The organism is Nonomuraea candida (assembly GCF_000725485.1).
In the GTDB taxonomy this organism is placed as follows: Bacteria; Actinomycetota; Actinomycetes; order Streptosporangiales; family Streptosporangiaceae; genus Nonomuraea; species Nonomuraea candida.
Genome location: NZ_JOAG01000014.1, coordinates 1 through 57,671 on the forward strand (window position 1 = coordinate 1; position 57,671 = coordinate 57,671).

Here is a 57,671-nt window from a genome sequence, read left to right on the forward strand (position 1 = left end):
ACGATCGACCCGTACCCGTCCATCAACCTCAACCGCTACACCTACGCCGCCGGCAACCCCCTCGCCTACACCGACCCCTCCGGCAACTGCCCCTTCTGCGTGCCGTTGCTGTTCGCGGCGGTCCGGGTGGCGGCGCAGATCGCGGCCCGGGCGCTGGCCAAGCAGGCCGTGAAGCAGGTGATCAAGAAGACCGCGCAGCAGGCCGTCAAGAAGACGACCCAGCAGGCGGCGAAGAAGACCACGCAGCAGGCGGCCAAGAAGACGACCCAGCAGGCCGCGAAGAAGACCACCAAGCAGACCGCGAAGAAGACCACGCAGCAGGCGGCCAAGAAGACCAAGTCGACGACCAGGAAACAGACGGCCAGGGCCACGACCAAGAAGCCCACCAGGCCCGTGGTCAAGACGCCGAAGGTCAAGCCCCCGAAGGTGCGGACCCCCAAGGCGAAGACGCCGAAGGCCAAGACGCCCAAGGGAAAGACGACCAAGACGAAGACGTCGAAGTCCCGGTCGTCCAAGACGAAGACCCCGTCGAAGTCCCGGTCGTCGAAGACGAAGACGCCGACCAAGTCGAAGAACCAGCAGCGTAAGAACGAGATCGCGAACGAAGCCACCGAGATGGCGCTCAACGAGGCGGACGTCGCGAGCATCGGAGGCTTTGACCTCGACTTCGGCTACGACGGCGACATGTTCTGCCGCAGCCTGGTCTCCTGCGCCAAGGACGTGGTGGAGGAGATCACCGAGAACGCCGCCGACGAGGTGATCGACGACCTCATCGAGGACACCGTCCCCTCCCTCCCGGTGGACCCGCCGGGCTCGGACTTCTCGGCGAGCTGCGCCCTGCCGAACAGCTTCGTGGCCGGCACCCCGGTCCTGATGGCCGACGGCTCCCGCAAGCCGATCGAGCAGATCAAGGCCGGCGAGGAGGTCCTGGCCACCGACCCGGCTACCGGCCGCACCGGGGCCCGCCCGGTCACCACGCTGATCACCAGCGAGGGCGCCAAGAACCTGGTGGACATCACGATCACGGTGGACGGCAGGAGCGACGTCCTGACCGCGACCGACGAGCACCCGTTCTGGCTGCCCAAGCGCCAGACCTGGCTGAACGCCGGCGACCTGCGCCCCGGCATGTGGCTCCAGACCTCGGCTGGCACGTACGTCCAGGTCAGCGCGGTAGAGCACCGCACCGCCACCCAGCGCGTCCACAACCTCACGGTCGAGGACTTCCACACCTATCATGTGGTGGCAGGCGGCCAAGGGGTTCTCGTTCACAACGACAACCCTCGCCTCAGCGACGAGGAGTGCTTCGCGCTCGCCGATCGTTACCGCGACGAAGAGCTGGAACGCATGTCAAAGACCCAGAAGAGCAAGCACGTCATGATCATCGGGGTCGTGGACTGTGTGACCGGTGATTGGGCCGTCGGCAAGAAGCGCTCTGGGGCCGGTGATTACTGCGCCGAGACGAACGGCACCGATCAGTTGCTCCAGCGCGGCTCGCAGCGGGAGAACCTTCGTTACGGCCACCCCATGTACCCGAACACTGGAAATCTCGCCCCGGTGTGCAAGGTCCGGTGTCAGGACAATTATCGGGAAAGCCAGTTTCCGCCGGACGTCCGGGCTGATCCGGGTGGCGCCTGGGGGAGGAAGTGACCATGGAGTGGGACTGGAGCTCCGTGCCGACCGCCACCGGGAGAGCGGCAGACATAGTGCCGTTTCTCGATGACCTGCTGGGCGGCGATGAGGAAAGGCGTGACCACGCGTTCCACCGCCTTTTCACGGAGATCGTGAACCAAGGGGACCTGTCCCCTGCGGCGGCGCCGGCGACGGACAGGATCATGCGCACGCTCAGGAAACGAGGCACGCTGCCCGAGTACGGATGGCTCATGCTTTTCGAGCTCTTCCGCGGCGCCTCGTACGGCCGGACGGTATGCGCTCCCGACGGGGAGCATGACATCGAGGTGTACTGCCGGCGGCGGATCCTGGCCGGGCTGGAAGTGATCGAGCGCTCCGTCGCCGGGCTGGCCGGAAAGGCGTTCTCCTCCTGCATGCTCCTCCTCGGCAGCATGGGCGCATACATTCCTGAGATCAGAGCGATCCTCGCGGCTGAAGTGTCGAGGTCGTCGGGGGAGCGCCTGCAAGCCGCGAGCGACGCCCTGGAAGTGGCCGTCGAGCTCGCCGCGGAACGAGAGCAGGTCTTCGAGGAGGTGCGGGCGGCCTGTGCGGGCAGGCCGATCGATGACGTGCGCAGGGCGCTCGCGGCCGGGTTCGAGAAGGCAGAGCTGTATGTGTGGAACGAGGTCGCCGAGGACGCGGCTCGGACGATCTCGGAGGGACGGTGAAACGGGCCTCCGTGCCGTCCTGACCGGGCTTCGGGCGGTTCGGGGTACGAAGATCGCATTGAAGTGATCGGCGGCGTGGGCGCGTTCCGTCCGGTTCAGAGGCGCGCTAGAAGTCGCGGGAGCGGCGGAGGGATGGGGGGCGGCCGTCCGGGTCGACGGCCCAGCGGTACAGCGGGAGGGCCAGCAGCTTGCGCAGCCTCGACAGGCGGGGCTCGGGGTGGGGGCGCAGGCGGCCGGGCGGGCGGGGGCCCGTGCGGTCGTTCGCGTGCCAGGACTCCAGGGCGGTCGCGGAGCGGGTGAAGGCGTCGAAGGCGGCGACCGGGTCGCACAGCTCGTCGCACCGTTCGGCGGGCAGGTCCAGGTGCTCGGACATGAGGGCCAGGCGCAGGTCCCTGGCGAAGCGCAGCGCGCCGGCCGGCGGGCGGGGGTCCTCGCGCTCGTCCAGGACGGCGCAGCTCAGCTCCGAGTCGTACGTCCACGACCGCAGGTTGACGTTGTCCGAGCCGACCGTGGCCCAGATGTCGTCCACCACGCAGACCTTCGCGTGCACGTACACGGGCGTGCCCCGGTGGTTCTCCAGGTCGTAGATGGCCACCCGGTCGCCGCCGGCGGTGCGCAGGCGGCGCAGCGCGTCGGCGCGGCCGATCAGGCTGGCGGGGCCGGCCAGCCAGCCGTCCTGGTCGGGGTGGCGGGGCACGACGACGATCATGCGCAGGCCGGGCTCGCGCTCCAGGGCGCGGGCGAACGGCTCGATCACGTCCGTGGACCACAGGTACTGGTCCTCCAGGTAGATCAGCGAGCGCGCGCGGGCCAGGACCTTGCGGTAGGCGTGCGCGATGCTGCGCTCGCCGCGCGGCGCGAACGGGTAGCCGCGGCGGCGGGCCGGGTAGGTGCGCAGCAGTTGCACGTAGTGGTGCCCGGCCGGGGGCGGCGGCGGGCCCGGGCGGGGCAGGGCGGGGGCGTCGTCGAGGCGCGAGAGATGGTCGCGCAGGCGGCGCAGCGGGTCGCGGGTCTCGGGGGCCGGGTCCTCCCAGCGCTCGCAGAACACCTGCTCCACCTCGGCCACGGCGGGGCCGCGGATGGCGGCCTGGACGTCGTGCCAGGGCGGGCGCGGGCCGTACACGGCGGGCATGGGGGCGCTCTGCGGGTCGCCCTCGTGGGCGGCGTCGTCGCGGCGGCTGTGGCACAGGTCGGTGCCGCCGACGAAGGCCACGTCCCGGCGGGGGTCGCGGTCGTGGCGCAGGACGACGAACTTCTGGTGGTGCGAGCCGCCCACCGCGGTGCGGGTGTCGAGCAGGGCCTGGCCGCCGGTGTGCTCGATGTCCTGGCCCAGGTGGCGGTTCTCGGCGGCGCTGAAGCGCAGCAGGTCGAGATGCGAGCGCCAGATGAGGCCGCGTACGAGTGCGCCTCGTTTCGCCGCGGCCGCCATCGCCTCGCCCACGCTCGGCCCCTCGGGCGTCAGCCGCTCGTCGGGGTCGCCCCGCCAGTCGGCGAACAGCAGCAGGTCGTCCTCGCCCAGCCGCTCCAGATGGGCCGACAGCTCGGCGAAGTAGGTCGCGCCGTGAATGAGCGGCCGCACGTCGTTCCCCTCCGACCAGGGCCGCAGCTTCGTCTCGGGGTTGCCGCGCTCCTCCTCCGTGAGGAACCAGTCCTCGATCCGCATCCGCATCCGATCCCGCCTACCCCGCCGGCGGCCGCTGATGCCTGCCCGCGCGGTCAGGGCTCCGGGGCGTAGTCGAGGATGTGGGCGCGGAGCAGGGGGCCGAGGTCCGGGTCGTCGCGCTCGAACGCCTCCACCAGCGGCTCGTGGTCCCGGGAGTTCTCGTGGGGACGCATCCGGAACAGCCGGATCGACAGGTGTGTCCAGATCTCCACCCCCAGCGACTCCCACACCGACAACAGCACCTCGTTGCCCGCCGCCCGCACGATCTCCCGGTGGAAGGCGACACCGTGGCGCACCTGCCCGCGCAGCGAGCCCGAGGCGATCGCCTGCTGGAGGCCGTGCAGGTGGGGGCGCAGGGCGGCGGGGTCGGGGCGGCCCAGGCGGATGGCGGTCTCCTCCAGGCCGGCCCGAACCTCGTAGACCTCCCGCAGGTCGGCCCTGGTGAGCCCGCGCACCTGCGCGCCCTTGTTGGGGGAGGACTCGATGAGCCGCAGCGCCTCCAGCTCGCGCAGCGCCTCGCGCACCGGCGCCTGGCTGACGCCCAGCTCGGTGGCGACCCGCCGCTCGACGATGCGGTCGCCCGGGGCCCAGCGGCCGCTGATGAGGCCGTCGACGACCATCTGCTTGATCTGGTCGCGCAGCGGCGCTCTCATGACGGGTCTCACACCGGAATCCTAACCCTCGAATACGTCGGCTGATCGATCATAGGGTGTAATGGAGGCATGGAGACCGACTGGGACCCCCAAGAGACGGCGGAATGGCTGGAGTCGCTGGAGCACGTCCGGCGGCTGGCCGGGCCCGAGCGGGCCGAGTTCCTGCTGCGGCGGCTGGCCATGAGCACCCGCCCCCTCAACACCGTGCCGACCGAGGAAGAGCCCGCCTACCCGGGTGACCTCGAGTTGGAGGAGCGCATCGCCGCGTACGACCGGTGGAACGCCGCCGCCATGATCACCCGCGGCAGCAAGCTGAACCTCGGCGGCCACATGGCGACCTACGCCTCGGCCGCCTGGCTCTACGAGGTCGGCTTCAACCACTTCTTCCACGGCGAGCACGACCAGGTCTACTTCCAGGGGCACGCCTCTCCCGGCATCTACGCCCGCGCCTTCCTGGAGGGCCGGCTGAGCGAGGCGCAACTCGACCTGTTCCGGCGCGAGCCCGAAGGAGGGCTGCCCTCCTATCCGCACCCCCGGGCCCTGCCGGGCTTCTGGCAGTTCCCCACCGTCTCGATGGGCCTCGGCCCGCTCAACGCGATCTACCAGGCCAGGTTCAACCGCTACCTGCACAACCGCGGCATCAAGGACACCTCGGCCTCGCACGTGTGGGCGTTCCTCGGCGACGGGGAGATGGACGAGCCCGAGTCCACGGCCGCGCTGACGCTGGCCGCGCGCGAGGGGCTCGACAACCTCACCTTCGTGATCAACTGCAACCTGCAGCGGCTCGACGGCCCCGTACGCGGCAACACCAGCGTCGTGCGGGAGCTGGAGGGCGTCTTCCGCGGCGCGGGCTGGAACGTGGTCAAGGCGCTGTGGGGCCGCGAGTGGGACGAGCTGCTCCGCGACGACGAGCTGGTGGCGCGCATCGGCGAGGTGCCGGACGGCCAGTTCCAGACGTTCGCCGCCGAGAGCGGCGACTACATCAGGCAGAAGCTCTTCCATGACCTCGACGTGCCGCTCTCCGACGAGGAGCTGCGGTTCATCGTGGGCGGGTCGCGGGCCGGGCACGACCCGCGCAAGGTCTACGCCGCCTACCGCAGGGCCCTGGACCACAAGGGCGCTCCCACGGTGATCCTGGTGCAGACCGTCAAGGGCTGGACGCTGGGCGCGGGGGTCGAGGCGCGCAACGCCAACCACCAGATGAAGAAGCTCACCCAGGACGAGTTCCGCGCCATGCGCGACCGGCTCGGCCTGCCGGTCGGCGACGCGGCGCTCAGCGGCGACCTGCCGCCGTACCTGCACCCGGGGCCCGACTCGCCCGAGGCCCGCTACGCGATCGAGCGGCGCCGCGCGCTGGGCGGGCCCATCCCCAGGCGGACCGTCTCCCACCAGCCGCTGCCGCAGCCCGCGCAGCGCTCCTTCGACCGGGCCGCCAAGGGCTCGGCGCAGCCGGTCGCCACCACGATGGCCTTCGTCAGGCTGGTGAAGGACCTGATGAGGGAGCCCGAGACCGGGCGGCGCTGGGTGCCGATCGTGCCGGACGAGGCCAGGACGTTCGGCATGGAGTCGCTCTTCCCCAGCGCGAAGATCTACTCGCCGCTGGGCCAGCGCTACGACGCCGTGGACCGCGACCTGCTGCTGGCCTACACCGAGGCCGAGGACGGGCAGCTGCTGATCGAGGGCATCACCGAGGCGGGCTCGATGGCGTCGTTCACGGCCGCCGCGACGAGCTACGCCACGCACGGCGAGCCGATGATCCCGTTCTACATCTTCTACGCGATGTTCGGCTGGCAGCGCACCGGCGACCAGATGTGGGCGCTGGCCGACCAGCTCGGCCGCGGGTTCCTCATCGGCGCGACCGCGGGCCGCACGACGATGACCGGCGAGGGGCTGCAGCACGCCGACGGCCACTCCCAGCTGCTCGCCTCGGCCAACCCGGCCTGCCTGTCCTACGACCCGGCCTTCGGGTACGAGGTCAGCGTGATCGTCCGCGACGGCCTGCGGCGGATGTACGGCCCCGACGCCGAGAACGTCTTCTACTACCTGACCCTCTACAACGAGCCCCTTCCCCAGCCCGCCATGCCCGAGGGCGTCGAGGAGGGCATCGTCAAGGGCATCTACCGCTACTCCGAGGGCGGCGGCCAGGCGCACCTGCTGGCCAGCGGCACGGCCATCCACTGGGCGCTGGAGGCCCAGCGGCTGCTCGCCGAGGAGTACGGCGTGGGCGTGGACGTCTGGTCGGTCACCTCGTGGAGCGAGCTGCGCCGCGACGCGATGGCGACCACGGGCGTGCCGTACCTGCAGCAGGCCCTGGCGGGCACGGACGGCCCGGTGATCGCGGTCAGCGACTGGATGCGGGCCGTGCCCGACCAGATCGCGCCCTGGATCGACCGGCCGTGGACCTCGCTGGGCACCGACGGCTTCGGGCTGTCGGGCACCCGCGAGTCCGTGCGCGAGCACTTCGGCGTCGATCCCCGCTCGATCGCCGACGCCGTGCTGAAGGCCGTGGAGGAATAGCCTCTTCCGAGAGCCCAAGCTCCCGGCAGGGCCGCTGAGCAGCACCGCCGCCGCCATGTCCGGTCATGCCCGGGCGGCGGCTGGGGCGTCCCGGGGCCCGGGTGCGGCGGGCCCGGGTGCGGCGGGCCCGGGTGCGGCGGGGTCAGGTGCGGCGGGGTCGGGTGCCGGGGGGATCGGGTGCGGTGGTGGTCCAGCCCTCGCGGGCGGCGAGCCGGCGGGCCGTTCTGACCAGGGCCGTCGTGGCGGGGGACGGGGTGCGGCCCCAGGACAGCCGCAGCTCGATCGGCGGCAGCCGGTCTGTGAGCGGCAGGCAGGCGATCCCGCCGGGGAGCTGCCCGGCCAGGGAGCGCGGCAGCAGCATGTAGCCGCTGTTGTTCAGGCTGAGGTTGAGGTTGCGCAGGCCGGGCAGCGGGTTCTCCCAGATCCGCGGCTCCTCGCCGGTGGCGCGCAGCCCCGCCAGGACCGCGTCGTGGTAGAGCGGCGCGAAGCGGCGGGGGAAGAAGCGCAGCGTCTCGCCGCGCAGCTCGCGCAGGCCCACCCGCGCCCGCCCGGCCAGCCGGTGCCCCGCCCCCACCACCACGACGAACTCCTCGGTGCGCAGCACGGCCGACGACCACGCCGCCGGCACGGCCAGGTGCCTGCCCAGCAGCGCGTCCAGCTCGCCGGCCTCGGCGGCGGCGGTCAGCTCGGCGTCCCACGCCTCGCGGGCCTCGACCCGGATCCCGGGATGGCGCGCCCGCATCGCCGCGAACACCTTGGGCATCTCGTCGAACGCCGCCGTCACCGTGTATCCGACCCGTACCGCGCCATGGTCCACCCCGGCCGAGCGGCGGGTGCGCTCGACGGTCCGCTCCGCCGCCGCCAGCACCTCGCGCGCCTCCTCCACGAACACCCGCCCCGCCTCGGTGAGCCGGGTGGGACGGCGGTGGAAGAGCTCGACGCCCAGCTCGCGCTCCAGGTCGCGGATCTGGCGGCTGAGCGGGGGCTGGGTCATGTGCAGGCGCTCGGCGGCGGCCTCGAACCCGCCCGCCTCGGCCACCTCGATCACGTAGCGCATCAGGCGCAGCTCGACCGGCATACGGGAAAGGTATGTCGCGGGGTGTCAGGCGAGCGTCAGGAGAGCGTCCACTCGCCCTTCTGGCTGGCGATGCCGCTGTTGAGCGCGAACTGGAACTTGGCCGGCCGCGCCGCCTGCGGGACCTCGAACACGATCACGCCCTTGCGCGAGTCGCCGCCGTTGATGTTCGCGGTGCCTCCGAAGCTCTGCCCCTCGCGGACGTCGTGGACGATGGTGGAGCGGTACTGCTGGCCCTCCGCGTCGATGAGCCAGGCGCCGATCGAGGGCATCTCGCTGTAGACGGCCTGGCCGACGTTGGCCAGGGTGATCTCCACCGCGGCGAACTTGTTGCCGGTCTTCGGCTTCAGCAGGTCCGAGGCCGGGGTGGCCGGGTTCACGAGGCGGTTCACGGTCACCGACATCTTCAGGCCGGGGTCGGTGCCCTGGAGGGTGATCGAGCCCCCGACGGCGGCGGTCAAGGCGCCCTGCCCGGTCCCGCCCTGCCCGGTCCCGCCCTGCCCGGTGCCCGTCTGCCCGGTCTCGGTCTGGCCGGTCCCGGTCTGACCCGTGCCCGTCTGTCCGGTGCCGGTCTGGCCAGTTCCGGTCTGACCCGTGCCCGTTTGGCCGGTTCCTGTACCCGTCTGCCCGGTGCCCGGCTGGCCGGTTCCGGTCTGGGCCGGGGGCTGTTGGCCGGTCGTGGTCGTCGTGCCGGGCGGGGTCACCGCGCCCACGGCCGGCTGGTCATTCCCCCCGCCCGCCGGTGGCGGCTGGACCGCCAGGCCGGGGTCGGTGCCCTGGCCCGCCGCGTCCGCCGGTGGGTCGCCGGGCAGCGCGTCGCGAGAGGGCATGATCATGTTCGGCCCGCCGGCCTCGGTGATCACGGTGCTCCGCCCGGTGTCCGTCAGCACCATCACCAGGGCCGCGACCCCGCCCAGGAGCAGCAGCGGGACGCCGACCGCGAGCAGCGCGACCAGGGCGTTGACGTCGCGGGCCGACCTCGGCGGCAGGTCGTCGGGCGACAGGTGACCGGGGCCGTGACCCGGCGGGTATCCGCCCTGCTGCGAGCCGTACCCGCCCTGCTGAGAGGGATATCCCTGCTGCGGCCCGTACCCGCCCTGCTGCGGTGGGTACCCGCCGTGGCCGTACGGGTGCTGCTGCGGTTGCTGCGGTCCGTACGGGCCGTGCGGCAGGGGCGGATATCCCATGGCGTGACTCCTCGTAGGGGACGGGACTATGGGGACGTTCCAGCCAGGCGTCCGGTTGTCCGTGATCAAGTATCGGATCACGTGGCCGCATACCCGCCAGGCATGCGACCGGTCCGATCCGGACTTGGCCTCGCGAACGCCACCCGGGGGAGCATCCGGCTATGACGAACATCTCCTGGACGCCCACGCGGCGGCAACTGGTCAAGGCGGCCGGGCTCGGCGCGCTCCCCCTCGGCGCGGCGGGCACCGCAGGCGCGGCAGGCGCGGCGGGCTCGGCCGTGGTCGAACCGGACGATCTGATCACCCGTACGGTCCCCAGTACGAACGAGCGGCTGCCCGCGATCGGGCTCGGCACGTTCATGACCTTCGACACCCTCACCGGCCGGGGGCGGGAACGCGCGCGGGAGGTGGTCAGGCGGCACTGGGAGGCGGGCGGCAGGGTGTTCGACTGCTCGCCCCTGTACGGCAGGTCGGAGGCCAACCTGGGGGAGATCGCGACCGGCCTGCGCATCGACGACCGGCTGTTCCTGGCGGGGAAGATCTGGTCGACCGGCGACCACCTCTGGGACGACGGCCACGCCGCCGGCAGCCTGCGGCGTACGGTCAGGCGCATGTCCCTCGACCGCCCGGTGGACCTCATGCAGTGCCACAGCCTCGTGAACGTGGACGTGATCGTCCCGCTGCTGCACGCGTGGAAGAAGGAGGGCCGCATCAGGCACCTCGGCGTGACCCACCACGAGCCCGCCTACTTCCCCCTCGTGCAGAGCTGGGTGGAGCGGGGCCGGCTGGACTTCGTGCAGGTGCACTACTCGATCGCGACCCGCGCGGCCGAGGAGCGGCTCATCCCGGCGGCGGCCGCGAACGGCACGGCGGTGCTGGTGAACATGCCGCTGGAGAAGGCGCGCCTGCACCACGTCGTCCGAGGACACCGGGTGCCGGACTTCGCCAGGGAGCTGGGCATCACCACCTGGTCGCAATATTTCCTGAAATGGGTGATCGCCAACCCGGCCGTCACCTGCGCCCTCCCCGCCACCTCGGACCCCGCCCACGTGGCCGAGAACGTCGCCGCCATGCGCGGCCCGCTCCCCGACGCCGCGACGCGCGCCCGCATGGTCCGGCACCTGGAGGAGTCGATCCCGGGCTTCGACCAGGTCACCACGATGCCGTGGTACCCGGGCAAGAGCTACGAGGGCCAGGTCTCCCGCGCCCAGGCCGCCATCCGCGAACGCAGCCCCTGGTGGCCGAGCTGACCGTGAGCAGCCGAGCTGACCGTGAGCAGCCGACCTGACCGCGAGCAGTCGACCTGACCGTGAGCAGCCGGCCTGACCGCTCCCCACGCCCCCGGCCTCCGGACACCGGCGGATCGTTCCCCGGCGGGCGCGGCGGACCCGGGCGTCCGCACGTTCGGGAGATCCCCTAGGGTGCGGTGGATGAGCGGACGTAGAGTTCTCGTCACCGGAGCCTCCAGAGGGATCGGGCGCGCGGTCGCGGCGGCCTTCGCCGAGCAGGGCGACCGGGTCGCGATCCACCATCGCGACTCGGCGCGGCAGGCCGAGAGCCTGATCGACGGGCTGCCCGGCCACGGACACGCCGTCGTGCGGGCCGACCTGGCCGATCCCGAGGACGTCAGGAGCATGGTCGACACGGCGGCGCGCGAGCTGGGCGGCGGGATCGACGTCCTGGTGAACAACGCGGGCGTCTTCCTGCACGGCCCCATCGCCGAGTCGTCCTACGAGGAGTGGCAGGACACCTGGCGGCGCACGCTCGACACCAACCTCGTGGGCGCGGCCAACGTCACCTGGTGCGCGCTGCGCCACATGACCGCCGGCGGCCGGATCGTCAACGTCTCCTCGCGCGGCGCCTTCCGGGGCGAGCCCGACAGCCCGGCGTACGGCGCGAGCAAGGCCGCTCTGAACGCGCTGGGCCAGTCGCTGGCCATCGCCCTGGCCCCGCGCGGCATCGCGGTGGCCTCCGTGGCGCCCGGCTTCGTCGAGACGGACATGACGAACGAGCACCTCAAGGCGCCCCGCGGCGACGCGATCCGCGCCCAGAGCCCGTTCGGCCGGGTGGCGCGGCCGGAGGAGATCGCGGCGGCCGTCGTGTACCTGGCCTCCCCGGCCGCCGAGTGGGCCAGCGGCACCGTCCTCGACCTCAACGGAGCCTCCTACCTGCGCTGACCCCTTCTACCTGCACTGGCCGCCCACCTCGCCCCACCCCACCCCCACCTGCGCGCCGGCGGGCTCACCGGCGAGATCGATCGCGGGTGAGCCCGCCCCGCGCGCTTGCCCCGGCCCACAGGAGCCCGCCCCGACCCCGTCCGATGCCCTCCTGACGCAATTCCGTGATCTTCCCGAACTCGGGAGCTATTGTGAATTCTCAGGACACTTCGGCAACTCTCGCGAAGGGGGACGGTGTGGCCAAAGGCCGCGGGTACGCGTTGTTATCGGTCGCGGTCTGCGCGGCGATCGTGCTGATCGGCTTCGTTCTGTACGACGCGCTGGGCTTCGACGGTCTCCTCTACACGATCCTGCTCGTCCCGATCGGCCTGGCCGTGCTGGTCGTCGCGCATGACACGGTACGCCGCCGCGCCCTGGCCGCCGAGGAGGAGGAACGCCGGCTCGCCCGGGAGCGCGACCACGTCAAACGCACCGTGGACTTCGTCGCCGACCCCGACCTGACCGAGCGGCAGCGCCTGGCCGTCATCGACTCGTTCATCCCGAGGCTGCGCGTCTCCCGCACCCCGTACCGGGACCGGCTGGTCCTGGTGCCGGAGCTCTCCCCGTCCGCTCGCTCCCTCCTGGAACGCGCCAGGGCGGCCGTCATGACCGTCTACACCTCGCAGGCCATGCGCAAGCGCCTGCTGGACGGACTGGCCAACGAGGTGCTGCTGCCCAGGCAGATCTGGGAGATCGCGATGCTGCTGCGGGTCCAGACCCACCTCCAGGAGGAGCAGGACCGTGCCAGGCGCGGCGTCGTGACGCCGGAGCTGCTGGCCGTGCTGGAGCCGCAGCAGGAGGCCCTGCGCCGCTCCGTCGCCTCCGTGACGGCCAGGGTCGAGCAGCTTGAGCGGTACGCCCGCCGCGTCCAGGAGGCCGATGCCGCCCTGCGGGCGCGCGAGGCGCTGGACAACAACGACAAGTACCGGGCGCTGCTGGCGCACACCGACGACACCGACGGGATGCGCGCGCTGGAGGCCCACGGTCAGGCCCTGGAGGAGACGCTGGCCAGAAGCGTGCGCGAGGCCATCGAAGCAGGCCAGACCCTCAACCCCCACCCCACCCCCGAACACCCCGCCCGCTGACCGTCGGCCGGGAGGCGGGGCCGGTCAGGCGTTGCCCTCGGCCCAGTCGTGCAGGGCGTCCGTCGTGCCGGCCGCGTCGAGGTTGAGCGCCGCCTCGATCAGCGCCAGGTGCGTGAAGGCCTGCGGATAGTTCCCCAGCATCTCGCCCTCGGCCGACATCTCCTCGGCGAACAGCCCCAGCGGCTCCGCCCGCGCGCACAACGTCTCGAACCGATCCCTGGCCTCGGCCGTGCGCCCGGCCAGCACCAGGGCCGACACCATCTCGAACGAGGACATCAGGAACGCCCCCTCGGGCCCGCCGACCCCGTCGTGCGTGCCCTCCGGGTCGTAGCGGTGCAGCAGCGCCCCGCCCTCGCCCAGCCGCGCCTGCACGTGGTCGAGGGTGCCCAGCACGCGCGGGTCGCGCCCGTCGAGGAAGCCCACCATCGGGATGCGCAGCAGCGAGGCGTCGGCGCCGGTGGAGCCGTACGACTGCGTGAAGGCGCCCACGTCGGGGGAGTAGCCCCGCGCCAGCAGGTCCTCGCGCACCGCCTCCCGCTCGGCCCGCCACTCCGCCAGCGGCAGCCCCTCCTCGCCGGTCAGCTCCGCCAGCCGCACCGCCCGGTCGAAGCACACCCAGGCGTAGAGCTTGGAGTAGGTCCACTCGCGCGGCGCCGAGCGCACCTCCCAGATGCCGTCGTCGGGCTCGCGCCACTGCCGGCGCGCCAGCTCCACGATCCGCCACAGCCGGGAGGTGTCGCGCCTGGTCAGCTCGCCGGTGACCTCGTGGTAGGCGAGCGCCGCGTCCAGGATGTGGCCGTAGGTGTCGAGCTGGTGCTGCCCGGCGGCGTCGTTGCCGACCCGGACGGGCCGCGAGCCGGCGTACCCCTCCAGGTGGTCGAGCTCGCTCTCGGCGGGGGCCGCGCGGCCGTCGACGGCCGCCACCGGCGGCACCCACTCCGTGTCGCCCCCGCACTGCCGCAGCAGGCACTCCAGGTAGCCGCCCGCCTCCTCCCGATGGCCCAGCCGCAGCAGGGCCAGCACGGTCAGCGCGGCGTCGCGGTGCCACACGTAGCGGTAGTCCCAGTTGCGCGGCCCGCCCGGCCACTCGGGCAGGGACGTCGTGGGGGCGGCGAGCAGCCCGCCGCCCTCGTCGTACAGCAGGCCGCGCAGCACGATCGCGCTGTGGCGCACCTCCTTCTCGCCCACGCCGGCGTAGCCGGAGCGCGCCGACCACGACCGCCAGGAGCGCACCGTGTCCTCCAGCAGCCGCCCGGGGTCGCCGCCCGTGCCCGCCCCGGTGTAGTCGAGCAGGAACGCCTGCGACTCGCCCTCCCGCAGGACGGTCTCCGACTCGGGCCCGGGCGCGCCGGACAGCCGCAGGCCGCCGTCCTCCTCCAGCCCCCCGTCGCGGCCGGTCCAGCGGGCCTCCCGCGCGCCGTAGCCGGGCCTGGCCAGCACCCTCGACGTGATCACCGCCCGCCCCCGCTCGCACCTGGCCCAGCGCACCAGCAGGCGGACGGGCACGATGCCGTCGCCCGAGCCCGGCGGCGTGGTGGCGAAGAAGTCGTGCACGACCACCGACCCCTGCCCGCCCTCCCAGCGGGTGCGCAGCACGAGCGTCTCGTCCAGGTAGGAGCGCTCGCTGACGGACGCGCCCTCGACCCGCAGCTCCCACGCCCCGCCGCGGCGCCGGTCGAGCATCCTGGCGAACACGCTGGGCCCGTCGAAGCGCGGGGCGCACATCCACTCGACCGCGCCGTCCGGCGCGACCAGCGCCGCCGTGTGGCAGTCGGAAAGGAACGCGTACGAACCGATCGGGGGATAGCCGCTCACTATCACCCTGACGGGCTGCCCACCCTCTGACCTGGCTAAACAGCCAGCCGGCGGTCCAGCAGCAGCGCTCCGCGGCCGGCCAGCAGCGTCGCGCACCACCGGCGCAGGTCCGCCGGTCCGGGCCCGTCGACCTCGCCCGCGTCGAGCAGGTCGGCCCAGTCGAGCAGGGACTCGGCGAGCATGAGCGGCACCCCGCGCCGCTCGTGCACCTCGGCCGCGGCCTCGAAGTGCCCGGCGGCCTTGACCGGGTCGCCCATCGCCACGCACAGGTGGGCCAGGTAGTGGTGGCCGCAGTGGTGGGCCACCGCGCCGTGCCCGAACGTCTCGCCGCCGGCGGACAGCGCGTCGTACAGCCGGCCGGCCAGCTCCACCCGCCCCAGCCGGGCCGCGGCCACGGCCAGGTTGTCCTGGGCGGGCCGGTGCGCCATGTTGCGCGGCGGCGCGGCGCCGCCGTAGGCCAGGATGCGGTCGAGCAGCGGCGCGGCCTCCTCGTCGCCGAGCTCGCACAGGTAACGCAGCACCGCGTGCACCGGATCGACGCGGGGCCCCCGACCGGCGCGGCGCAGCCGGTCGCGCAGCTCGCCCAGCCGGCCCTGCAGCCGCCGGATCTCGGCGATCTGCTCGGAGTAGATGGCCACCGCCTCCAGCCGCCGGCCGATCTCCGAGCCCAGCCGCAGCGCCGCCTCCGCCTCGGCCTCGGCCTGCGCCAGATCCCCCCGCATGAGGGTCTGCCCGGCCCTGGAGTAGCCGAGCAGCCAGTTGAGCTGCGGCTGCCCGAGCCGGCGCGCCAGCTCCTCGGCCCGGTCGAGCAGCAGGCCCGCCCTGGTCGCGTCGCCGCTGTCGAGCACCGGGGGAGTGCGCTGCATGTAGGCGTGGAACAGCACCAGGTCGTCGCCCGTCCGGCGGGCCGCCTCCAGCATCTCGTCGCCGTCGCGGTGGCGCTGGTGCAGCGGGTCGGCGGGGATGATGGTCAGGCTGCGCATGCCCAGCACGCCGGCCAGCGTGCGCGCGTCGCCCGACTTGCGCGCCAGGGCCACCGCCTCGTCGCTCAGCGCGAAGCGGCGCTCCCCGTCGGCCGCCCAGATCAGCTCCGAGGCGAGCTGGGCGGCCAGCAGCGCCCTGGTGCTGACGTCGGTGGAGTCGACCACCTCGCGTGCCTCGGTCAGCAGCGCGATGCGCTCCAGGTCGGGCGCGGCGGAGATGGCCGAGCCCCGGTCGCCGGCCAGCGCCGCGGTGACGATCAGGTCGTGGCGCTCGCACTCCCTGGCCAGGCCGGCGGCCGCCAGCAGGGTCTGCCTGGCCTCGGGGTGCCCGGCCAGCCACATCGCGCTGCCGCACGCCACCAGCAGCTCGGCGCGCCGCTCCAGCGTGGCGCCGGGCAGGTCGGCCAGCAGGCCGAGGGCCCGCTGGTACCAGGTGACCGCCTCGCGGTGGGCCAGCCCGGCCAGCGCGTGCCGGGCCGCCTGCACGGCCGCCTCGGCCGCCGCGCTCATCCGGGCCGGGTCGCGGCCCTGCTCGGCCGCCGCCAGCAGGTGGGCGGCCACCACGTACGGGCGCGTCCGCATCGCCTCGGGGTCGGTCTCGCACAACGCGTCGGCCACCCGCCCGTGCAGCAGCGCGGCACGCGGCGCGGAGAGCGTGGCGCACAGCGCCTGCCTGGTCAGCTCGTGGGAGAACTGGCAGGAGCCGTTGCCCAGCATGGTCACCAGGCCGGTGCCCATCGCCTCCTCCACCGCGGCCACGAACCTGCCCTCGTCGAGCCCCAGGCCGCGGCGCAGCTCGGCCGAGGCCATCCGCTCGCCCACGGCCAGCAGGCTGACCAGGTCTCTGGCGTCGGGGTGGAGCTGGGCCAGGCGGGCCGTGACCATCCGGGTGACCGAGTCGGGCACGGCCAGCGCGTCGAGGTCCTTGCCCGCGGCCAGCTCCCTGATCACCTCGCTGACCAGGAACGCGTTGCCGCCCGTGATCCGGTGCAGCAGCGCGGGGTCGCCGCTCGCGCGCGCCTCCGTCAGCGCGGAGTGGACCTCGTCGGTGCCGAACGCCGGCACCTGCACCACCTTGGCGCCGGCGGTGAGCTTGTGCAGCTCGGGCAGCGAATGCGCGGCCGGCTCGACCGGCACGGGCCGGGACGTGGCCAGCACCAGCAGCGGCAGCGCGTCGGCGTCCCACATCAGGGCGCTGAGCATCTGCAGCGACTCCAGCGTGGCCCACTGCAGGTCGTCCACGATCAGCAGCACGGGCCGCACGGTGGCCAGCCGCTCGATGAGCGTGCGCGCGGCGGCCATGAGCTGGTAGCGCTCGGAGACGGGCTCGGTGGCCGGCGGCACCTCCAGCGACAGCGGCGGCGCGGCCAGCGAGGGCGCGAGCCGCACGAGCTGGCCGCACTGCTGGTCCACCCCGGCCCGCAGCAGCAGCGCGGGCGAGGTGCGGGCCAGCCGCTCCACCGCCCCGGCGATCGGCTCGTACGCCTTGCGCGCCGGATCGGTGCACCGCCCCGCCAGCACCGTGAACTGCCGTTTGAGCGCCCGCCTGGCCACCTCCGAGGCCAGCCGGGTCTTGCCCACCCCGGGCTCGCCCTCCAGGATCACCAGCCCGCCGCCGAACTCGGCCGCCGACAGCTCCTCGTCCAGCGCCCGCAGCTCCTCCCGCCGGCCGAGGAAGGGCAGCACGCCGCCGTCCCCCAGCCAGGGCGGCAGCACGCCGCCGAGGTGGTGGTCGGCGCTCTGCCAGTGCAGCTCGTACGTGTGCAGCGGCTCGCGCAGCCCCTTGCCCGGCAGCCGCCCCAGGTCCTTGAACTCGTGCCGGCTGCGCCCCTGTGCCAGCCGGCGCACCAGATCGGTGCAGAGCACCTGCCCGCCGTCGGCCACCGCGACCAGGCGGGCCGCCTCCACCGTCGGCAGGCCGCTCACGTCGTCGCGCCCCCACGCGACGTCCCCGGCGGCCAGCGCGGCCCTGATGGCGATCTTCTCCTGGGCCCGCTCGTTCTCGTCGGCCACCGCCTGCTGCACCGCGATGATCGCGTCGAGCCCGGCCGTCGCCGAGTCGAACACGGCCATCAGCCCGTCGCCCAGGCTCTTGGTGAAGGAGGAGCCGCTGGCGGTGACCACCGAGCGCAGGAGCTGGTAGAGCCGGCGGAAGACGACGTTGGCCCGCTCCTCGCCGAGCCTGATCCGCAGCGCCGTGGAGCCGACCACGTCGGTGAACAGGATGGTCGAGGTGGTGAGTGCGCCGGGCGCGCGCCCGGGCCGATGCGAAGCGGTCACCGGTGCGGCTCCTTCCGTCCCTGTGCCGGGGCCCGCAGCCTTCTGCGGACGGCGCGGCGCAGCTCGCGGGTCCTGACCGCGCCGGCCGACTGCCTGATCCGCCACGCGCGGGCCAGCTCGGGCGGGATGCGGAACGGCGCCTGCCCGCCGGAGTGGCGGTCGATCAGGGCGATCACGATGTACCGGCCGGCCCTGCGCACCAGCCAGCGGATCACCCCGTCCAGCGGACCGGCCGCCCGGCCCCGCCGGTGGGCGGCGCGCGCCGCGGCGAACAGCGCCGTGCACCACCAGGCCGGCTTGGGCACGCCGAGCAGCTCGGGCACCCGGTCGGCGCCGTACGCGGCGTCGCGGAAGACCCAGTGCACCAGGCTGCGCGGCAGCTTGCGCCAGCCCAGGTACATGAACGACTCCATCTCCTCCAGCAGCCGGGCCATCAGCCGGCGGCCCTCGTCGCTGGACTCGTACAGGCGGCCCAGGCGCCGGCTGACCGGCTCGACGTCGTCCAGGGTCAGAGGCCCGTCGCGGCAGACCTCCACGCCCATGAGGTGGCCGAAGACGCTCCAGGTGTAGAGGTGGGCGGCGCGCTGCTCCTCGGTCAGCCGCACCCCCATGCTCTCCAGGGCCTCCCAGGTGACCACGGAGAAGTCGAAGATCGTGGCCAGCAGCAGCTCCTGGTTGACCGGCGGGCCGTACCGGGCGGTGTCCCAGTGGCCGGCGTGGCGCTCGTTGACCAGGGCGCGCACGAAGGAGTGCAGGATGCGCAGCCCGAATGCCGTGGTGTGGCCGGGGCCGCCGGGCAGGAGGCTGTCGGCGGCCTTGAGCCCCATCACGTCCACCAGCATCTGGCCGGTCTCCGCCACCCGGCGGGTGAGGCTGTGCGTGGCCAGGCCGGAGACGCCGGCCAGCACCTTGGCGCTGGAGACCTCGACGTAGGCCATCGGCAGGCACTTGCAGAACAGCGCGGCGGACTGGTAGAGGCCGTAGTCGGAGAAGACGGCCTGCCCCCGGGCCAGCAGCTCCTTGTCGTCGCCCCACTCGGGCAGGTCGGCGGCGAAGCCGAGCGCCTCGAAGATCTCCGAGGCCGGCGGCTCGCCCGAGGGGGCCCTGGCCTCCCGCTTGGCCGCCCCCAGCTCGGCGATCACCGCCTTCACCAGCTCGAGCGGGCCCTTCCCCGCGGGCTGGGCCTGGAGGTATTCGGCCACCACCTTGTCGATGTCCGGGTCCGCCTGCTGCCGCAACTGGCGGAACCGCTCCTCGGGCCAGCGCTCGTCATGATCTTTCATGTACCCCGTACTCCAGATTCGGTCAGAGGCCGCCCCTTTTCCGCAGGGCGGCGACGTCCAGCAGCGTGATCGTCCGTCCTTGGACGGAGATGAGATTTCTCGACACCAGCGACTGCAGCGCCCGGTTGACCGCCGGCCGGGACGCGCCGATGAGCGCGGCGAGGTCGGACTGGGTCAGCCCCGGCAGGTCGACGACGCCGTCGGCCTGGCCGTGCTTGTCGGCCAGTTGCAGCAGCAGCTTGGCGAGCCGGCCCCCCAGGTCGAGGAAGGCCAGGTCGGCGGCCTGGTCGGTGAGCCTGCGCACCATGTGGCCGAGCATGCGCAGGAACTCGTCGGCCAGGCCGGGGTGCTCGCGCATCAGCTCCAGCAGCCGCGCCCTGGGCAGCGCGAACACCCAGGCCGGCCGCACGGTCACGATGGAGGCCGAGCGCGGCGAGCCGTCCAGCAGCGCCATTTCGCCGAACGTGTCGCCGCGGCCGAGCATGTTGAGCACGATCTCGTCGCCGTGCTCGGTGGTGAACACCACCTTCACCAGCCCGTCCAGCAGCACGAACAGCGACTCTCCCGGGTCCCCCTGATGGAAGATGATCTGCCCGGAGCGGTAGCGGCGCGCCACCCCCGCGCGCGCCGTGCTCCGGATGCCGTCCGCCCCGAGCACCCGGAACAACGGGATCTCCGCCAGCACGGAGGCGACGGGCTCGACCTCGGGCGGAAGCCCGCTGCGCGCGTTCATGCAAGAACTCTAGGCCGCATTCCACGAGCGGGCAGCAGGGAGAAACCCCACTCGGGAATGTGACGCAGACCACACCTTCTCTGTGACATCCGGAACAGTCTTTTCCGATCATCGGGCGCACCGTGAAACAGCCGGCCGGACATGGCCCCCCGAGTAGCCGGACCGGCGAGGAGAAGGACATGCACGTGGAGACCATCGAGCGCCCCGACACCGCCGCCCTGGTGAGCGCCGCCCAGGAAGGCGACGCCTGGGCGTGGGAGCGGCTGGTCGAGGAGTTCAGCCCGATGCTGAAGGCCCGCATCCGCCGCTTCCGGCTCAGCCACGAGGACGCCCAGGACGTGCTCCAGACCACCTGGCTGCTGGCCTGGCAGAAGCTCGGCAGCGTCGAGGACGGCCGGCGCATGCCCGGCTGGCTGGCCACGATCGCCTTCCGCGAATGCCTCAAGCTCGCCAAGGGCGCCAGGGAGATCTGCACCCCCGACCTCGACTCGCTGGGCAGCACCGACGACGTGGACAGGGAACTGGCCAGGATCTGGCTGGCCGGCACGCTGGAAGAGCTGGTCGAGGAGCTGCCGGCAGCGCAGCGGGTCCTGTTCAGAGCGCTCACGGAAACCTCCGAGCCCCACTACGTGGACGTGGCGCGCAGGCTGGGCAGGCCGGTCGGGAGCATCGGGCCCACCCGAGCCCGCTGTTTCGCGAAGCTACGCGGGCTTCTCCAGGCCCGCGAGATCACCCGCGACTTCCTGGACTGAGCTAATCGGTCGTCGGGTCAAGCGGGATCGCCTCCAGGAACGGCTCGAAGTCGAAGTGCGCCATCTCGTGCGCGTCCGGGTCGGTCTCGGCCGGGTAGGCGTAGAACGTGCGGCCGTGCAGCGCCGGCATGGCGCCGACGGCCTCGGGCACCAGCCCGCGCTTCATCTCCTCGGCCAGCCCGTCGGCGATCTCCTTGCTGAAGGGCACCTGATAGAGCGCGTCCACGTGCTGGTAGACGCGGAAATAGCTGACGATGAAGCGCATGCGGTCGGGATAGGACACCCAGTTGGCCACCCCGGCCGTGGACGCCTCTTCGTCCTCGGTGACGAACTCCTCGGCGAGCTTGCGCACCTTCTCGTTGCGGATCGGCGCCCACGCCCCGGCCAGGTCCACGCCCGGCGGCGGCGTCAGCGGCCTGCCGACCTTGATGTCGCTGAGCGGCGTGCGCACGGCGAACAGGCGGCGCGTGTAGAGGGAGGCCCACAGGTCCTCCAGCGTGCGGGTCAGCCAGGGCTGGTCGGCGTGCGGGGCGGCGTAGAGGCGGAACCTGCGCAGGGGCCGGCGCGTGACCAGGGAGCGCAGCGACCGCCACGACACCCGGGTCAGCCAGCGCACCGGGCGGTAGAGCACCAGCTCCAGCGCCGCCTGCGCGCGAGCCTGCTCGTACGCCGACAGCGCGATGTTGGCGCCCAGCATCAGCTCCGCCCGCTCCGCCGGGTCCTCGGTCGCCGCGGCCTCGGCCATGAGCCGCGCGGCGTCCTTCAGGTAGCGCGCGTCGGCCGGTGACAGCAGGTCGGTCAGGAACTCCGGCGGCCGGGGCGTCAGCTCGGACTCGGGGCTGACCCGCAGGTAGCGGTCGGGCGTGTCGTTCCACAGGTTGACCGCGAGGCTGGCCGTCTCCAGGAAGATGGCGCGGTTGGCCAGCGCCAGCCCGAGCTGGTAGCTGGGGCCGAGCAGGGTGAGCAGCGCCGCCCTGAACAGCCTCCGCAAGCGCCGCGGCACTCCTAAACGGCGGCTGAAGTCCTCGATGAACGGCGAGTCGGGGCCGAGGTCGAGGCTCTCTCCCACGGACTTGGAGGTCCAGGTGGCGTAGCAGTACCAGTTGTTGGCCTTACGGCCCAGGCGCACGGCGAGGTCGGCGGCCACGCGGTGGTAGCTGTAGGCGATGACCATCGCCTCCAGCGCCGCGCTCCGGTCCTTGTAGGCCGCGATGCGCAGCACGTCGTCCGCGGTCATCGGGGTTTCGGACATGAAGTCTCCCGTTGTGCAGGTCCCGTCGCCTCGTGGAGTGCTCACGGGTTCAGAGCGGCTCCGGCGGCTTCAGATACAGTCGGCGGCCGGCTTGTCCCCCGATCGGTCGCCAGGCCAGGAGCGTAGAAGGTGCCGCTTGCGACAGGCTTGCAGCGCGCCGCCCCGAGACCGGGTCCCGGGGCGGCGCGGGTCAATCCTTGACCACGATCCTGCTGATCACGACGAAGCCGCCGAGCGCCCCCGCGGTGCCCGCGGCCGTCGTCGTGGACAGGTGGACCACCAGGTCGTAGATGCCGGGGATGAGCTGGCCGCGCATGGGGATCGAGGCGGTGTAGCGGCCGGAGCCCGGCGTGAACCGCATCTCCACCGGGGGCGACGGGTGCCGCGTCTCGCCGCCTCCCAGCCGGTCGGCGATGATCTCCAGCTGCCACCGTCCCGCCAGCCAGTCCACGAGTTCGCCGGTGACCTGCCAGCTCACGTCCACGGTCCAGCCCTCGCTCTGGTGGACGACGGTCGTCGGCTGAGACCCGGGATCGACAACCTGGCCGTGAAGGACGCCGGCCAGCTGGTCGGCCGGCACCTTCATCACCTGGAACTCTCCGGTTGCCATCGGCGATCTCCTCTCGGCGGGACGGGCCCCGTGTGAGGAGCAGAGGGACGGCGGCGGTGGCGAAATACCCGTCCTTTCTGTCGAGATAATCCGGGTTTCAGGAGTGAAGCCGGCCGTTGATCCTGACGAGGTCTCCGGGGCCGGAAGCGCCGGTCCGCACGCCGTCCAGGCGCACGCCCGCCTCCACCGCGCAGTCCAGATAGGCGTTGAGCCCCCTGATCACCAGGTCGCCGATCGCGCCGTCCGCCAGGCGCAGCACCGCGCCCGCGCCCTCGGCGGCGACCACCTCGACGGTCCCGTACGGGGTGCGCAGGCCGATCGGGCCCTCGTTGCCCGTCCTGACGAGCACGACGAGGTAGTGCACGTCCCTGGTGGGATGGCTGCGCAGGAACGCGTCGGCCGCGCCGTACAGCACGATGCCCCTTCCGCCGATGCTCCTTCCACCGATGCTCCTTGCGTCGCCTTCCGTGCCGCCGGGTTCCCCGTGGGACGGGGTGATCAGGGCGCAGGGGGCCAGGTGCTCGTCGAGTGCCGGCGCCGGCCCGTCCACCAGCACCCGCCCGCCCCCTTCCGCGTAGGCGGCCAGCAGCTCCTGCACGCGCCGGTGCATGAACGGCCCGCCCGGCACCGTGACCGTCCGGTACGCGGCCAGCTCCGCGAGGGTCGCGCTCTCCAGCTCGACCAGCCCGTAGTCCAGCCCCCGCGCCCGCATCCGCTCGTGGAAGGCCAGCAGCGCCCGCCCGCACCGCGGCTCCCCGGGCTCCCCGGGCTCCCCGGGGCCGGCGAGCGCGGCGATCCCGGCGTAGGGGAGGTACAGGCCGAAGGCGTCGTGCCGGGCGGGGACGCACTCCAGGAACTCCGCCCCGTGCGCGGCGAAGAAGCCCGCCAGCGCCCGCACCACCGCCGCCTTCCCGGTGGCCGCGCCGCGCGCGTCGATGGGCGGGCAGTCCGGGTACGGCCCCGCGGCGGCGTCCAGCTCCGGCGCCCACCCCGAGGTGGCCACCCCGGTGTAGACGTTGAACCCGGTCGCCCCCGCCGCCAGCGCCAGCAGCGACTGGTGGAAGCTGGTGGCCGCGTCGGCGTAGGCCGGGTCGTACAGCTCGGAGAAGCCCCAGTTCTCCTCCAGGTTCGGCCCCGGCGCGCGCTTGGCCGCGATCACGTAGCGGGCCTGCGCCGCCGGGTCGGCCGACACCACGCCCATCCAGTTGGTGAACCCGTAGGAGACGCCGCCCCACAGCTCCGGCCTGACCCTGGCCAGCCAGTCGTCCAGCTCCGGCACGGTCGGCGGGTTGAGGTTGACCAGGACCGGCAGGTCGGAGCCGGCGGCCTGCGCCCACAGGCGGTAGACCTCGGCCAGGTATTCGGCGTGGCAGCGCCCCCAGTCGGCCCGCGCGAGCAGCCCGCCGCCCCGGGCCGGGGGCACGATCCGCGCCCAGTCGTCGTACGCGGTGCCGTGCGCGGCGTTGTACGCGCCGAGCGTGCCGTACCAGGCCCGCAGCCGGTCCCGGTAGAACGCCAGCCCCGACGGGCTGTAGTCGTAGGCCGTCAGCGGCAGCGCCCCGCTGGTGTAGACGCCCTCGTTCGCGATCTGCAGCGCGACGACCGGCCCCGGGCCCGCCAGCACCTCCTTGCCCACCGCCGCCAGCCACTGCGTGACCCGGGCCAGGAACGCGGGAGCGAGCGGCGCGGGCAGCGGCCGGCCCGCCGGGACGGCGGCGTCCGCCCAGCGCGCCGGCTCGCCGCGGGAGTCGAGCAGCGGCTCGATCGCCGGGTCGGCGTCCGGGCACACCCAGTCGGGCAGCCCGCCGTAGTTCACCTCGGCGTGGATGAACGGGCCCGGCTTGGCCACCACCCGCAGCCCCAGCTCGCCGCAGAGCGCGAGGAAGCCGGTGACGTTCCTGGCCGGATGGGTCAGGCCGGTGAAGTCGGGGGCCACGCCCGCCTCCGGCTGGTGGTGCCGCCAGGGCAGGTAGCAGGTGATCACCTCGATCCCGAGCCCGTCCCGTACGGCACGCAACCGGTCACCCCACACGGCCGGATCGTCCCGATAGTACGGATAGTCGGCGCTGACGAGCACCCGCGGCACGCCGTCGACGACGGCGACCCCGTCGCGGACCTCGATGACCACAGTCGATCCTCCTGAATCCGAGACCCGCGAGGGCCTCCTAGCCTTTGAGACCCGTGAAGGCGATGCCCCGCAGGATGCGCCGCTGGAAGACCAGCAGCACCGCGATCACGGGCAGCACGGCGAGCGCGGCGCCCGCCATGACGTAGTAGGCGCGCCCGCCGTCGGGGCTGGCCACGAGCTGCTGCAGGGCCAGCGGCAGCGTGTGGAGCCCGGGGTCGTTGGTAACCAGCAGTGGCCACACCAGGTCGTTCCAGTGGAACAGGAAGCTGGTGATGGTCACCACCGCCAGCACGGGCTTCGACAGCGGCAGCACGACGCGCCAGAAGATCCGCAGCCGGCCCGCGCCGTCGATCAGCGCGGCCTCCTCCAGCTCCTTCGGGATCGACAGGAAGAACTGCCGAAGCAGGAAGATGTCGAGCACCGAGGCGATGTTCGGGACGATCAGCCCCCACCCCGAGTCGAACATGCCCAGCGACTGGGTGACGTGGATGCGCGGCACCAGCAGCGTGATCGCGGGCACCATCATGCCGCCCAGCATGATCACGAACAGCTTGTCGCGGCCGGGGAACGGGATCCGCGCGAACGCGTACGCGGCCAGCGCGTCGATGAGCAGCTTGGCCGGCACCAGGACCGCGCACACCCAGACGCTGTTGACGAACGCGCCGCCGAGCCCGCCGACGTCGAGCACGTAGGCGTAGTTGTCCAGCGTGCCCGCCCACTCGCCGGTCTTCCTGTCCAGCGGCAGCAGGCTGGGCACCGTGGTGTAGATGTCCTGCCCGCGCTTGAACGAGGTGGCCAGCATCCACAGGAACGGCACCACCGACACGGCCGCCAGCAGCACCAGCGCGACGTAGACGGAGATCCTCCTCACGCCGCCTCCTGCTTGACGAACCTGAACTGCAGGGCGGTCACGATCACGATGAAGACCAGCAGGATGAACGACATCGCGCAGGCCGCGCCCATCGCGTCGTAGCGGAAGGCGAACAGGTACAGGTGCAGCACGTAGGTCAGGCCCGACTGCTCGGGCCCGCCGGTGACGCTGCGGCCGTTCCCCGAGAAGATCACGTACACCAGGCCGAACACCTGCAGCGCCGCGATCACGCCCGTCACCAGCAGGTAGAACGTGGTCGGCCGGAGCATGGGGAAGGTCACCCGGCGGAACCGCTGCCACGGCCCGGCCCCGTCGATGATCGCCGCCTCCTGGACCGAGCCGGGAATGCCCTTCAGCCCCGCCAGATAGATGATCATCGAGATGCCGCACTGCCAGGCCGCGATGAAGGCCAGCGCCGGGATGACCAGCTCGGGGGTGTTGAGCCAGTTCTGCCCCGGGATGCCGACCAGGCCGAGCAGCGTGTTGATCAGGCCGTACTGCGGGTCGTAGAGCCAGCGCCAGATCGCGCCGACCGCCGCCTCGGCCGTGACCACCGGCAGGAACAGCAGCAGCCGGAACACGTTCGCGCCGCGCCGGACCGCGTTCAGCAGCAGCGCCTGCGCCAGCGCCGTGACCAGAGTCAGCGGCACGGCGATGAGCGTGTACTGCAGGGTCACGCCCACGGACTTCCAGAAGTGCGGGTACTTGACGTCGTCGAACAGCAGGCCGGCGTAGTTGGCCAGGCCCACCCAGGCCGCCTCGGTGCGCAGGTTCCAGTCGGTGAAGCTGTAGGAGAGGGCCGACAGCGCCGGATACAGCAGGAAGACCAGGAAGTAGGCCAGCGCCGGGGCGACGAGCAGCGCGCCGATCAGATGGTCGCGGCGCCGGGCGTCCGGGCGGCGCCGGGCCCGCCCGCCGGGCCGCGCCGGCGGGCGTTCGAGCACGGGAGCGGCCACGTCAGCCGGTCCAGCCGAGCAGGGAGCGGGTCCTGGCCGCCGCGTCCGCCAGCGCCTGGCGTGCCGTGGCCCGGCCGGTCAGCGCCGACTCGATGGCCGGGGCGATGATCTCGTCGTTGACCTGGATCCACTGCGGCACCGCCGGCCGGGCGCGCGCCACCTTGAGCTGTTCGAGGAAGGCCGCCTGCTCGGGCCCGCCCGCGACCACCCGCGCCTTGAGGTGCACGGGGAAGCCGCCGAGCGCGTCGGCGACCGCGCCGTTGTGGTCGGGCCCGGCCAGGAACGCCAGCCACTTCCACGCCAGGTCCGGGTCGTCGCTCGTGGAGAAGACGACGGAGTTCTCGCCGCCGATGTTGCCGGCCGGCTCGGTCTTGTACGGCAGCGGCGCCACGCCGAAGTCCAGGTCGGGGAACTGCTCCTTGATCGTCGGCACGTCCCACGGCCCGGAGATCGTCATGGCCGCCCGGCCGTTCTCGAACGGCTTGTCCGAGTCGGTGATCGCGCGGGGCGACGACTTCTGCAGGTCCACCCAGAGCTGCAGCGCCTCCACCGCCGGCGGCTGGTCGAACAGCACCTTCTTGGCGGCGTCGTCCACCATCGCGCCGCCCGCGCCGTGCACGACGCCGGGGAACATCCACGCGCCGTACCCGTCGCCCTTGGGCACGTTCATGCCGGCCACGTCCGGGTCGGCGGCGTGCACCCGGGCTGCGGCCTGCTTCAGCTCGTCCCAGGTCTTCGGCGGGGCCGGCACCAGCCGCCTGTTGTAGAAGAGCGCCACCGTGGTCTGGTCCTGGGGCAGGCCGTAGAGCTTGCCGCCGGCGCGGTTGGTGTCGAGCGCGCCCCGGTAGTAGCCGGCCTCGTCGATCAGCCCGGCGGGCACCTCCTCGATCGTGCCGTCGAGGGCGTACTTGGACACCAGGGGCTGGTCGAGGATGCCCGCGTCGGGCGCGCTCCCGCCGGCCAGGGCGCTGCCGAGCTTGGTGTTGTAGTCGTCCTTCGGGATCTTGACGAGCTTGACCGTGACGCCGGGGTTGGCCCGCTCGAAGTCCCGGCGGATCCGCTCGATGACCTGTCCCGCCTGCGGGGTGCGGTCCTGGTACATCCAGAACGTCAGCTCCCTGCTCTCGCCGCCGGTGCCGGTGCCGCTGCCGCTGGTGCCGCCACCGCTGCCGTCACCGCCGCCGCACGCGGCCAGCGCGGTCGCGAGCAGGGCCACGGCGGTGCCTCGCGCAAGTCCTCGGCTCATCGTCGTCTCCTCATCAGGGGGTAGCCTCAGAACATAATCTAAGGTTCGAATAAAGTCAGGAGCCCCTCGGGAACGCTTCGGTAACGCCGGGCCGCAGCCCGGTCCTTTGAGCCGTGAACTAACATGGCGGCGGGTTTTCTCCAGCGAGGACGGGGGACGAGGATGGGCACGTCAGGGCGCAGGACCGTGCGCGATCTCCGGCGGGGCAACCGGGCGATGCTGCTGCGGGCGCTCTATTTCGGCGGTCCCGCCAGCCGCAACGAGCTGTCGGCCGAGACCGGGCTCAGCCCGGCCACGGTCAGCACCATGACCGGCGACCTGCTGGCCGACAACGTGATCGTGGAGGCCGGTCAGGTCGACTCCGACGGCGGCAGGCCCCGCGTGCTGCTCAAGGTCAACCCCGCCTACGGCTACGCGGTCGGCGTGGACGTGGGGGAGACCCAGGTCAAGGTCGAGCTGTTCGACCTGGAGATGAACGTGCGCGCCCGCGCCCACTACGCCGTCCGCTCCGCCAAGCACGACCCCGAGCTGGTCGCCCGCCACATCCTGGCCGGCGTGGACGCGGTCATCGCCGAGGGCGAGGTGCCGCCCGGGCAGGTGCTCGGCGTCGGCGTGGGCGTGCCCGGCATCGTCGAGCCGGGGGGCGGCGGGCTGGTGCGGGCCAAGACCTTCGGCTGGCAGGACGTGCCGCTCGGCGCGCTGCTGCGGGCCGGCACCCCGCTGCCGCTGTTCGTGGACAACGGGGCCAAGACGATGGGGCAGGCCGAGCTCTGGTTCGGCTCCGGCAGGGGCACCCGCGACGCGATCATCCTGCTCGTGGGGTCGGGCGTGGGCGGCACCGTGGTCACCGACGGGCGGATCTACCGGGGGGCGGGGCAGGCGGCGGGCGAGGTCGGCCACCTGAAGATCGTCGCCGGCGGGCGGGAGTGCCGGTGCGGGGCGCGCGGCTGCCTGGAGGCGTACCTGGGGGCCGAGGCCATCCTCGACCGCGCCGGCGTGGTGGCCGACTCCGCCGACGAGGAGGCCGCGCTGGCGCGGCTGCTGGAGGAGGGCTCGCCGGTCGTCGGCGAGAGCGTGGAGCTGCTGGGCGTGGGGCTGTCGTCGCTGGTGCACCTGTTCAACCCCGAGCGCATCGTGATCGGCGGGTGGGCGGGGCTGATGCTGGGCGGGCGGCTGCTGCCCGAGATCCGCGCGGCCGCCGCCGCCAACACGCAGGCGCAGCCGTTCAACCCCGAGTCGGTGGTGCTCGGGCGGCTCGGGCCCGACGCGGTGGCCCTGGGTGCGGCGACGCTGGTCATCGAGCCGTTCTTCGGCGACGCCGCGTTTCCGGCGTGCGTTCCCACTATTGCGTAGGAGTTAAATCAAGCATTGACAGAAGTGAGGGCCGCAGGCACGCTCAGCTCGACAGAGCACTCTCTCACCACCCCCTGTTCGTGAGGAGTCCACGCCGTGCACCCCCGCCGAAGTCCCGCCTTCCTCGTGACCGTCCTGGCCGCGTCGGCCGGCTTGATCCTGTCCTGCCTGGTCACCACCCCGGCCCGCGCCTCCACCCCGGTCTCCGCTCCTGCCCCGGTCTCCGCTCCTGCCCCGGTCTCCGCTCCTGCCCCGGTCTCCGCCCCGGTCTCCGCCTCCGGCCGGACCTCCGTCTCCGCCCAGGCCGGGGCCGGGGCCGGGCAGGCCGGCGGGCCCGCCGCGCGGGCCGCCGTCTGCGGCACCGCGAACGTCGCGCTCGGCCGCCCCGCCACCGCCTCCTCCACCGAGAACGCCGGCACACCCGCCTCGGCCGCCGTGGACGGCGACGCCGGCACCCGCTGGTCCAGCGCGTTCAGCGACCCGCAGTGGCTCCAGGTGGACCTGGGCTCGTCGCAGCCGATCTGCCAGGTGGTGCTCCAGTGGGAGACCGCCTATGCCACCGCCTTCCGCCTCCAGGTCTCCGACAACGCCACCACCTGGACCGACGTCCACTCCACCACCGCCGGCACCGGCGGCACCCAGACCATCGACCTCACCGCCACGGGCCGGCACCTGCGCGTCCACGGCACGGCCAGGGCGACCGGCTGGGGCTACTCGTTGTGGGAGCTGGCCGTGCGCACGACCGGCACCCAGCCCGGCGGCGGCGACCTCGGCCCCAACGTGCACGTCTTCGACCCGTCGATGCCGGCGGCGAGCATCCAGGCCACGCTGGACTCGGTCTTCGGCCAGATGGAGTCGAACCAGTTCGGCCTCCAGCGGCACGCCCTGCTGTTCAAGCCCGGCAGCTACAACGTCACCGCGAACCTCGGCTTCTACACCTCGATCATGGGCCTGGGCCGCAACCCCGGCGACGTCACGATCAACGGCCAGGTCAGGGTGGACGCGGGCTGGTTCGGCGGCAACGCCACGCAGAACTTCTGGCGCTCGGCCGAGAACCTGTCGATCACGCCCACCGGCGGCACCAACCAGTGGGCGGTCTCGCAGGCCGCGCCGTTCCGCCGCATCCACGTCAGGGGCAACCTCAACCTGGCCCCCACCGGGTACGGCTGGGCCAGCGGCGGCTACATCGCCGACAGCCGCATCGACGGGACCGTGCAGCCGTACTCGCAGCAGCAGTGGTTCACCCGCGACAGCACGATCGGCGGCTGGCTCAACGGCGTGTGGAACAAGGTCTTCTCCGGTGTCGCCGGCGCGCCCGCCCAGGCGTTCCCCGACCCGCCGTACACGACGCTCGCCACCAGCCCCGTCACCAGGGAGAAGCCCTTCCTGTACGTGGACGCGGCCGGGAACTACCAGGTCTTCGTGCCCGCCCTGCGCCAGAACACGCGCGGCGCGAGCTGGCCGGGCACGGGCGTCTCGATCCCGCTCACCCGCTTCCACGTCGCCAGGCCGTCCGACACGGCCGCCACCATCAACGCCGCTCTCGCCTCCGGCCTGCACCTGCTCTTCACCCCCGGCATCTACCGCGTCGACCGCACCATCGACGTCACCAGGCCGGGCACGGTCGTGCTGGGCCTCGGCTACGCCACGCTCATCCCCGACAACGGCGTCGTGCCGATGCGCGTCGCCGACGTGGACGGCGTCAGGGTGGCCGGCCTGCTCTTCGACGCCGGCACGGTGAACTCGCCCATCCTCATGGAGGTCGGCCCGCCCGGCTCGTCGGCCTCGCACGCGGCCGACCCCATCTCGGTGCAGGACGTGTTCTTCCGGATCGGCGGCGCCCACCCGGGCAGGGCCACGACCAGCCTCGTCGTCAACAGCGACCACACGCTGATCGACCACGTCTGGGCCTGGCGCGGCGACCACGGCACCGGCATCGGCTGGACGGTCAACACCGCCGACACGGGGCTGATCGTCAACGGCGACGACGTGACGGCGTACGGGCTGTTCGTCGAGCACTACCAGAAGTACCAGGTCATCTGGAACGGCCAGCGCGGGCGGACGATCTTCTTCCAGAACGAGATGCCGTACGACCCGCCGAACCAGGCCGCCTGGATGAACGGCGCCACCCGGGGCTACGCCGCCTACAAGGTCGCCGACTCCGTCACCTCGCACGAGGCGTGGGGGCTGGGGGCGTACTGCTACTTCAACGTCGATCCGAGCGTGGTGGCCGAGCGCGGCTTCGAGGCGCCGGTCAACCCGAACGTACGCTTCCACTCCCTGCTCACCGTCTCGCTCGGCGGCAACGGCACGATCAACCGCGTCATCAACGACACCGGAGCCCCGGCCCAGGGCACGGCCACGATCCCGGTGAAGGTCGTCAGCTATCCCTGAGGCGCACGGCGTCGGGGCCGAGCTCCTCGGCCCCGCCCACGCCCAGCAGCCGCAGCGTACGGGCGAACTCGGCGTGCAGCAGCTCCAGCGTCCGCCGCACGCCCTGCTCGCCCCCCGCCATCAGGCCGTAGAGGTAGGCGCGGCCGACGAAGCACGCCCGGGCGCCCAGCGCGACGGCGGCGGCGACGTCGGCCCCGCTGCGCACGCCCCCGTCGAGGAACACCTCCGTGCGCTCTCCCACCGCCGCCGCCACCTCCGGCAGCAGCTCCAGGGGCGTGGGGGAGCGGTCGAGCTGGCGCCCGCCGTGGTTGGACACCACCAGCCCGTCCACGCCCACGGCGGCCAGCTCCTTCGCGTCGTCCACCCGCTGCACCCCTTTGACCAGCAGCCGGCCCGGCCACGCCGACCTGATCCAGGCCAGGTCCGCGATCGTCACCGACGGGTCGAACATCAGGTTCGTCAGCCCCGCCAGGTCGTCGGGCGCGCCGTCCACGGTGGCGAACCTGAGCGGCTCGCCGGTCAGGAAGTCGAACCACCACGCCGGATGGCGCACCGCCTCCAGCGCGCCGCGCCAGCGCAGGGAGGGCGGGACCGTCAGCCCGTGCCGCACGTCGCGCAGCCGCGCCCCGGCCACCGGCACGTCCACGGTGACGACCAGCACGTCCATCCCGGCGTCGGCGGCCATCGACAGCCTCTCCAGGTTGCGGGCGCGGTCGCGGACCACGTACAGCTGGAACCAGTTCCACCCGCCGGGCGCGGCGGCGGCCACGCCGGCGGCCGTGGTCGTGCCCATGGTGGACAGGACGTAGGGCACTCCGGCCCTCTCGGCGGCCCGGGCCACGGCGCGCTCGCCGGCGCGGTGCATCATGCGCGTGAACCCGGTCGGCCCGAGCACGACCGGCATGCCGATCCGCCGCCCCAGGATCTCGACCGAGGTGGAGGTCTCGGAGACGTCACGCAGCACGCGCGGGGCGAACTCCACCCGCCCGAACGCCGCCACCGCCCTGGCCATCGACCGCTCGCCCTCGGCCGCGCCGTCCACGTAGTCGAACACCATGCGCGGGGCCCGCTTCCTGGCCAGCAGCCGCAGGTCGGCCACGTCGGCCGCGGCCGCCACCCGGGCGGCCCGGGACCATCGGGGACGCCTGGGCATCAGAGCCCGCAGCTCCCGCCACCTCGGCAGGCGCCGCCGCTCCCCACCCGTCGTATCGATGGCCAGGACGCTACCACCGCCTCGGCGGCCACCGCCCGTCCCGGTGCCCGCGATGCGGGGACCGCCCCAGGGACGCCCGCCCCCACCTGCCGTCCCGATGCCCGGGATGCGGGGACCGCCCGGGGACGCCCGCCCCTACCTGCCGTCCCGATGGCCGGTACGCCGGCACCGCCCGGCCCGCGTACCGTGGGACATGTGATCAGCGACCCGGCGGCGCCCCTGCCCACCCCGCCGGCCGGCGAGGCGGGCCGGACGGACGGCCCGCCCGAGCCCGGCGCGGCGGTCCTGGCGGACGCCTGGGCGGCGGTGGCGGGGGACTCGCCCGCCGCCCGCGCGCTCGGCGCGGAGCTCGTCGCCCGCTGGTCCGAGCCCCACCGCCACTACCACACCCGCACCCACCTCGCGGCCGTCCTGGCCGCCGTCGACCGGCTCACCGACGGACCCGGGGGCGCGGGCGCCGACCGGGCGGCGGTGCGGCTGGCGGCCTGGTTCCACGACGCCGTCTACGACGGCCGGCCCGGATGGGACGAGGAGCGCAGCGCCCAGCTCGCCCAGTCCCGCCTGCCGGCGTGCGGCGTGCCGGCCGGGCGGGTGGCGGAGGTGGCCAGGCTGGTCCGCCTCACCGCCGCCCACGACACGCTGCGGCCGGGCGACCGCAACGGTGAGGTGTTGTGCGACGCCGACCTGTCCATCCTCGGCAGCCCCGCCTACGGCGACTACGCGCGGGCGATCCGCCGCGAGTACTCCCACGTGCCCGACGCCGCGTTCGCCGCGGGCCGCTCGGAGGTCCTGCGCCGCCTGCTCGCCACCCCCGCCCTCTACCGCACGCCCCGGGCCCGCCACCTGTGGGAGGAGCGCGCCCGCGCCAACATGACGGGGGAGCTAGCGCGGCTGCGGGCGGCGCTTGCGGCGGCGCAGCCCGCCCGCGATGAGACGCCGTAGCAGCTCACGCGAGCTGACCGCCTCGGCGCCCAGGGCCACGGCCCGCGCGTGCACGGTCTCCGGCACGTCGTAGTGGTCCCGATCGAAGGCCCGTGGCGGCACCCCCAGCCGCCCCGCGAACTCGTGCAGCTCCTCCAGCGAGCTGTCGCTGACGAGATGCGACCACATGAGGCCGCGCGGCCCCGGCCAGTTGGGCGGATCGATCAGTACGGTCACGTCGTCAAGGGTAGAACCCTCCCACGCACCCCCAGTTCCCCCAGATCGGACACCACGGCATGCGCCCCCGGCCCCGGCGCCGCGCCCGCGCCGACGCCATCCTCATCCAGGCCGCCCGGACCCGCGTCACCCGGACCCGCGTCACCAGGGGCCACGTCACCCGGGCCCGCGTCATCCGGGTCCGCCCGGCCTGCACGCACCGTGACCACCGCGCCGAACCCGCCCTTCATCCCCGCCTCGATCCCCGGCAGCGCGGACACCACCACGGCCACCCTGGGCGCGGGCACGTCCAGCCGGCGCGCCGCCTCCAGGAACAGCGCCGGGTCGGGCGTGCCGGGCAGGTTCATCAGCGCGGCGTCGTTGCCGTCCACGATCACGTCGAACAGGTGCGCGACCCCGGCCGAGGCGACCAGCTTGCGGCCGTGCAGGCTGGCGGAGACGGCCGCCGTACGGGCCCCGCGCCGGCGCAGCTCGTGCAGCAGCGCGACGGCGGACGGGAAGGCGGCGACGCCGTATTTGTCCACCTGTGCCACGAAGATGCGGTCCTTGGCCCGGCCCAGCCCGTGCACGGTGGGCGCGCCCGGCTCGTCGTCGGGCGACCCCTCGGGCACGGTGATGCCGCGCGCGGCCAGGAAGGTGCGGATGCCGTCGAGCCGCGGCCGTCCGTCCACGTGACGCAGGTAGTCGTCACGGATGTCGAACGGCGCCGAGCGGCCGCGCAGGAACACGTCGAGGACGTGCTTCCAGGCGGCCGCGTGCCCCCGGGCTGTGTCGGTGACCACGCCGTCGGTGTCGAACACGACGGCGCCGACCGCTGTCAGGTCGATGACGGGCTCGTTCACACAGTGAACGTAACCGTTCTACCAGGCGACGGGTAGCTCTTTGACGCCGTGGACGATGGCGAGTTCCCGGAACGACACCTCGCCGGCGACGTGCAGGCCGGGGAAGCGGCGCAGCAGCGCGGGGAAGGCGATGCGCATCTCCATCTGGGCCAGCGGCGCGCCGACGCAGCGGTGGATGCCGTGCCCGAACGCCAGGTGCGAGCCCGCCGTCGCCCGGCCCGGCTTCACCTGGTCCATGTCGTCGCCCAGCGCGGGGTCGCGGTTGGCGCCGGTCAGCGAGCACAGCACCATCTCGCCCTTCTTGATCTGGACGCCGTGCAGCTCCAGGTCGTCGCGGGCGAAGCGGGGGAAGGCGACCTGCACGACGGTCATGTACCGCAGCAGCTCCTCGACCACGTCCACGACGTAGCCGTCCACCTCGCGCACCTTGGCGGCCTGCTCGGGGTTGCGCAGCAGCCACAGGCTGCCGAGCGCGAGCATGCTCGTGCTGGTGTCGTGGCCGCCGGTCAGCAGGCCGTCGGCCATGCTGGCGAGCGTGCGGTCGTCGAGCTCGTCGCCGTGGTCGCGCAGCAGCTGCCCGAGCAGGCCGTCCCCGGGGTTCTGCCGCTCCCTGGCGACCAGTTCGGTCAGGTAGGTCATCGCGTCGTTGACGGCCTGCAGCGACGCCTCCGGCCCGGCGGTGAAGTCGAAGCGGTCCTTGCTGAACTTCACGAAGTCGGCGCGCTCCTCGTACGGGACGCCGAGCAGCTCGCAGACGACCAGGGACGGGATCGGCAGCGCGAACTCCTCCACCAGGTCCACCGGCATGCCCCCGGCCGCGCCCATGGCCTCGATCCGGTCGAGGTGCTCCTCGACCATGGCCTCGATCCGCGGCTCCAGCCTGCGCAGCCGGCGCATGGTGAACTCGGGCGTCAGGAACTTGCGCAGCCGCGTGTGCTCGGGCGGGTCGCGGAAGCCCAGACCACCCGGGTCCTCCTGGTTCGAGCCGAGCCCGATCACGCCGGCGAAGTCGTTGCTGAAGCGCTCGTGGTCGCCGAGCACCGCGCGCACGTCCTCCCAGCGGGTGACGAGGTAGACGGTCTGGCCTCCCGGGATCTCCATCGGGAAGACCGGATGCTCGGCCCGGATGCGCGCGAGCTCGCCCACGGGGTCGAACCCGTCACGCATGAACTGGACGAGCGGGAACTCTTCTGAATCTGACATCGATATCCGTCCTGCTGGGATACATCACACCATGTTGGGATAAATCCCTGCATAGATGGTCCCACCTGCAAAAGCGAATGGGGCCCTCCGTAAGGACGAATTTCCCCCTCACCCCCGCCGCGCACCTCGCCACAAGGGGAACCTCTCGTCACTCCAGGTGCCCCCATCGCCACCCACGGTACCCGCCTGCCCGTTCACCGACCGGCGGCGGCGGTCGCGCGGGCCGGTCATCGTCCGGCGGGGACGGCGGGGACGGCGGGGCCGGCGGGGACGGCGGGGACGGCGGGGACGGCGGTCGTCGGACTGCTCATCGGCCGGCCGGGGGCCAGGCCACCTGCGCGGCTCGTCGGCAGGCCGGGGGCCAGGCTCCAGTGCGGCTCGCCGGGGCCGAAGCCGGGCGGCCGGGCGGGCGTGCCGCTGGGAAGAGCACGGCGTCTGCGCGATCGCTTGCTCACAGCAGTCCCCTCCTCGCGTCCCCTTGTGCGCCGCGCCCCGGCCCCCGGCCAGCCCGGTCCGCGGCTGTCACCCTGACGGCATCACTGGCGAACTGCCGCGAAGGCGGGCAAACGGGGCAGCAGCCGTCGTTTGGCGTACAGGATGGCGACCTTCTGCGATGATCTCGTCGCATAGAGCCGGAGTTTGAGCCTCACGGATAGTGACTGATGCCGACATTTGAGGAAATAACAGCCTTCATCACGGAGAAGCCGCTCGCCACCGCCGTCATCGCGCTGCTGGGCCTGGTCGGGCTGGCGCTGGCGTTCCTGGTGCTGAGAATCGCCTGGCGCGCCCTGTCCTGGTTGTTCACCAGGTACGTCGCCCCCCGCCCCATCGAGGACGTGCTCACCATCGTGGCCGCCTCCATCGCCACCGGCGTGTCCGCCCAGGGCATGTGGCGCTTCTCCGGGGACGTGCTGGGCCTCGACGGGCCGCTGCGCTTACTGCTGTTCGCGTTCATCGAGGTCGCGATCATCACCTCCGCCGTACGCGCCCGCCGCAACATGCGCGAGAACTTCTCGGCCGGCATCGACGGCATCGCCGTGTGGGCCCTGACCTGCCTGACCGCCGTGCTGTCCAGCATGGACGCGCGCAGCCTGCCCGAGGCCGTCTTCCGGCTCGCCGCGCCCCTGGTCGCCGCCTGGCTGTGGGAGCGCGGCATGGCCATCGAGCGCCACCGCATCCGCGGCACCGGCCGCATCAACTGGCGGCTGACGCCCGAGCGGCTGCTGGTCAGGCTGGGCCTGGCCGAGGTGAGCGACCGCACGGCCAGCGAGGTCGACGCCCACCGCAGGCTCACCCGCGTCGCGCTGGCCGCCAAGAAGGCCAAGGCCCTGCGCGAGAACGGCGCGTCCGAGCGCAAGATGCGCGCCGCGCTGGCCCGGCTCGACAAGGCCATGGACCAGGCCGTCGAGCACACCGGCCTGGCCGTGGACCCGCAGCGGCAGGAGGCGCTGCTGGCCCAGATCGCCGCCCTCTACAACACCTCCGCGCTCATCGACGCCGACCCCCGCGTCCCCTGGGAGCCCGAGGCCGGCCACCATCCCGTCCCCGCCCGCCCGGCGCTGCCGTCCGCGCTGGCCGAGCTGGTCGACGACGAGGACGAGGACGTCGAGGTGCTCGACACCACCCCGCAGGTCGTCAGCACGGCCGAGCGCGCGGCGCGCATGCGGGCGGCCCGCGAGTTCTGGGACCGGCAGATCGCCAAGGGCATCGTGCCGCGCACGGTGGACATCGCCCAGGAGATCGGCATCTCCCTGGCCACCGCCCGCGAGTATCGTGCCCTGTGGAAGCTGGAGCCGCAGGCGCACGCCCTCATCGAGGCGCTGTACCAGCAGCACGGCATCGTCGACACCGGGGCGTTCCCGGCCATCGCGACCGACGGGCGGGTGCTGAGCGGCAAGTCCTAAGAGGAGGGGCACGGGGTGCGGGATCGGGCGCTGGACCGCGTCAGGAAACTGCTGGCCAAGGCCGAGCGCACCGACAACGAGCACGAGCGCGCCACGTTCATGGCCGCCGCGACGGCGCTGATGGCCCGGCACGGCATCGACTCGCTGCCGCCCGCCGGCACCCGCCAGGTCCCCGGCGACCGCATCGTCACCCTGCCCGCCCCCTGGGCCAGGGAGAAGGCCAGGCTCGTCAGCCTGGTCGCCCAGGCCCTCCGGTGCCGGCCGCTGCTGATCGGGCGGGGCGACGGCGGGCAGCGGGTGCACGTCTTCGGGTTCGCGGCCGACCTGGAGCGCGCCGACCTGCTGGCCACCTCGCTGCTGCTGCAGATGGCCTCGGGACTGGCCCGGGTCGAGCCGCCGCGCGACGTCACGGCCGTGCGGGCCTACCGCCGGTCGTGGCTGCTGGGCTTCACCGACGAGGTCTACCGGCTGCTGTGCGCGGCCGAGTCGCGCGCCGAGGCAGAGTCGGCCGGCACGGGCACGGCGCTCGTCCTGGCCGACCGCCGGGCCGAGGTGGCGCGGGCGGTGGCCGCCCACTATCCCGACATCCGCATGAGCATCCCCAGGACCAGCGGCTCCGGCTACCGCGACGGGGTGGCCGCGGGCCGCAGGGCCGACCTCGGCCGCACCGGGATGCCCCCGGCCACCGCCCGCGAGCTGACCTGAGCGGCCGCACAACCCCTGGCGGGAGATCGGCGGCGCGTTTACGGTGTGATCGTTTCCTTTTCCCCGGCAACGGAGTGATCATGCGATTAACGCGTACGAGGATCGGCGCCCTGGCCGGCGCCCTCGTGGTGGCCTCGTCAGGGGCGGCGGCGGGCGCGGCCCCGGCGGCGGCGGACGTCTGCCCGGCGGCCACCGACCAGTGGCAGGTCGTCGATCTCGGCACGACCGGCCGCGCGATCGACATCAACGACCAGGGCCAGATCGCCGGCTGGATGCGGAACGCGGCCGGTCGCTCCTGGGCCGTCATGTGGGACGGCGGGCAGCGCGTCGAGGTCGGCAGCCTCGGAGGCCCGACGAGCGTCGCCACGGCGATCGACGAGGACGCCCGGGTCGTCGGCGAGAGCTACACGGCCCAGGAGAAGGGCCACGGCTTCCTCTGGGACGACGGCGTCATCCACGACCTCGGCAACTTCGCCTCGGTGACCCACGTCCACGACGTCGACCAGGGCGTCATCGTCGGCTCCCACATGAGGGTCCTGTCCAGCGGCCACCGGCGCAGCCAGGCGTACGTGATCGACAACGGCGTCCGCACCGACCTCGGCGTCGTCGCCGGCAGCGTGGCCTCCGACGTCAACGCCGGCGGCCAGATCGCCGGCACCCACCGCCGCACCGAGCGGGTCGGCCTTCCCGCCGACCAGCAGACCCAGCGCGCCTTCCGCTGGGCGGGCGGCGCCGTCACCGAGCTGGGCACGCTGGGCGGCAACTGGAGCCAGGCCACCGGCCTGAACGACCACGGGCACGTCGTCGGGGAGTCGGCGCTGGACGCCGCCGGCGTGGCCCAGGCCGGCTTCGTGTGGAGCGAGGGGGCCGGCATGCGCCGCATCGAGGACGGCGGCGGCGTGGCCCGGCCGACGGCCATCAACGACCACGGCACGATCGTCGGCACGCACGCCTGCGACCCGGCCGGCCCGTCCCACGCGGCGGTGTGGACCGACCCCGCGCAGGCGCCGCTCCGGCTGCCCGGCCCGCCGGGCGCCACGGCCACGGCCGCCAACGCCGTCAACGCGCACGGGGAGATCGCCGGCTACGCGGTGCTGCCGGGCAACGAGCCGCGCGCCGTGCTCTGGAAGCCGGTGAGCGCGCGGTAAGCCCTTTCCGGAGATCCGTTTGGCGGGGGCGGGAACCGGGCATGAGCGCGCACACGGAACGCAGTCCTGCCCCCGCGAGACGAGTCACCGTGAACACCTCCCCCCGCGCCGTCACCATTGCCGCCCGCCTGCCCGCCGCGCACGGCGCCGGCGTGGTCACCACCAGGGGGTACGCCCACGCCGGCGGGTCGTGGCGACCGCGTACGGACGCCCGGGACCCGAGGGCGCGCGCGTACGGAACCGGCGCGGTCCTCCCGGGGGAGCCCGAGGCCGCGGCGCGCGCGTGGCGCGGCGAGGAGGACGTGCCCGTGCGGGCGGGGCCGCGCGGGCACGCGGACGGGCGGGGCGTTCCGTAACCCGGCCAGACACGCCGACCCTGGAGGTCAGATGTCCGCCACACCGCCCCCCGCACCCCGGCCCGGCGAGCCTTCCCCCACACCCGGCTCCGGCGGTCCGCCCCACACCCCCGCACCCCGGCCCGGCGGGGCGTCCGGCGGCCCCTCGCCCGAGTTGCGGCGCGTCGTCCTGGGGGCGCTCGTCGGCACCGCCCTGGAGTGGTACGACTTCTTCATCTACGGCACCGCCGCCGCCCTCGTCTTCAACCGCCTGTTCTTCACCGAGTCCGACCCGGCCACGGGCACGATCGTGGCGTTCGCCACGTTCGGGGTGGGCTTCGTGGTGCGGCCGTTCGGCGGGGTGCTGTTCGGCCATCTCGGCGACCGGATCGGCCGCCGCTCCACCCTGATCGTCACCACCCTCATCATGGGCGTGTCCACCGGGCTCATCGGCCTGCTGCCCACCTACCCCGACATCGGGGTCTGGGCCGCCGTGCTGCTCACGCTGCTGCGCGTCTGCCAGGGCCTCGGCGCGGGCGCCGAGTTCGGCGGCGCGGCCACGCTGCTGGCCGAGCACGCCCCGCCGGGCCGGCGCGGCTACTACGCCTCCTACGCCCAGACCGGCGTGCAGATCGGCCTCGTCCTGGGCACCTCCGCGTTCCTGCTGGTCCAGCTCCTGCCCGAGCGCGATTTCCTGGCCTGGGGCTGGCGGCTGCCGTTCCTGGTGAGCTTCGCGCTGATCGCGGTGGCGCTGTACGTGCGGCTGCGGGTGGCCGAGTCGCCGGTGTTCAGGGAGCTGGCGCGGACCCGGGAGCTCGTCCGCCTGCCGATCAGGGACGCCCTGGCCCGCCACCCGCGCAACTTCCTCATCGGGGTCGGCGCGCACATCTGCGACACGGCCGTGGTCTACACGCTGGCCACCTTCAGCGTCGCGTACGCCACCGGGCGGCTCGGCCTGTCCAGCCGCACGGCGCTGCTGGGCGTGATCCTGTTCGGGCTGACCGTCATCGTGCTGCAACCCGTCTACGGCCACCTGTCGGACCGGGTGGGGCGGCGGCCGCTCAACCTGTTCGGCGTGGTGTTCGTGGCGGCGTACGTCTATCCGTACTTCCTGCTCGTCGACACCGGCGAGCCGGGGCTCGTGTGGCTGGCCATGATGCTCATGGGGGCCTTCGGCTTCGCGCCGCAGGTGGCCGTGCAGCCGGTGTTCTACGCCGAGCTGTTCGGGGCGCGGGTGCGCTACACCGGCTTCGCGGCCTCGCGCGAGCTGGGGGCGGCGCTGGCCGGCTTCTCGCCGCTGATCGGCGCGGCGCTGGCGGCCCGGCTGGACGGGGAGCCGTGGCTGGTGGCGGCCTTCCTCATCGGCACGGCGGTGATCTCGTTCGCCGCCTTCTACGCCTCGCGCGAGAGCAAGGACATCGACATCGCGGCCCTCGGCACACCCCACGACCCGCCAGGCAAGGAGCAGACATGGACATGAACGGCACGGTCGCCGTGATCACCGGCGGCGGCACGGGCATCGGCGCCGCCGTCGCGGAGAGCCTGGCCAGGAAGGGCGCGGCGGCCGTGGTCGTCAACTACTCGCGCTCTGCCGCCGCCGCGCGGGCCACCGTCGCCCGGCTGGCGGAGCTGGGCTGCAAGGCCGAGGCGGTGGCCGCCGACGTGTCGGACGACGCCGCCGTGCGGCGGCTGGCCGAGCGGGTGCGCGCCGACCACGGCCGGGTGGACATCCTGGTCTGCAACGCGGGCACGACCGCGTGGGTGCCCTTCCCCGACCTGGAGGCGCTCACCGACGAGGTGTGGCAGCGGATCTTGGGCGTCAACCTGATGGGCGCCTTCTACTGCGCCCGCGCCTTCGCGCCCGCCCTGCGGGCGGCGCGCGGCGCGATCGTCAACGTGGCCTCCGTGGCCGGCCTGCTGGCCACGGGCTCCTCCATCGCGTACGGCGTCAGCAAGGCCGCCCTGATCCAGCTCACCCGCGACCTGGCGGTGGCGCTCGGCCCCGAGGTCAGGGTGAACGCCGTCGCGCCCGGCCTCGTGGCCACCCGCTGGCACATCGACCGGGTGGGGGAGCAGGTGTTCTCCGAGATGGCCGCGAAGGAGAGGCTGAAGGCGCCGCTGCGCCGCACGGCCCGGCCGGAGCACATCGCCCAGCTCGTCACCGCGCTGCTGGAGTCGGACCTGCTGACGGGCGAGGTGCTGGTCGGCGACGGCGGCCGCCACCTGCAGTACTGACCCAGGCCCGCCCGCCCCGCCGCCGGCCCGCGCCACGGGGGCCGGACCGCCCCGGACCCCGGACCCGGACCCCGGACCCGGACCCCGGGACCTGGTGTCAGCCGCCCAGGGCGGCCGACACCAGGGAGCGGGCCTCCTCCTGGACCCGGGCCAGGTGGTCGGGCCCCTTGAAGGACTCGGCGTAGATCTTGTAGACGTCTTCTGTCCCCGACGGCCGGGCCGCGAACCAGGCGCTGCCCGTCGAGACCTTCACCCCGCCCAGCTTGGCCCCGTTGCCCGGCGCCGACGTCTGCACCGCGGTGATCGGCTCGCCCGCCAGCGAGGAGGCCGTCACCTGCTCGGCCGACAGCTTGCCGAGCACGGCCTTCTCCTCGCGCGTGGCCGGCGCGTCCACCCGCGCGTACGCGGGCTCGCCGAACCGCCCGACCAGCTCGCGGTAGTGCGCGCTCGGCGAGCGGCCGGTGACGGCGAGGATCTCCGAGGCCAGCAGGGCCAGGATGATGCCGTCCTTGTCGGTGGACCACACCGAGCCGTCGCGCCGCAGGAAGGACGCGCCCGCGCTCTCCTCGCCCCCGAACCCCAGCGACCCGTCGAGCAGGCCGGGCACGAACCACTTGAAGCCCACCGGCACTTCGTACAGGCGCCGCCCCAGGGACTCGGCCACCCGGTCGATGATCCCGCTGCTGACCATGGTCTTGCCCACGCCGGCGTCGGACGGCCAGCCGTCGCGGTGCGTGTAGAGGTAGTCGATGGCCACGGCGAGGTAGTGGTTGGGGTTCATCAGGCCGCCGTCGGGCGTGACGATGCCGTGCCGGTCGGCGTCGGCGTCGTTGCCGGTGGAGATGTCGTAGGCGTCGCGCGCCCCGATGAGCGAGGCCATCGCGTACGGCGACGAGCAGTCCATCCGGATCTTGCCGTCCCAGTCGAGCGTCATGAACCGCCACGTCGGGTCGACCAGCGGGTTGACCACGGTCAGGTCGAGCCGGTGCCGCTCGGCGATCTCCCCCCAGTAGGCCACGCTCGCCCCGCCCAGCGGGTCGGCCCCGATGCGCACCCCGGCCGACCGGATCGCGTCGAGGTCGACGACCGCGGGCAGGTCGTTCACGTACGTGCCCAGGAAGTCGTAACGCCCGGCCCGTCCGGCCGCCGTCGTGTACGGCACCCGGCGCACGCCCTTGAGGCCGTCCTGCAGCAGCCGGTTGGCGCGGTCCTGGATCCAGGTGGTCGCGTCGGTGTCGGCGGGACCGCCGTGCGGCGGGTTGTACTTGAAGCCGCCGTCGCCCGGCGGGTTGTGCGACGGGGTGACCACGACGCCGTCGGCCAGGCCGGAGGCGCGCTCCCTGTTGTGCCGCAGGATGGCGTGGGAGACGGCGGGCGTGGGCGTGTAGCCGTCGCGCGTGTCGATGAACACCTCGACGTCGTTGGCCGCGAACACCTCCAGCGCCGACACCCGCGCGGGCTCCGACAGCGCGTGCGTGTCGATGCCCAGGAACAGCGGGCCGCCGGTGCCCTGCGACCGCCGGTATTCGCAGATGGCCTGGCTGGTGGCCACGATGTGGTCCTCGTTGAACGCCGTCTTCAGCGACGACCCGCGATGCCCCGACGTGCCGAACGCCACCCGCTGCGCCACCTCACCGGCGTCGGGGTGGAGCGCGTAGTAGGACGTCACCAGCCGGGCGACGTCGACGAGGTCGGAGGGCCGGGCGGGCTGTCCCGCGCGTTCGTGCGTCATGTGAGTCACTTTACAAATCCAGTCCGGCCCGGCGGGTGACCGCCCTGCGAGGTGGGGAGATACATTCGCGTCAGCCACCAGAACGGAGTTCTGTTCCATGCGTTACGGATACTTCCTCGCGGAGCCTCAGGGGCCCGACCCGATCGGCGAACTGCGCGACCAGATCACCCGGGCGGCGGAGGACGGCTTCGCCTCCGCCTGGCACTCCCAGATCTTCGGCCTCGACGCCATCACCGCCCTGGCCGCGGCCGGCGCGCAGGCGCCGCCCATCGAGCTCGGCACCTCCGTGGTGCCGACCTTCCCGCGCCATCCGGCCGTGCTGGCCCAGCAGGCCATGACCGCCAACGCCGCGCTCGGCGGCCGGTTCACGCTCGGCATCGGCCTGTCGCACCAGATCGTCATCGAGAACACCTACGGCTACAGCTTCGAGCGGCCGGGCCGGCACATGAAGGAGTATCTCGACATCCTGATCCCGGCCTCCCGCGGCGAGCGGGTCGACTATCGGGGAGAGACGCTCAAGGCCGACATCACGCTCAGCACGCCGGGCGCGGGCTTCCCCGTGCTGGTGGCCGCGCTCGGCCCGCGCATGCTCAAGCTCGCCGGCACCGTCGCCGACGGCACCGTGCTCTGGATGACCGGCCCGAAGACGGTCGCCGAGCACGTCGCGCCCACCATCACCGCCGCCGCGGCCGAGGCCGGCCGCGAGCCGCCCAGGATCGTCTGCGCGCTGCCCGTCTGCGTCACCGACGACCGCGAGGCCGCCGTCGCGCGCGCCAACGAGATCTTCGCGGTGTACGGTCAGCTCCCGTCCTACCGTGCCATGCTCGACAGGGAGGGCGCGGCCACCCCGGGCGACGTGGCGATCATCGGCGACGAGGAAGCGGTGCTGGCCAAGCTCGACGAGCTGCGCCGGGCGGGGGTGACCGACTTCGTCGGCTCGCCGTTCTCACAACGCGAACGCACCCGAAACCTGCTGATCGGCGCGGCTAAGGGCTGATCCACCGACATCTCAATAAACTCCGGCAAGGTGAAGCGCGTGCTACAGGGCATCGATGTGTCGAACTGGCAGGGCACCGTCGACTGGGCCGGCCATGCCGAGGCGGGCGTCGGCTTCGCCTTCGCCAAGGCCACCGAGGGCGGCGACTACACCGACAAATGGTTCGCCCGCAACTGGAACGGCATGCGCGAGAGCTGGATCGTCTGCGGGGCCTACCACTTCGCCCGGCCCAAGGGCGACCCCATCGAGCAGGCGCGCCACTTCCTCGGCGTGATCAGGTCGGCCGGCGGGCTGCGCCGCGGCGACCTGGTCGCGCTCGACCTGGAGACCAACGACGGCCTGCGGCCGGCCCAGGTCGCGAGATACGCGCGCCGCTGGTGCCACCACGTCGAGCGGCACGGCGGCGTGCGGCCGTTCATCTACACCTTCCACGCGTTCGCGAGCGACGGACACTGCGCCGGGCTGGCCGAACACCCGCTCTGGCTGGCCAGCCCGGAGAGCCCGCGCGGCCGCCCGCCCGTGCCCGCGCCCTGGCGCGACTGGACCATCCACCAGTACGCGCACAGCCCGATCGACCGCAACGTCTTCCACGGGACGCGGCAGGAGCTGACAAAGCTGGGGTTTCACCCGCGATAGCATCGGTGCCTACCGTCGAACCTGCCTCGGTGCCGGGCATCGAGTGCGATCCACAGGGAGTCATCGTGTCAGCCGAGCTACGCATCACCCTCGCCGGAGCCGAGCGTGTGGTCGCGGCCGGCACGACGGCCGGGCAGGCGCTGGAGGCCGACGGCCGCACCGTCATCGCCGCCAGGGTCAACGGCGAGCCGCGCGACCTGGCCCACCCGCTGGCCGAGGGCGACGCCGTGGAGCCGATCGAGATCTCCAGCGACGAGGGCCGGGCGATCGTGCGCCACTCCACCGCCCACGTCATGGCGCAGGCGGTGCAGGAGCTGTTCCCCGAGGCCAAGCTGGGCATCGGGCCGCCCGTGGAAAACGGCTTCTACTACGACTTCGACGTCGCGCAGGCGTTCAACCCCGACGACCTCAAGCGCATCGAGAAGCGCATGCGGGAGATCGTCAAGCAGGGGCAGCTCTTCTCCCGCAGGCCCGTCTCTGACGACGAGGCGCGGGCCGAGCTGGCGGCGGAGCCGTACAAACTGGAGCTGATCGGGCTCAAGGGCGGCGCGGCCGAGGAGGAGTCCGTCGAGGTGGGGGCCGGGCAGCTCACCATCTACGACAACCTCGACGCCAAGACCGGCGAGCTGTGCTGGAAGGACCTGTGCCGGGGCCCGCACGTGCCCTCCACCCGCTCCATCCCGGCCTTCAAGCTCATGCGCTCCGGCGGCGCCTACTGGCGGGGCAGCGAGAAGAACCCGCAGCTCCAGCGCATCTACGGCACCGCGTGGGAGTCCCGCGACAAGCAGGACGAATACCTCAAGCTGCTTGAGGAGGCCGAGAAGCGCGACCACCGCAAGCTGGGCGCCGAGCTCGACCTGTTCAGCTTCCCGCCGGAGCTGGGCAGCGGCCTGCCGATCTTCCATCCCAAGGGCGGGATCATCCGCAAGGAGATGGAAGACTACATGCGCAGGCGGCAGGCCGAGGCGGGCTACGAGTTCGTCAACACCCCGCACATCACCAAGTCCTCGCTCTTCGAGACCTCCGGCCACCTGCCGTGGTATGCCGACGACATGTTCCCGGCCTTCGAGCTGGAGGGCGTCGACTACCGCGTCAAGCCGATGAACTGCCCGATGCACAACCTGATCTTCCGGGCGCGCGGGCGTTCCTACCGCGAGCTGCCGCTGCGGCTGTGCGAGTTCGGCTCGGTCTACCGCTACGAGAAGTCCGGCGTGGTGCACGGGCTGACCCGCGTGCGCGGCATGACGCAGGACGACGCGCACATCTACACCACGCGCGAGCAGATGGCCGACGAGATCAAGTCGCTGCTGAGGTTCGTGCTCAGCGTGCTGCGCGACTTCGGCCTGTCCGACTTCTACCTGGAGCTGTCCACCCGCGACGACTCCGAGAAGTTCATCGGCGACCCGGCCGAGTGGGAGGAGGCGACCGAGGCGCTGCGCCAGGTCGCCACCGAGTCCGGGCTGACGCTCAAGGACGACCCGGGCGGCGCGGCCTTCTACGGCCCCAAGATCTCCGTGCAGGCCAAGGACGCCATCGGCCGCACCTGGCAGCTGTCCACGATCCAGCTCGACCTCAACCAGCCCAAGCGCTTCGGCCTCGAATACCAGGCGGCCGACGGCTCGCGGCAGACCCCGGTCATGATCCACCGGGCGCTGTTCGGCTCCGTGGAGCGCTTCCTCGGCGTGCTCACCGAGCACTACGCCGGCGCCTTCCCTCCGTGGCTGGCCCCGGTACAGGTGGTGGGCATCCCGATCGCCGAGGCCCACGTGCCCTACCTGCACGACGTCGCCAAGAGGCTGCGCGCGAGCGGCATCCGGGTCGAGGTCGACGCGGCCGACGACCGCATGCAGAAGAAGATCCGCAACGCGCAGAAGGCCAAGGTGCCGTTCATGCTGCTGGCCGGCGATGACGACATCGCCAACGGCGCGGTGTCCTTCCGCTACCGCAGCGGCGAGCAGAAGAACGGCGTGCCGGTGGACGAGGCCATCGCCGAGATCGTCAACGCGGTCGAGCGGCGCGTCCAGGTCTGAGCCGCGTCACGGTCCAGATCCGAGCCGGTCTGGGCCGGTTGCGGACCAGGCCGGCGCGGCCCGGGCGGGCCGCGCCCATCGGGCGGGCCCGCGCCGTCCGGCGGCGTCCGCCGTGGTCCGCGCCGAATGGGCGATTAGCGGGGAAACAGGCGGAATGTCACTGCGGGGCGGTCGCCGAACCGTTTCGCCGAGTCCTTCACGTAACCCTCGATCAGGTCGCGGGCGTAGGTCTCCGGGTCCTCGTCGGTGAGCGCCTCGATGTAGGAGCGGTGCTCCTGGAGCGAGCGCACGCCCCGCTCCAGGCCGGAGGTGACGTCCACGGCGTGGGTGGGGGAGTCGGTGCCGTTGACCGCGACCCAGCGGACGCCGTTCCAGGGTTCGGCCTCGATCTCCGGAAATATCCACCTGTTTCCGGCGTCACCGACGGCGTCCATCGTGGCGCGGCCGACGGCGACGTGGTCCGGCGTGTTCCAGTACGTGCCCTCCCAGGTGTCGGCGAAGTTGAGGGTGATCACGAGTTCGGGGCGGTGCCTGCGGATCGCGGCGGCCAGGTCTCTCCGCAGCGCGACGCCGTACTCGATCACCCCGTCGCGGTGGTCGAGGAACTCCACGTCCGCCACCCCGACCACGGCCGCGCTGGCCCGCTCCTCGCGCTCGCGGACCGGCCCGGCCACGGCGGGCGCGAGCGTGTCGATGCCCGCCTCGCCCCGGGAGGCGATCAGGTAGGAGACCTCACGCCCCGCGTCGGTCCAGACGGCCACCGCCGCCGCGCAGCCGTACTCGAGGTCGTCGGGATGTGCCACGATGGCCAGCGCCCGCTGCCAGTCGTCAGGCATGGGCTCGAGCTGATCAGTCATGGCTATCATCCTGGCAGGCGTGGCAGGGGGACGGGCCGGAAGATTCGACGCACTGCGCGACGGAGGCGACGACATGCGGCGCGGAGACGAGCACGGCCACCACGGGGACGAAGGCGTTCGGCGCGGGGAGCCGGGGGCGTTCGCCGAGCTGGCGGAGGCGCATCGGCACGAGTTGCAGGTGCACTGCTACCGGATGCTCGGCTCCTACACCGACGCCGAGGACATGGTGCAGGAGACCATGTTGCGGGCCTGGCGGCGGCGGGAGACGTTCGAGGGGCGCTCGACGTTGCGCGCCTGGCTCTACCGCATCGCCACCAACGCCTGCCTCGACCTGCTGTCCGGCCCGGCCCGCTCCCGGGAGATCGCGACCGACGTGCAGGAGGGCCCGGCGTCGGGGGCGCGGTCGCCGTTCGCCGAGGTGCCGTGGTTGCAGCCGTACCCCGACCGGCTGCTCGACCTGGCCGCGCCCGCGGAGGGCCGGCCCGAGGCCCTGACGGTCGAGAGGGAGACGATCGAGCTGGCCTACCTGGCGGCGATCCAGCACCTGCCGCCGCGCCAGCGCGCGGTGCTGATCCTGCGCGACGTGGCGGGCTGGCCGGCCGAGGAGACCGCCGACGCGCTGGAGCTGAGCGTGCCGGCCGTCAAGAGCGCGCTGCAGCGGGCGCGCGCCACGCTGCGCCTGCACCTGCCCGCCCGGCGGGCCCAGTGGGGCCCCGCCACCGCGCCCACCGGGGAGGAGCGCGCCGTGCTGCGCCGCTACATGGAGGCGTCGGTGGACGGCGACCTGTCGGCGCTGGCCACGCTGCTGCGCGAGGACGCGCGCCAGACGATGCCGCCCGCCTCGGCCGTGTACGACGGCCGCGCCGCCATCCTCGACATGTGGCGCCCGGTCCTCACTGGCCCGCAGGCGTGGGGCGACTGGAAGGCCCTGCCCACGCGCGCCAACCGGCAGCCGGCCGTCGCCAACTACGTACGCCGCCCCGGCCACCCCCGCTACACCGCCGTCAACATCGACGTGCTGCGCGTCGAGGACGGCCTGATCGCCGAGATCACCACGTTCGGCCCCGGGCTGCACGCCGCCTTCGGCCTGCCCGCCGAACTCTGAGCGAGAAAGTCCGCCGCGGACCGATTCCTTTCCCGCCCCGGCGCCGTCATACGGGCGTACGCCACTTCGAGAGCAGAGGATGCGATCATGAGCGAGCACGTGGACACCCAGCTCAAGGCCCTGGACCGGCTCGTCGGCACCTGGAAGGTCACCGGTGCGGCCGAGGGCACCGTGACCTACCGGTGGATGGAGGGCGGGCACTTCCTCATCCAGGACGTGGACCTCGGCGAGGGCGCCTCCCGCGTCAAGGGCACGGAGATCATCGGCAGGAAGCGGCCGTACGGCTCCGACGAGCCCAGCGAGGACATCCACTCCTGGTACTTCGACACCAACGGCGCGACCCTGGCCTACGTGTACCAGGTCGAGGGCGACACGCTGACGATCTGGGCGCACAAGAAGGACTCCGGCGCCTGCTACCGCGGCACGTTCAGCGCCGGCGGCACGAGCGTCACCGGCGCGTGGGAGTACCCCGGGGGCGGCGGCTACCCCTCGAACATGACGCGGATGAGCTGACCCGGTGTCAGGACGGGCCTTCCTCCCGCCGGGGCCGCCCGGCCCCGGCCGGGAAGCGGGCCACCGGAACGAAGCCGCCCACGGCGCCGCCGATGCCGAGGCCGAGGGCGCGTCCACGACACGGGGCCATGGCGCCGGTCACGGTGCCGCCCGCGACGGCGGGGCCCTGGTGCCGGTCACGGTGCCGGTCATGGTGCCGGTCACGGTGCCGGTCATGGTGCCGGTCACGGTGCCGGTCATGGCGCCGAAAGGGCACGCCGTTCGCCCGGGGTCCTATGCTGCTAGATATGCACGATCAGGCAGGGGCAGGGGCCCCCGACAACTTCCAGCGTCTGTGGACCCCGCATCGCATGGCCTACATCAAGGGCGAGAACAAGCCGACCGGCACGGGCCCGGGCGACGGGTGCCCGTTCGACGCGATCCCCAAGATGAGCGACGAGGACGGCCTGATCGTCAAGCGGGGAGAGGTGGTCTACGCCGTGCTCAACCTCTACCCGTACAACTCCGGCCACCTGATGGTGGTGCCCTACCGGCACGTGTCCGACTACGACGAGCTCGACGCCGCCGAGGTGGCGGAGCTGGGGGAGTTCACCCAGCGGTCGCTGCGCGCGCTGCGCAAGGCCAGCGGCGCGCAGGGCTTCAACGTCGGCATGAACCTCGGCCACGTCGCGGGCGCGGGCATCGCCGCTCACCTGCACCAGCACGTCGTGCCCCGGTGGGGCGGCGACACGAACTTCATGCCGGTCGTCGCCCAGACCAAGGTGCTGCCGCAGCTACTCCGCGACACCCGCCAGCTGCTCGCCGACGCCTGGGACTGACTCGCTCCGGTGGCGCAGCGCGCCGATGCCGGTGGCCAGCAGCAGCGGCACGGCCAGCGCCAGCGCCATGGACAGCACGGCCGCGCCTGAGTCGTTGACCAGCATGCCGACCACGCCGCTGACCAGCGTGCCGATCAGCCCGGCGCGCAGCGCGGGGGAGTGCTCGAACGCCGCCGGCACCACCCCCGCCGACGCCTGCTCGGGCCGCAGGATCGCGTAGACGAGGAACGCCACCGCCGCGATCACGATCGGCATCAGGTTGGGGCTCAGCAGCGTGGACAGCATCGCCTGCAGCTTGCGCCAGATGACGTCGATCGCCTCGCCGGTCAGCACCTGCCCCACGAACCTGCCCAGGTGCGACTGCTCGTCGGGCGGCCGCAGGTAGTTGAGCCAGGCGAAGCCCATCACGATCACGCCGCCCGCCACGCAGAACGCGCCCAGCTTCACCAGCGAGACCCGCTTGCCCGACAGGATCAGCGCGGTCACCGCGATGCCCGGCACGAACGCGATCACGCCGCCGAAGTCGCTGCCCATCCCGGAGCCACCCAGCACCATCACGAACGCCCCCAGCCCGACGATCGCCGCCACGCCCACCTTGCCCGGCCAGCGGTGCGCGATCACCGTGGTGGCCAGCAGCGTGCCGGTCGCCAGCAGCGCGAACGGGATGTTGCCCAGCCCGAAGTAGCGGGCGCCCTGCTCGGCGCTGTAGCCCATGAAGCTGTTGAGCTGGAGGGTGGTGCCGGTGAGCAGGTCGCCGACGAGGGTGAGCGCCGTGACCGCGGCGACCACGGCCAGCGGGCCGAGCGGCCGGCGCCGCCACGGCCCGGCCAGCGCCAGCAGGGTGATCGCGGCCCACCAGGCCGCCATGCCGCCGAACAGCTCCAGGTGGTTGTCCCAGGGCAGCAGGTTGACCAGGAACGAGGTGACCGGCAGGGCCGCGAGGGCCACGGCGGCGCGGCGTACCCAGGGCAGGACCCTGCGGCGGCGCAGCAGCAGGAAGGCCAGCACGTAGAACAGCACCTGGAGCACCGCCAGGCCGGTGAAGTAGGCGCCCTTCGCCGAGCGCATCGTCTGTGCCGTGGCGTCGGCCTGCCGCAGCCGCTCGAACGTGGCGCCCTGGTCGCCCACCCGCAGCGGCACGCCCACCACCGTGGCCGGCACCGCCACGCCCGCCTTGGCCAGCACGGTCGCGGTCAGGTCGGTCAGGATCGAGATGTCCTCGCGGCGCGTGGACGGCGTGCCGAGCACCCGCCCCTGCGCGCCCGGCTCACGCAGCGCCGCCACCCGCAGGTGGGGCACCGAGCCGTGGTCCGACAGTCCCGCCAGCAGCACCGTCGTGCCCGCGGGCAGCACCGACAGCAGCGCGCCCGCCTTGGTGTCGGCCAGCCGCAGCGCCTCGCGCCGCTCTTCGGGGGTCAGCTTGTCGGGCACCTTGGGCAGCCGGCCGGGCTCGCCCGCCAGGTAGGGCTGGACGAGGTCGTCCACGTCCATGGCGACCACCGGGCACGTCGCCAGGTCGGCGGTCCCGACCTGGAGCGGGGAGCCGTGGTAGCGGGTCACCGCGCCCTGCCGGTCGGCCAGCGCCAGGGCGGCGCCGGGACCGATCGCGATCGAGCACTTGCCCGCCGCCTTGAGCGACTCGCCCAGCGTGCCCGCCGTGTGCTGCCCGGCCACGTCGATGAGGTAGCGGTAGTCGGGGATGACCGCGCCCTCGCCCCTGGCCTCGGGCGCGGGCGGCGCGCCGCAGGCGTAGCCGACGGCCGATCTCGTGCCCGCCGACACGGTCAGCCAGCCGTCGTACGGGCAGGTGATGTTGCCGACCGTGCGGACCGACAGCGAGCCGATCGCGCCGGCCCGGGCCAGCGACCACAGGTTGGGCGTGCCGGACGGGGTCAGGTCGTTCCAGTGCAGGCCGGGCACCCCGATGAGCGCCACCGGCCCGCCGTCCCGGACGTCCCCGCCGCTCGCCCCGCCGGCGCTGCCCGTGACATCCACGGCGCCCGACATGGTGGCCGGCATGGTGGCCGGCGCGGGGGCGGCGGCCGCGCTCGCGGTCCCGCCGGACAGCCCTTGACCGACCACCATCTGACCGACAATCGCCTGACCGACCAGCACGGCCAGCACGACCAGCGCCCGCCTCACCCCGATGACCTCCCACGATCGCAGAGTTTCCGTGGCACGGCGGAGCTAGGTAGTGCTAGGTCGTGTTCCGGCGCCACCAGACGCGACCTACCCTCTCATGCGCGGCGGGTGCCGGAGGCCGTCTTCGGCCCCCTGACGGCGATCCGATCCGTCGATCGCCCGGGCCCTCCCGCTCCCGGACCGGGTCCGGCGCGGGTCAGTCGTCCCCGCTCCCCGGCCGGGGCCGGGTGGGCCGGGCGTCCCCGCTGTCAGGCGGAGACCGGGGTGAGCCAGTCGAGGTGGCGCTCGTCCCGGCCGTGCACCGCGGCGTCGTAGGCGCCGGCCAGCAGCGTGGTCACCGGCCCCGGGTCCGCGCCCAGCTCGCGGCGGTCGATCGAGCTGACGTGGACGACGCCGGCCCCCGTGCCGCACAGGAAGATCTCGTCGGCGGCGTACAGGTCCGAGCGCATCAGGTCCTGCCGGACCGCGCGCAGCCCGAGGCCGGCGGCCAGCCGTTCGACGGTGTCCTGGGTGATGCCGTCCAGCGCGCCCGCGCTCGACGGCGGCGTGGCCAGCACCCCGTCGCGGACGACGAAGAGGTTGGCGCCGGTGCACTCGCCGACGTAGCCGGCGGCGTTCAGCAGCACGGCCTCGTCGTAGCCGGCGTCGAGGGCCTCGTGCTTGGCCAGCACGGAGTTGAGATAGGGGCCGGTGGCCTTGGCCGCGGTGGGCACCACCGTGTGGTCGTTGCGCCGCCAGGAGCTGGTCATCAGCCGCACGCCCGCGGCCAGCAGCGGCCCCCAGCTCCAGCTCGCGATGGACACCGCGGTCGGGCAGCCGCGCGCCGAGATGCCCATCTCGCCGTAGCCGCGGGCCACGAGGTGGCGGATGTAGCAGGACGGGTGCCCGTTGGCGCTCACGGTCTCCAGCGTGGCCGCGCGCAGCTCCTCCACCGTGTACGGCAGCGCCAGCCCGATCATCCGGGCACTGCGCACCAGCCGCCGCAGATGGTCGTCGAGCCGGAACACGGCCGGCCCCCGGGACGTCTCGAACACCCTGGTGCCCTCGAAGACGGCGGTGCCGTAGTGCAGGGCGTGCGACAGCACGTGTACGCGCGCCTCACCCCACGGCACCAGGCTCCCGTCCATCCAGATGACCTTGGCCTCCTCCACCCCGCACTCCCCTCGTAAGTGGCCCACTTCTATCCCAGCAGTTGGGCCAGTTTGCCGGTGAATGGCACAGTATCGGGATAATGGTGGCATGGGAAGGGAAGATGGAGGCATGGAAAGGGAAGACAGCCTCGTCACGCTCGTCCGGGACCGGCTCCGGCTCCACCAGGGCCCGCCCAGCCGCCGCCTGGCCGGCGCGCTGGCGGACCTGGCCCAGACCGGCCTCATCGTCCCCGGCACCCGGCTGCCGTCGGAGCGGGACCTGGCCCAGGCGGTCGGGGTCAGCAGGGGGACGGTGGCGGCGGCGTTCAACGCCCTGTGCGAGGAGGGGCTGTGCGAGCGGCGCCACGGGAGCGGCACGTACGTGCTCGGCGCGCCCACGTTCGGCGGCCTGCTGCAGCCGGGGGCGGGCTCAGTGCCCGCGGACCTGTCCACCTCGGTCGTCCCGGACCCGTCGCACCTGGTGCTGCCGCCGCTCGACCCGGCCGACCTGCTGCGCGCGCCCAGCGGGCACGGCTATGACGCGATGGGCGACCCGCGGCTGAGGGCCCTGCTCGCGACCCGCGCGCCGGCGTCCATCCCGGCGTCCATCCCGGCGTCCATCCCGGCCGCAGGACCGGCGTCCGGGCCGGCTTCAGTACCGGCGTCCGGGCCGGCTTCAGGACCGGCGTCCGGGCCGGCTTCAGGACCGGCGTCGATCCTGGTCACGGCCGGGGCGCAGCAGGGGATCGACCTGGCCGCGCGCGTGCTGGTGCGGCCCGGCGACCGCGTCCTGGTGGGCGATCCGGCGTACGGGGGCGCGCTGAGCGTGTTCCGGCGGGCGGGGGCGTACGTGGCGGCCGTCGATCTCACCTCGCCCGCCGCCGTGGAGGCGGCGCTCGCCCGGCACCGTCCCGCCGCCGTCTACGTGGCCTGCGTGGACAACCCGACCGGCGCCGTCCCGCCGCTGCGGCACGTCGCCGAGCTGGCCGCGGCCGCCGGGGTGCCGCTCGTCGAGGACCGCACCCTGGCCGACCTCGTGTACGACGGCACGCCCTCGCCCGAGCCGCTCGCCACCGCGCACCCGTACGGGACGGTCACGGTCGGGTCGTTGTCGAAGGTGTTGTGGGGCGGGCTCAGGGTGGGCTGGGTGACGGCCGCCGAGCCGCTGCTGGCCCGGCTGACCGAGGCCAAGGTGGACGCCGACCTGGCGACCAGCGTCGTCGCCCAGCGCCTCGCGGCCGACCTGCTGGAACGCAACCCCGTCGGGCCGTGGCTGGCCGAGCTGGACCGGCGCAGGGAGCACTGCCTGGCCGCCCTGGCCGCGCACCTGCCCGAGTGGACGTGGACGCGCCCGGCGGGCGGGCTGTCGGTGTGGGCGCGGCTGCCCGGCACGGACACGGACCGGTTCGCGGCGGTGGCGCGGGAGCACGGGGTGGCGGTCGCGCCCGGCTCGTTGTTCTCCCCGGACGGCCGCCACCGCGACCGCCTGCGCCTCAGCTTCGCCCTGCCGCCCGACCTGCTCGGCCAGGCCCTGTCCGGCCTCGCCCGCGCCTGGCACGCCTACCGCGCCTGACCCGCCCGGGCCTGCGCTCCGGCGGGCGGTGCGGGGTCAGCTCGCCTTCACCTTCACGGCCTTGCTCTCGTTGCCGAGCCGGTCGACCGCCGTGACCAGGTAGGTCCCGGGCGCCTTCACCGTGTAGGAGGGCTGCCCCACCACGGCCACCAGGTTGCGGGCGTCGGTGGTGTGGCAGTCCTTGCCGGACTTGGGCACCTGGTAGACGGCGTAGGACCGGGCGCCGGGCGAGGCCGTCCAGGACAACTGCCTGCCGGACGCCTTGACCCCGGCGGGCGCGGCGGGAGCCTGGCCGCCACGCTCCTTCATCAGCGGCGGCAGCGCCGGCCGGGCGTAGTAGTTCTTCACCACCCGGTCCAGGGCCCCGAGCGGGTTGGACAGCAGCTGCTTGGCGCTGAAGTAGACCTCGCCGTCCACCTGCTTGCTCGCCCGGTTGACGCCCACCTGCGCGGCCAGCTCGCCCGGTCTGGTCCAGGCCCGATCGTCCCGGGTGCCGACCCGGTAGAGGCCCTGGCCGATGTAGAGCTGCACGTCGCTGCCCTTGACCTCGCCGGACCACCAGCGGACCAGCGTGTTGTAGTCGGCCGCGCTGTGCCCGCGCGGCCAGTAGAGCTGCGGCAGCACGTAGTCGACGGTGCCGGCCTTGATCCAGGCGCGCGCGTCGGCGTAGATCGAGTCGTACGCCGACATGCCGTTGGTGCTCGACCCCGTCGGGTCCTGGGCCTTGTTGCGCCAGATGCCGAACGGGCTGATGCCGAACTTGACGTGGCTCTTCGCGTCGTGAACGGCCTTGTCGACCTGCTTGACGAGCTTGTTGACGTTGCCCCGCCGCCAGTCGGCCAGCTTCTTGCCCTCGCCGTGCTCGCGGAAGGCGGCGGCGTCGTCGAACTTCGCCCCGGCCACCGGGTAGGGGTAGAAGTAGTCGTCGAAGTGCACGCCGTCGATGTCGTAGCGGTTGACCACGTCGGTGATGACCTTGACCACGTGCTCGCGCACGGCCGGCAGGCCGGGGTTGTAGTAGAGGCGCCCGCCGTATTTGACCGTCCAGTCGGGGTGCTGCCTGGCCGGGTGACCGGCGGGCAGCTTGGCGACGTTGTCGCCGTAGGAGGCGCGGTAGGGGTTGAACCAGGCGTGGAACTCCATGCCGCGCTTGTGGGCCTCGTCGATGAGGAACGGCAGCGGGTCCCACCCGGGGTCCTTGCCCGCGGTGCCGGTGAGGTATTGCGTCCACGGCTCCAGGGAGGACTTGTAGAGCGCGTCGGAGGCGGGCCGCACCTGGACGAAGAGCGCGTTGAGGTGGCGCTTGGCCGCGGTGTCGAGGATCTTGACGTATTCGGCCTTCTGCCGCTCGGGGCTCAGCCCGGCCTTGGACGGCCAGTCGATGTTCTGCGTCGTGGCGATCCACACCCCGCGCAGCTCGCGCTTCGGATGGCGGGCGTCGGCCTGGCAGGGCGCGGCGGCGGGCGTGGCGGCGGGTGTGGCGACGGTCGTCTTCTTCTTGCTCGCTGCGGGGCTCTCCCCGGCGCCGGGGCCGAAGACGTAGGCGGCGGTGGTGGTCGCGACCGCGAGCGCGGCAGCGGCCAGAAGTGGGCGTCCAGTTCGCATAGTGCTCACCAGTCTGGCATCCGCACGGCCATGGTCGTCACCAGAAACCGAAATCAAGTCGTGACGCATTTGTGACATATACCCATGGCTGGGCCGGGAGGGACATTTTCCCTCCCGGCTCTTCCATCGCCCGGGGCCGGGCGGCGATCACTCCGTGGCCGTCACCTTGCTCGCCAGGTTCGGCGGCAGCGGCTCATAGCGCAGGAACGTCCGCGTGAACGTGCCGGTCCCGTGTGACATAGATCTCAGATCGATGGCGTACCGGGTGATCTCCAGCTCGGGCACCTCGGCCTTGACCAGGGTGCGGCCCGTGCCGACCGGCTCGGTGCCGAGCACCCGCCCGCGCCGCGACGACAGGTCGGACATCACCGAGCCCACGTAGTCGTCGGCCACCAGCACCGA

At 73.1% G+C, this 57,671-nt stretch carries 48 protein-coding genes (1 of these 48 running past the window's edge); 23 read left to right on the plus strand and 25 right to left on the minus strand.

Annotated elements, in window-relative coordinates; genetic code table 11:
* The coding region (locus IO39_RS56725) for a polymorphic toxin-type HINT domain-containing protein (RefSeq protein ID WP_043621943.1) at positions 1-1,647 on the plus strand (1,647 nt) is incomplete at its 5' end.
* A gap of 2 nt (positions 1,648-1,649) precedes the next feature.
* Positions 1,650-2,336 carry a hypothetical protein gene (locus IO39_RS14355; RefSeq protein ID WP_043621946.1) on the plus strand — a complete coding sequence of 229 codons (687 nt, stop codon included), beginning with the start codon at positions 1,650-1,652 and terminating at the stop codon, positions 2,334-2,336.
* Between the two features lie 106 nt (positions 2,337-2,442).
* Here IO39_RS14355 and IO39_RS58880 read toward each other — a convergent pair whose 3' ends face one another.
* Complete coding sequence (locus IO39_RS58880; RefSeq protein ID WP_281200081.1) at positions 2,443-4,005, minus strand: phospholipase D family protein; 1,563 nt, start codon at positions 4,003-4,005, stop codon at positions 2,443-2,445.
* 47 nt (positions 4,006-4,052) lie between these two features.
* Complete coding sequence (locus IO39_RS14365) at positions 4,053-4,652, minus strand: GntR family transcriptional regulator (RefSeq protein WP_043621950.1); 600 nt, start codon at positions 4,650-4,652, stop codon at positions 4,053-4,055.
* Between the two features lie 69 nt (positions 4,653-4,721).
* Here IO39_RS14365 and aceE point away from each other — a divergent pair, with 69 nt between their 5' ends.
* Positions 4,722-7,169, plus strand: coding sequence for a pyruvate dehydrogenase (acetyl-transferring), homodimeric type (gene aceE / locus IO39_RS14370; RefSeq protein ID WP_052422883.1), 2,448 nt, complete (start codon positions 4,722-4,724; stop codon positions 7,167-7,169).
* Positions 7,170-7,311: 142 nt separating this feature from the next.
* On the opposite strand, the gene IO39_RS14375 is transcribed toward aceE, so the two are convergent.
* Both IO39_RS14375 and IO39_RS50615 read right to left on the minus strand, forming a co-directional pair.
* The gene (locus tag IO39_RS14375) at positions 7,312-8,247 is read right to left on the minus strand and encodes a LysR family transcriptional regulator (protein WP_052422884.1); all 936 of its coding nucleotides are present in this window, start codon (positions 8,245-8,247) and stop codon (positions 7,312-7,314) included.
* 35 nt (positions 8,248-8,282) lie between these two features.
* Positions 8,283-9,431, minus strand: coding sequence for a DUF4352 domain-containing protein (locus tag IO39_RS50615; RefSeq protein WP_052422885.1), 1,149 nt, complete (start codon positions 9,429-9,431; stop codon positions 8,283-8,285).
* 161 nt (positions 9,432-9,592) lie between these two features.
* Here IO39_RS50615 and IO39_RS14385 point away from each other — a divergent pair, with 161 nt between their 5' ends.
* From IO39_RS14385 to IO39_RS50620, 3 genes are all read left to right on the plus strand, one after another.
* Positions 9,593-10,681, plus strand: coding sequence for an aldo/keto reductase (locus tag IO39_RS14385; protein WP_052422886.1), 1,089 nt, complete (start codon positions 9,593-9,595; stop codon positions 10,679-10,681).
* 180 nt (positions 10,682-10,861) lie between these two features.
* On the plus strand, positions 10,862-11,608 hold the full coding sequence (locus tag IO39_RS14390; protein ID WP_043621952.1) for an SDR family NAD(P)-dependent oxidoreductase: 747 nt from the start codon (positions 10,862-10,864) through the stop codon (positions 11,606-11,608).
* A gap of 236 nt (positions 11,609-11,844) precedes the next feature.
* Positions 11,845-12,732 carry a hypothetical protein gene (locus IO39_RS50620; RefSeq protein WP_052422887.1) on the plus strand — a complete coding sequence of 296 codons (888 nt, stop codon included), beginning with the start codon at positions 11,845-11,847 and terminating at the stop codon, positions 12,730-12,732.
* A gap of 24 nt (positions 12,733-12,756) precedes the next feature.
* Here IO39_RS50620 and IO39_RS14400 read toward each other — a convergent pair whose 3' ends face one another.
* From IO39_RS14400 to IO39_RS14415, 4 genes are read right to left on the minus strand one after another with little or no spacing between them, the layout of a single operon-like run.
* Positions 12,757-14,547 (minus strand): glycoside hydrolase family 15 protein, encoded by a 1,791-nt coding sequence (locus IO39_RS14400; protein WP_342671417.1) that lies wholly within the window; start codon positions 14,545-14,547, stop codon positions 12,757-12,759.
* A gap of 35 nt (positions 14,548-14,582) precedes the next feature.
* Positions 14,583-17,810, minus strand: coding sequence for an ATP-binding protein (locus IO39_RS14405; RefSeq protein WP_043621955.1), 3,228 nt, complete (start codon positions 17,808-17,810; stop codon positions 14,583-14,585).
* Entirely contained in the window at positions 17,807-19,093 is a 1,287-nt protein-coding gene (locus IO39_RS54385; protein ID WP_043621957.1) for an oxygenase MpaB family protein, read from the minus strand. Before IO39_RS54385 ends, IO39_RS14405 begins: the two co-directional genes overlap by 4 nt.
* Before the next feature lie 22 nt (positions 19,094-19,115).
* Entirely contained in the window at positions 19,116-19,826 is a 711-nt protein-coding gene (locus tag IO39_RS14415) for a Crp/Fnr family transcriptional regulator (RefSeq protein ID WP_052422888.1), read from the minus strand.
* 179 nt (positions 19,827-20,005) lie between these two features.
* Here IO39_RS14415 and IO39_RS14420 point away from each other — a divergent pair, with 179 nt between their 5' ends.
* Positions 20,006-20,578 carry an RNA polymerase sigma factor gene (locus tag IO39_RS14420; RefSeq protein WP_052422889.1) on the plus strand — a complete coding sequence of 191 codons (573 nt, stop codon included), beginning with the start codon at positions 20,006-20,008 and terminating at the stop codon, positions 20,576-20,578.
* A gap of 1 nt (position 20,579) precedes the next feature.
* Here IO39_RS14420 and IO39_RS14425 read toward each other — a convergent pair whose 3' ends face one another.
* The 6 genes from IO39_RS14425 to IO39_RS14450 all read right to left on the minus strand — a co-directional run bounded on the left by IO39_RS14425 (position 20,580) and on the right by IO39_RS14450 (position 27,641).
* Positions 20,580-21,830, minus strand: a complete 1,251-nt coding sequence (locus IO39_RS14425; protein ID WP_043621960.1) for a hypothetical protein — start codon at positions 21,828-21,830, stop codon at positions 20,580-20,582.
* Between the two features lie 190 nt (positions 21,831-22,020).
* On the minus strand, positions 22,021-22,440 hold the full coding sequence (locus IO39_RS14430; protein ID WP_043621961.1) for a hypothetical protein: 420 nt from the start codon (positions 22,438-22,440) through the stop codon (positions 22,021-22,023).
* A gap of 97 nt (positions 22,441-22,537) precedes the next feature.
* On the minus strand, positions 22,538-24,568 hold the full coding sequence (locus IO39_RS14435) for a beta-galactosidase (RefSeq protein WP_043621964.1): 2,031 nt from the start codon (positions 24,566-24,568) through the stop codon (positions 22,538-22,540).
* 37 nt (positions 24,569-24,605) lie between these two features.
* Positions 24,606-25,439, minus strand: coding sequence for a carbohydrate ABC transporter permease (locus IO39_RS14440; protein ID WP_043621967.1), 834 nt, complete (start codon positions 25,437-25,439; stop codon positions 24,606-24,608).
* Positions 25,436-26,395 carry a carbohydrate ABC transporter permease gene (locus IO39_RS14445; RefSeq protein WP_084772847.1) on the minus strand — a complete coding sequence of 320 codons (960 nt, stop codon included), beginning with the start codon at positions 26,393-26,395 and terminating at the stop codon, positions 25,436-25,438. The genes IO39_RS14440 and IO39_RS14445 overlap by 4 nt, the downstream gene beginning before the upstream one ends.
* Before the next feature lies 1 nt (position 26,396).
* Complete coding sequence (locus tag IO39_RS14450) at positions 26,397-27,641, minus strand: ABC transporter substrate-binding protein (RefSeq protein WP_084772848.1); 1,245 nt, start codon at positions 27,639-27,641, stop codon at positions 26,397-26,399.
* Between the two features lie 162 nt (positions 27,642-27,803).
* Here IO39_RS14450 and IO39_RS14455 point away from each other — a divergent pair, with 162 nt between their 5' ends.
* Complete coding sequence (locus tag IO39_RS14455; protein WP_043621973.1) at positions 27,804-28,994, plus strand: ROK family protein; 1,191 nt, start codon at positions 27,804-27,806, stop codon at positions 28,992-28,994.
* A 96-nt stretch (positions 28,995-29,090) separates the two neighbouring features.
* The gene (locus IO39_RS14460; RefSeq protein ID WP_245641967.1) at positions 29,091-31,388 is read left to right on the plus strand and encodes a discoidin domain-containing protein; all 2,298 of its coding nucleotides are present in this window, start codon (positions 29,091-29,093) and stop codon (positions 31,386-31,388) included.
* Here IO39_RS14460 and IO39_RS14465 read toward each other — a convergent pair.
* The gene (locus IO39_RS14465; RefSeq protein ID WP_052422890.1) at positions 31,375-32,541 is read right to left on the minus strand and encodes an alpha-hydroxy acid oxidase; all 1,167 of its coding nucleotides are present in this window, start codon (positions 32,539-32,541) and stop codon (positions 31,375-31,377) included. The two genes, IO39_RS14460 and IO39_RS14465, sit on opposite strands and share 14 nt — an antisense overlap.
* Before the next feature lie 345 nt (positions 32,542-32,886).
* Between IO39_RS14465 and IO39_RS14470 the strand changes: the two genes are divergently transcribed.
* Positions 32,887-33,543, plus strand: coding sequence for an HD domain-containing protein (locus tag IO39_RS14470; RefSeq protein WP_052422907.1), 657 nt, complete (start codon positions 32,887-32,889; stop codon positions 33,541-33,543).
* Here the strand turns inward: IO39_RS14470 and IO39_RS14475 are convergent.
* The 4 genes from IO39_RS14475 to IO39_RS54390 all read right to left on the minus strand — a co-directional run bounded on the left by IO39_RS14475 (position 33,484) and on the right by IO39_RS54390 (position 36,259).
* Positions 33,484-33,759, minus strand: a complete 276-nt coding sequence (locus tag IO39_RS14475; protein ID WP_043621980.1) for a DUF4031 domain-containing protein — start codon at positions 33,757-33,759, stop codon at positions 33,484-33,486. The two genes, IO39_RS14470 and IO39_RS14475, sit on opposite strands and share 60 nt — an antisense overlap.
* Positions 33,756-34,601, minus strand: coding sequence for an HAD family hydrolase (locus tag IO39_RS14480; RefSeq protein WP_043621981.1), 846 nt, complete (start codon positions 34,599-34,601; stop codon positions 33,756-33,758). Before IO39_RS14480 ends, IO39_RS14475 begins: the two co-directional genes overlap by 4 nt.
* Positions 34,602-34,619: 18 nt before the next feature.
* A complete protein-coding gene (locus tag IO39_RS14485) occupies positions 34,620-35,804 on the minus strand; it encodes a cytochrome P450 (RefSeq protein WP_043621983.1) in 1,185 nt (394 codons plus the stop codon).
* A 227-nt stretch (positions 35,805-36,031) separates the two neighbouring features.
* Positions 36,032-36,259, minus strand: a complete 228-nt coding sequence (locus IO39_RS54390; protein WP_157548331.1) for a hypothetical protein — start codon at positions 36,257-36,259, stop codon at positions 36,032-36,034.
* 207 nt (positions 36,260-36,466) lie between these two features.
* Here IO39_RS54390 and IO39_RS14490 point away from each other — a divergent pair, with 207 nt between their 5' ends.
* The 6 genes from IO39_RS14490 (at position 36,467) to IO39_RS14515 (ending at position 42,131) form a co-directional block, all read left to right on the plus strand.
* The gene (locus IO39_RS14490; RefSeq protein WP_043621985.1) at positions 36,467-37,708 is read left to right on the plus strand and encodes a hypothetical protein; all 1,242 of its coding nucleotides are present in this window, start codon (positions 36,467-36,469) and stop codon (positions 37,706-37,708) included.
* Positions 37,709-37,723: 15 nt separating this feature from the next.
* On the plus strand, positions 37,724-38,413 hold the full coding sequence (locus IO39_RS14495) for a DUF2786 domain-containing protein (protein WP_043621987.1): 690 nt from the start codon (positions 37,724-37,726) through the stop codon (positions 38,411-38,413).
* 80 nt (positions 38,414-38,493) lie between these two features.
* Positions 38,494-39,561 carry a hypothetical protein gene (locus IO39_RS14500; RefSeq protein WP_157548333.1) on the plus strand — a complete coding sequence of 356 codons (1,068 nt, stop codon included), beginning with the start codon at positions 38,494-38,496 and terminating at the stop codon, positions 39,559-39,561.
* Between the two features lie 89 nt (positions 39,562-39,650).
* Positions 39,651-39,917, plus strand: a complete 267-nt coding sequence (locus IO39_RS14505; protein ID WP_043621991.1) for a hypothetical protein — start codon at positions 39,651-39,653, stop codon at positions 39,915-39,917.
* Positions 39,918-39,948: 31 nt separating this feature from the next.
* Positions 39,949-41,376: an MFS transporter gene (locus IO39_RS14510; protein ID WP_084772857.1), complete on the plus strand. Its 1,428-nt coding sequence runs from the start codon at positions 39,949-39,951 to the stop codon at positions 41,374-41,376.
* Positions 41,367-42,131: an SDR family NAD(P)-dependent oxidoreductase gene (locus tag IO39_RS14515; protein WP_043621994.1), complete on the plus strand. Its 765-nt coding sequence runs from the start codon at positions 41,367-41,369 to the stop codon at positions 42,129-42,131. Before IO39_RS14510 ends, IO39_RS14515 begins: the two co-directional genes overlap by 10 nt.
* 97 nt (positions 42,132-42,228) lie before the next feature.
* Here IO39_RS14515 and pgm read toward each other — a convergent pair whose 3' ends face one another.
* Positions 42,229-43,863 carry a phosphoglucomutase (alpha-D-glucose-1,6-bisphosphate-dependent) gene (gene pgm, locus IO39_RS14520; protein WP_043621997.1) on the minus strand — a complete coding sequence of 545 codons (1,635 nt, stop codon included), beginning with the start codon at positions 43,861-43,863 and terminating at the stop codon, positions 42,229-42,231.
* Between the two features lie 97 nt (positions 43,864-43,960).
* On the opposite strand from pgm, the gene IO39_RS14525 reads away from it, so the two are divergent.
* The 3 genes from IO39_RS14525 to thrS all read left to right on the plus strand — a co-directional run bounded on the left by IO39_RS14525 (position 43,961) and on the right by thrS (position 47,526).
* Positions 43,961-44,860: a TIGR03564 family F420-dependent LLM class oxidoreductase gene (locus tag IO39_RS14525; protein ID WP_043622000.1), complete on the plus strand. Its 900-nt coding sequence runs from the start codon at positions 43,961-43,963 to the stop codon at positions 44,858-44,860.
* Between the two features lie 30 nt (positions 44,861-44,890).
* Positions 44,891-45,496 carry a glycoside hydrolase family 25 protein gene (locus tag IO39_RS14530; RefSeq protein ID WP_169789067.1) on the plus strand — a complete coding sequence of 202 codons (606 nt, stop codon included), beginning with the start codon at positions 44,891-44,893 and terminating at the stop codon, positions 45,494-45,496.
* A 65-nt stretch (positions 45,497-45,561) separates the two neighbouring features.
* Positions 45,562-47,526, plus strand: coding sequence for a threonine--tRNA ligase (thrS, locus tag IO39_RS14535; RefSeq protein WP_043622002.1), 1,965 nt, complete (start codon positions 45,562-45,564; stop codon positions 47,524-47,526).
* A 134-nt stretch (positions 47,527-47,660) separates the two neighbouring features.
* On the opposite strand, the gene IO39_RS14540 is transcribed toward thrS, so the two are convergent.
* A complete protein-coding gene (locus tag IO39_RS14540) occupies positions 47,661-48,383 on the minus strand; it encodes a PIG-L deacetylase family protein (RefSeq protein WP_043622007.1) in 723 nt (240 codons plus the stop codon).
* Positions 48,384-48,402: 19 nt separating this feature from the next.
* Between IO39_RS14540 and IO39_RS14545 the strand changes: the two genes are divergently transcribed.
* From IO39_RS14545 to IO39_RS14555, 3 genes are all read left to right on the plus strand, one after another.
* Entirely contained in the window at positions 48,403-49,488 is a 1,086-nt protein-coding gene (locus tag IO39_RS14545) for an RNA polymerase subunit sigma-70 (RefSeq protein ID WP_245641968.1), read from the plus strand.
* Positions 49,489-49,575: 87 nt separating this feature from the next.
* Entirely contained in the window at positions 49,576-50,001 is a 426-nt protein-coding gene (locus IO39_RS14550) for a hypothetical protein (RefSeq protein WP_043622010.1), read from the plus strand.
* Positions 50,002-50,288: 287 nt separating this feature from the next.
* Entirely contained in the window at positions 50,289-50,819 is a 531-nt protein-coding gene (locus IO39_RS14555; protein WP_281200083.1) for an HIT family protein, read from the plus strand.
* Here IO39_RS14555 and IO39_RS14560 read toward each other — a convergent pair.
* Both IO39_RS14560 and IO39_RS14565 read right to left on the minus strand, forming a co-directional pair.
* A complete protein-coding gene (locus IO39_RS14560; RefSeq protein WP_157548335.1) occupies positions 50,775-52,961 on the minus strand; it encodes a hypothetical protein in 2,187 nt (728 codons plus the stop codon). The two genes, IO39_RS14555 and IO39_RS14560, sit on opposite strands and share 45 nt — an antisense overlap.
* A gap of 248 nt (positions 52,962-53,209) precedes the next feature.
* The gene (locus IO39_RS14565) at positions 53,210-54,112 is read right to left on the minus strand and encodes a branched-chain amino acid transaminase (RefSeq protein WP_245641969.1); all 903 of its coding nucleotides are present in this window, start codon (positions 54,110-54,112) and stop codon (positions 53,210-53,212) included.
* Between the two features lie 109 nt (positions 54,113-54,221).
* Here IO39_RS14565 and IO39_RS14570 point away from each other — a divergent pair, with 109 nt between their 5' ends.
* Positions 54,222-55,664 carry an aminotransferase-like domain-containing protein gene (locus IO39_RS14570; RefSeq protein WP_043622017.1) on the plus strand — a complete coding sequence of 481 codons (1,443 nt, stop codon included), beginning with the start codon at positions 54,222-54,224 and terminating at the stop codon, positions 55,662-55,664.
* 36 nt (positions 55,665-55,700) lie between these two features.
* Here IO39_RS14570 and IO39_RS14575 read toward each other — a convergent pair whose 3' ends face one another.
* On the minus strand, positions 55,701-57,269 hold the full coding sequence (locus IO39_RS14575) for a glycoside hydrolase family 10-like protein (protein ID WP_043622021.1): 1,569 nt from the start codon (positions 57,267-57,269) through the stop codon (positions 55,701-55,703).
* A 147-nt stretch (positions 57,270-57,416) separates the two neighbouring features.
* Positions 57,417-57,671, minus strand: the final stretch of a protein-coding gene (locus IO39_RS14580; protein ID WP_043622024.1) for an elongation factor G-like protein EF-G2. It continues 1,884 nt past the right edge of the window; the window shows 255 of its 2,139 coding nt (coding positions 1,885-2,139); its start codon lies beyond the right edge, outside the window; the stop codon is at positions 57,417-57,419.

Coding starts and splice junctions, on each gene's coding strand:
- pgm (WP_043621997.1), bottom strand. CDS start 43,863: ATGACGCACGAACGCGCGGGACAGCCCGCCCGGCCCTCCGACCTCGTC.
- aceE (WP_052422883.1), top strand. CDS start 4,722: ATGGAGACCGACTGGGACCCCCAAGAGACGGCGGAATGGCTGGAGTCG.
- IO39_RS14490 (WP_043621985.1), top strand. CDS start 36,467: ATGCCGACATTTGAGGAAATAACAGCCTTCATCACGGAGAAGCCGCTC.
- IO39_RS14425 (WP_043621960.1), bottom strand. CDS start 21,830: ATGTCCGAAACCCCGATGACCGCGGACGACGTGCTGCGCATCGCGGCC.
- IO39_RS14385 (WP_052422886.1), top strand. CDS start 9,593: ATGACGAACATCTCCTGGACGCCCACGCGGCGGCAACTGGTCAAGGCG.
- IO39_RS14570 (WP_043622017.1), top strand. CDS start 54,222: ATGGAAAGGGAAGACAGCCTCGTCACGCTCGTCCGGGACCGGCTCCGG.
- IO39_RS58880 (WP_281200081.1), bottom strand. CDS start 4,005: ATGCGGATGCGGATCGAGGACTGGTTCCTCACGGAGGAGGAGCGCGGC.
- IO39_RS14450 (WP_084772848.1), bottom strand. CDS start 27,641: ATGAGCCGAGGACTTGCGCGAGGCACCGCCGTGGCCCTGCTCGCGACC.
- IO39_RS14365 (WP_043621950.1), bottom strand. CDS start 4,652: ATGAGAGCGCCGCTGCGCGACCAGATCAAGCAGATGGTCGTCGACGGC.
- IO39_RS14550 (WP_043622010.1), top strand. CDS start 49,576: ATGAGCGAGCACGTGGACACCCAGCTCAAGGCCCTGGACCGGCTCGTC.
- IO39_RS14455 (WP_043621973.1), top strand. CDS start 27,804: ATGGGCACGTCAGGGCGCAGGACCGTGCGCGATCTCCGGCGGGGCAAC.
- IO39_RS50615 (WP_052422885.1), bottom strand. CDS start 9,431: ATGGGATATCCGCCCCTGCCGCACGGCCCGTACGGACCGCAGCAACCG.
- IO39_RS14485 (WP_043621983.1), bottom strand. CDS start 35,804: ATGTCAGATTCAGAAGAGTTCCCGCTCGTCCAGTTCATGCGTGACGGG.
- IO39_RS14500 (WP_157548333.1), top strand. CDS start 38,494: ATGCGATTAACGCGTACGAGGATCGGCGCCCTGGCCGGCGCCCTCGTG.
- IO39_RS14390 (WP_043621952.1), top strand. CDS start 10,862: ATGAGCGGACGTAGAGTTCTCGTCACCGGAGCCTCCAGAGGGATCGGG.
- IO39_RS14540 (WP_043622007.1), bottom strand. CDS start 48,383: ATGACTGATCAGCTCGAGCCCATGCCTGACGACTGGCAGCGGGCGCTG.
- IO39_RS14415 (WP_052422888.1), bottom strand. CDS start 19,826: ATGAACGCGCGCAGCGGGCTTCCGCCCGAGGTCGAGCCCGTCGCCTCC.
- IO39_RS14465 (WP_052422890.1), bottom strand. CDS start 32,541: ATGCCCAGGCGTCCCCGATGGTCCCGGGCCGCCCGGGTGGCGGCCGCG.
- IO39_RS14575 (WP_043622021.1), bottom strand. CDS start 57,269: ATGCGAACTGGACGCCCACTTCTGGCCGCTGCCGCGCTCGCGGTCGCG.
- IO39_RS14510 (WP_084772857.1), top strand. CDS start 39,949: ATGTCCGCCACACCGCCCCCCGCACCCCGGCCCGGCGAGCCTTCCCCC.
- IO39_RS14515 (WP_043621994.1), top strand. CDS start 41,367: ATGGACATGAACGGCACGGTCGCCGTGATCACCGGCGGCGGCACGGGC.
- IO39_RS14355 (WP_043621946.1), top strand. CDS start 1,650: ATGGAGTGGGACTGGAGCTCCGTGCCGACCGCCACCGGGAGAGCGGCA.
- IO39_RS14420 (WP_052422889.1), top strand. CDS start 20,006: ATGCACGTGGAGACCATCGAGCGCCCCGACACCGCCGCCCTGGTGAGC.
- IO39_RS14555 (WP_281200083.1), top strand. CDS start 50,289: ATGCACGATCAGGCAGGGGCAGGGGCCCCCGACAACTTCCAGCGTCTG.
- IO39_RS14525 (WP_043622000.1), top strand. CDS start 43,961: ATGCGTTACGGATACTTCCTCGCGGAGCCTCAGGGGCCCGACCCGATC.
- IO39_RS14375 (WP_052422884.1), bottom strand. CDS start 8,247: ATGCCGGTCGAGCTGCGCCTGATGCGCTACGTGATCGAGGTGGCCGAG.
- IO39_RS54385 (WP_043621957.1), bottom strand. CDS start 19,093: ATGAAAGATCATGACGAGCGCTGGCCCGAGGAGCGGTTCCGCCAGTTG.
- IO39_RS14430 (WP_043621961.1), bottom strand. CDS start 22,440: ATGGCAACCGGAGAGTTCCAGGTGATGAAGGTGCCGGCCGACCAGCTG.